General features: G+C 72.0%; 53 protein-coding genes (1 of these 53 running past the window's edge). 37 read left to right on the forward strand and 16 right to left on the reverse strand.

Annotation, left to right across the window (positions count from 1 at the left end):
* The 4 genes from AC27IY_RS13595 to AC27IY_RS13610 all read right to left on the reverse strand — a co-directional run.
* Window positions 1-517: glycosyltransferase (locus tag AC27IY_RS13595; protein WP_487178159.1), on the reverse strand; the 517-nt coding region annotated here is incomplete at its 3' end.
* Window positions 514-1,584, reverse strand: a complete 1,071-nt coding sequence (locus AC27IY_RS13600) for a glycosyltransferase family 9 protein (RefSeq protein WP_487178160.1) — start codon at window positions 1,582-1,584, stop codon at window positions 514-516. The genes AC27IY_RS13595 and AC27IY_RS13600, both read right to left, overlap by 4 nt.
* A complete protein-coding gene (locus AC27IY_RS13605) occupies window positions 1,581-2,630 on the reverse strand; it encodes a glycosyltransferase family 2 protein (protein WP_487178161.1) in 1,050 nt (349 codons plus the stop codon). The genes AC27IY_RS13600 and AC27IY_RS13605 overlap by 4 nt, the downstream gene beginning before the upstream one ends.
* Complete coding sequence (locus AC27IY_RS13610; RefSeq protein WP_423448799.1) at window positions 2,627-4,258, reverse strand: carbamoyltransferase family protein; 1,632 nt, start codon at window positions 4,256-4,258, stop codon at window positions 2,627-2,629. The genes AC27IY_RS13605 and AC27IY_RS13610 overlap by 4 nt, the downstream gene beginning before the upstream one ends.
* 204 nt (window positions 4,259-4,462) lie before the next feature.
* Here AC27IY_RS13610 and AC27IY_RS13615 point away from each other — a divergent pair, with 204 nt between their 5' ends.
* The 3 genes from AC27IY_RS13615 to AC27IY_RS13625 are packed head-to-tail and all read left to right on the forward strand — an operon-like array spanning window position 4,463 to window position 6,285.
* Window positions 4,463-5,053 carry a D-glycero-alpha-D-manno-heptose-1,7-bisphosphate 7-phosphatase gene (locus AC27IY_RS13615; protein ID WP_344215546.1) on the forward strand — a complete coding sequence of 197 codons (591 nt, stop codon included), beginning with the start codon at window positions 4,463-4,465 and terminating at the stop codon, window positions 5,051-5,053.
* Complete coding sequence (locus AC27IY_RS13620; RefSeq protein ID WP_423448797.1) at window positions 5,050-5,970, forward strand: glycosyltransferase; 921 nt, start codon at window positions 5,050-5,052, stop codon at window positions 5,968-5,970. The genes AC27IY_RS13615 and AC27IY_RS13620 overlap by 4 nt, the downstream gene beginning before the upstream one ends.
* Before the next feature lie 36 nt (window positions 5,971-6,006).
* Complete coding sequence (locus AC27IY_RS13625; protein ID WP_371247568.1) at window positions 6,007-6,285, forward strand: WhiB family transcriptional regulator; 279 nt, start codon at window positions 6,007-6,009, stop codon at window positions 6,283-6,285.
* On the opposite strand, the gene def is transcribed toward AC27IY_RS13625, so the two are convergent.
* Window positions 6,221-6,706, reverse strand: a complete 486-nt coding sequence (def, locus tag AC27IY_RS13630) for a peptide deformylase (RefSeq protein ID WP_364452792.1) — start codon at window positions 6,704-6,706, stop codon at window positions 6,221-6,223. The genes AC27IY_RS13625 and def overlap by 65 nt on opposite strands.
* A 229-nt stretch (window positions 6,707-6,935) precedes the next feature.
* Between def and AC27IY_RS13635 the strand changes: the two genes are divergently transcribed.
* Window positions 6,936-8,102 carry a uroporphyrinogen-III synthase gene (locus AC27IY_RS13635; RefSeq protein WP_344215540.1) on the forward strand — a complete coding sequence of 389 codons (1,167 nt, stop codon included), beginning with the start codon at window positions 6,936-6,938 and terminating at the stop codon, window positions 8,100-8,102.
* Entirely contained in the window at window positions 8,099-8,890 is a 792-nt protein-coding gene (locus AC27IY_RS13640; RefSeq protein WP_344215538.1) for a sirohydrochlorin chelatase, read from the forward strand. The genes AC27IY_RS13635 and AC27IY_RS13640 overlap by 4 nt, the downstream gene beginning before the upstream one ends.
* Here the strand turns inward: AC27IY_RS13640 and AC27IY_RS13645 are convergent.
* The 3 genes from AC27IY_RS13645 to AC27IY_RS13655 form a co-directional block, all read right to left on the reverse strand.
* Complete coding sequence (locus tag AC27IY_RS13645; RefSeq protein WP_371247013.1) at window positions 8,776-9,345, reverse strand: hypothetical protein; 570 nt, start codon at window positions 9,343-9,345, stop codon at window positions 8,776-8,778. The two genes, AC27IY_RS13640 and AC27IY_RS13645, sit on opposite strands and share 115 nt — an antisense overlap.
* A 668-nt stretch (window positions 9,346-10,013) precedes the next feature.
* Complete coding sequence (locus tag AC27IY_RS13650; RefSeq protein WP_091087559.1) at window positions 10,014-10,868, reverse strand: PAC2 family protein; 855 nt, start codon at window positions 10,866-10,868, stop codon at window positions 10,014-10,016.
* A gap of 194 nt (window positions 10,869-11,062) precedes the next feature.
* Window positions 11,063-11,521, reverse strand: a complete 459-nt coding sequence (locus AC27IY_RS13655; RefSeq protein WP_487178162.1) for a universal stress protein — start codon at window positions 11,519-11,521, stop codon at window positions 11,063-11,065.
* Between the two features lie 140 nt (window positions 11,522-11,661).
* Here AC27IY_RS13655 and metH point away from each other — a divergent pair, with 140 nt between their 5' ends.
* From metH to AC27IY_RS13695, 8 genes are all read left to right on the forward strand, one after another.
* The gene (gene metH / locus AC27IY_RS13660) at window positions 11,662-15,126 is read left to right on the forward strand and encodes a methionine synthase (protein ID WP_487178163.1); all 3,465 of its coding nucleotides are present in this window, start codon (window positions 11,662-11,664) and stop codon (window positions 15,124-15,126) included.
* A 36-nt stretch (window positions 15,127-15,162) separates the two neighbouring features.
* Complete coding sequence (locus tag AC27IY_RS13665; protein WP_487178164.1) at window positions 15,163-15,813, forward strand: HAD family hydrolase; 651 nt, start codon at window positions 15,163-15,165, stop codon at window positions 15,811-15,813.
* Between the two features lie 297 nt (window positions 15,814-16,110).
* Window positions 16,111-16,617: a cellulose synthase gene (locus AC27IY_RS13670; RefSeq protein WP_344215527.1), complete on the forward strand. Its 507-nt coding sequence runs from the start codon at window positions 16,111-16,113 to the stop codon at window positions 16,615-16,617.
* A gap of 225 nt (window positions 16,618-16,842) precedes the next feature.
* Window positions 16,843-17,835 carry an ABC transporter permease gene (locus tag AC27IY_RS13675; RefSeq protein ID WP_423448790.1) on the forward strand — a complete coding sequence of 331 codons (993 nt, stop codon included), beginning with the start codon at window positions 16,843-16,845 and terminating at the stop codon, window positions 17,833-17,835.
* Window positions 17,836-17,882: 47 nt separating this feature from the next.
* Entirely contained in the window at window positions 17,883-19,646 is a 1,764-nt protein-coding gene (locus tag AC27IY_RS13680; protein WP_487178165.1) for an ABC transporter substrate-binding protein, read from the forward strand.
* An 84-nt stretch (window positions 19,647-19,730) separates the two neighbouring features.
* Complete coding sequence (locus AC27IY_RS13685) at window positions 19,731-20,744, forward strand: ABC transporter permease (RefSeq protein ID WP_423448787.1); 1,014 nt, start codon at window positions 19,731-19,733, stop codon at window positions 20,742-20,744.
* Window positions 20,741-21,766, forward strand: a complete 1,026-nt coding sequence (locus AC27IY_RS13690; protein WP_423448785.1) for an ABC transporter ATP-binding protein — start codon at window positions 20,741-20,743, stop codon at window positions 21,764-21,766. The genes AC27IY_RS13685 and AC27IY_RS13690 overlap by 4 nt, the downstream gene beginning before the upstream one ends.
* 44 nt (window positions 21,767-21,810) lie before the next feature.
* The gene (locus AC27IY_RS13695; RefSeq protein WP_423449023.1) at window positions 21,811-22,797 is read left to right on the forward strand and encodes an ABC transporter ATP-binding protein; all 987 of its coding nucleotides are present in this window, start codon (window positions 21,811-21,813) and stop codon (window positions 22,795-22,797) included.
* 40 nt (window positions 22,798-22,837) lie between these two features.
* On the opposite strand, the gene AC27IY_RS13700 is transcribed toward AC27IY_RS13695, so the two are convergent.
* From AC27IY_RS13700 to AC27IY_RS13710, 3 genes are read right to left on the reverse strand one after another with little or no spacing between them, the layout of a single operon-like run.
* On the reverse strand, window positions 22,838-23,521 hold the full coding sequence (locus AC27IY_RS13700) for a response regulator (RefSeq protein ID WP_091087580.1): 684 nt from the start codon (window positions 23,519-23,521) through the stop codon (window positions 22,838-22,840).
* Entirely contained in the window at window positions 23,518-24,684 is a 1,167-nt protein-coding gene (locus AC27IY_RS13705) for a sensor histidine kinase (protein ID WP_487178166.1), read from the reverse strand. The genes AC27IY_RS13700 and AC27IY_RS13705 overlap by 4 nt, the downstream gene beginning before the upstream one ends.
* Window positions 24,685-24,744: 60 nt before the next feature.
* The gene (locus tag AC27IY_RS13710; protein ID WP_344215512.1) at window positions 24,745-25,605 is read right to left on the reverse strand and encodes a RecB family exonuclease; all 861 of its coding nucleotides are present in this window, start codon (window positions 25,603-25,605) and stop codon (window positions 24,745-24,747) included.
* Window positions 25,606-25,754: 149 nt separating this feature from the next.
* Here AC27IY_RS13710 and AC27IY_RS13715 point away from each other — a divergent pair, with 149 nt between their 5' ends.
* Together AC27IY_RS13715 and AC27IY_RS13720 are read left to right on the forward strand one after the other, a co-directional pair.
* On the forward strand, window positions 25,755-26,891 hold the full coding sequence (locus AC27IY_RS13715; protein WP_423448782.1) for a site-2 protease family protein: 1,137 nt from the start codon (window positions 25,755-25,757) through the stop codon (window positions 26,889-26,891).
* Window positions 26,892-27,231: 340 nt separating this feature from the next.
* Entirely contained in the window at window positions 27,232-28,776 is a 1,545-nt protein-coding gene (locus AC27IY_RS13720) for an FHA domain-containing protein (protein ID WP_487178167.1), read from the forward strand.
* Window positions 28,777-28,937: 161 nt separating this feature from the next.
* Here AC27IY_RS13720 and AC27IY_RS13725 read toward each other — a convergent pair whose 3' ends face one another.
* The gene (locus AC27IY_RS13725; protein ID WP_423448778.1) at window positions 28,938-29,435 is read right to left on the reverse strand and encodes a hypothetical protein; all 498 of its coding nucleotides are present in this window, start codon (window positions 29,433-29,435) and stop codon (window positions 28,938-28,940) included.
* 151 nt (window positions 29,436-29,586) lie between these two features.
* Window positions 29,587-30,678 carry a GNAT family N-acetyltransferase gene (locus AC27IY_RS13730; RefSeq protein WP_423470488.1) on the reverse strand — a complete coding sequence of 364 codons (1,092 nt, stop codon included), beginning with the start codon at window positions 30,676-30,678 and terminating at the stop codon, window positions 29,587-29,589.
* A gap of 55 nt (window positions 30,679-30,733) precedes the next feature.
* Between AC27IY_RS13730 and AC27IY_RS13735 the strand changes: the two genes are divergently transcribed.
* From AC27IY_RS13735 to dop, 5 genes are all read left to right on the forward strand, one after another.
* Complete coding sequence (locus tag AC27IY_RS13735; protein ID WP_487178168.1) at window positions 30,734-31,585, forward strand: tRNA (adenine-N1)-methyltransferase; 852 nt, start codon at window positions 30,734-30,736, stop codon at window positions 31,583-31,585.
* A 204-nt stretch (window positions 31,586-31,789) separates the two neighbouring features.
* Entirely contained in the window at window positions 31,790-33,553 is a 1,764-nt protein-coding gene (gene arc, locus AC27IY_RS13740) for a proteasome ATPase (protein ID WP_423448776.1), read from the forward strand.
* A gap of 191 nt (window positions 33,554-33,744) precedes the next feature.
* Complete coding sequence (hypF, locus tag AC27IY_RS13745; RefSeq protein WP_487178169.1) at window positions 33,745-36,042, forward strand: carbamoyltransferase HypF; 2,298 nt, start codon at window positions 33,745-33,747, stop codon at window positions 36,040-36,042.
* Window positions 36,043-36,110: 68 nt separating this feature from the next.
* Complete coding sequence (locus AC27IY_RS13750) at window positions 36,111-37,253, forward strand: acyltransferase family protein (protein ID WP_487178170.1); 1,143 nt, start codon at window positions 36,111-36,113, stop codon at window positions 37,251-37,253.
* Between the two features lie 86 nt (window positions 37,254-37,339).
* Window positions 37,340-38,854 (forward strand): depupylase/deamidase Dop, encoded by a 1,515-nt coding sequence (gene dop, locus AC27IY_RS13755; protein WP_344215491.1) that lies wholly within the window; start codon window positions 37,340-37,342, stop codon window positions 38,852-38,854.
* Window positions 38,855-38,881: 27 nt separating this feature from the next.
* Here the strand turns inward: dop and AC27IY_RS13760 are convergent, their stop codons facing one another.
* A complete protein-coding gene (locus tag AC27IY_RS13760; RefSeq protein ID WP_487178176.1) occupies window positions 38,882-39,265 on the reverse strand; it encodes a hypothetical protein in 384 nt (127 codons plus the stop codon).
* Window positions 39,266-39,434: 169 nt separating this feature from the next.
* Between AC27IY_RS13760 and AC27IY_RS13765 the strand changes: the two genes are divergently transcribed.
* The 9 genes from AC27IY_RS13765 to AC27IY_RS13805 all read left to right on the forward strand — a co-directional run bounded on the left by AC27IY_RS13765 (window position 39,435) and on the right by AC27IY_RS13805 (window position 47,663).
* A complete protein-coding gene (locus AC27IY_RS13765) occupies window positions 39,435-39,644 on the forward strand; it encodes a ubiquitin-like protein Pup (RefSeq protein ID WP_329575500.1) in 210 nt (69 codons plus the stop codon).
* Window positions 39,645-40,229: 585 nt separating this feature from the next.
* Window positions 40,230-41,078 carry a proteasome subunit beta gene (gene prcB, locus AC27IY_RS13770; RefSeq protein WP_371247025.1) on the forward strand — a complete coding sequence of 283 codons (849 nt, stop codon included), beginning with the start codon at window positions 40,230-40,232 and terminating at the stop codon, window positions 41,076-41,078.
* A gap of 22 nt (window positions 41,079-41,100) precedes the next feature.
* On the forward strand, window positions 41,101-41,931 hold the full coding sequence (gene prcA, locus AC27IY_RS13775; protein ID WP_487178177.1) for a proteasome subunit alpha: 831 nt from the start codon (window positions 41,101-41,103) through the stop codon (window positions 41,929-41,931).
* Window positions 41,932-42,249: 318 nt separating this feature from the next.
* Window positions 42,250-42,777, forward strand: a complete 528-nt coding sequence (locus AC27IY_RS13780; RefSeq protein WP_423470490.1) for a hypothetical protein — start codon at window positions 42,250-42,252, stop codon at window positions 42,775-42,777.
* Window positions 42,778-42,909: 132 nt separating this feature from the next.
* Window positions 42,910-44,268: a Pup--protein ligase gene (gene pafA, locus AC27IY_RS13785; protein ID WP_423448771.1), complete on the forward strand. Its 1,359-nt coding sequence runs from the start codon at window positions 42,910-42,912 to the stop codon at window positions 44,266-44,268.
* A 99-nt stretch (window positions 44,269-44,367) separates the two neighbouring features.
* Window positions 44,368-45,288: an FKBP-type peptidyl-prolyl cis-trans isomerase gene (locus AC27IY_RS13790; RefSeq protein WP_344215487.1), complete on the forward strand. Its 921-nt coding sequence runs from the start codon at window positions 44,368-44,370 to the stop codon at window positions 45,286-45,288.
* A 178-nt stretch (window positions 45,289-45,466) separates the two neighbouring features.
* On the forward strand, window positions 45,467-46,477 hold the full coding sequence (locus AC27IY_RS13795) for an FKBP-type peptidyl-prolyl cis-trans isomerase (RefSeq protein WP_487178171.1): 1,011 nt from the start codon (window positions 45,467-45,469) through the stop codon (window positions 46,475-46,477).
* A 28-nt stretch (window positions 46,478-46,505) separates the two neighbouring features.
* Window positions 46,506-47,150: a helix-turn-helix transcriptional regulator gene (locus AC27IY_RS13800; RefSeq protein WP_344215483.1), complete on the forward strand. Its 645-nt coding sequence runs from the start codon at window positions 46,506-46,508 to the stop codon at window positions 47,148-47,150.
* A gap of 21 nt (window positions 47,151-47,171) precedes the next feature.
* On the forward strand, window positions 47,172-47,663 hold the full coding sequence (locus AC27IY_RS13805; protein ID WP_487178172.1) for a DUF3291 domain-containing protein: 492 nt from the start codon (window positions 47,172-47,174) through the stop codon (window positions 47,661-47,663).
* Here AC27IY_RS13805 and AC27IY_RS13810 read toward each other — a convergent pair.
* On the reverse strand, window positions 47,609-48,676 hold the full coding sequence (locus tag AC27IY_RS13810; RefSeq protein WP_423448765.1) for a DUF3866 family protein: 1,068 nt from the start codon (window positions 48,674-48,676) through the stop codon (window positions 47,609-47,611). The two genes, AC27IY_RS13805 and AC27IY_RS13810, sit on opposite strands and share 55 nt — an antisense overlap.
* 38 nt (window positions 48,677-48,714) lie before the next feature.
* On the opposite strand from AC27IY_RS13810, the gene AC27IY_RS13815 reads away from it, so the two are divergent.
* The 7 genes from AC27IY_RS13815 to AC27IY_RS13845 all read left to right on the forward strand — a co-directional run bounded on the left by AC27IY_RS13815 (window position 48,715) and on the right by AC27IY_RS13845 (window position 55,982).
* Window positions 48,715-49,665, forward strand: coding sequence for a helix-turn-helix transcriptional regulator (locus AC27IY_RS13815; RefSeq protein WP_344215479.1), 951 nt, complete (start codon window positions 48,715-48,717; stop codon window positions 49,663-49,665).
* A 43-nt stretch (window positions 49,666-49,708) separates the two neighbouring features.
* Entirely contained in the window at window positions 49,709-50,701 is a 993-nt protein-coding gene (locus AC27IY_RS13820) for a helix-turn-helix transcriptional regulator (RefSeq protein WP_487178173.1), read from the forward strand.
* A complete protein-coding gene (locus tag AC27IY_RS13825) occupies window positions 50,698-50,853 on the forward strand; it encodes a hypothetical protein (protein WP_344215475.1) in 156 nt (51 codons plus the stop codon). Before AC27IY_RS13820 ends, AC27IY_RS13825 begins: the two co-directional genes overlap by 4 nt.
* Before the next feature lie 65 nt (window positions 50,854-50,918).
* Complete coding sequence (gene tatA / locus AC27IY_RS13830; RefSeq protein ID WP_344215473.1) at window positions 50,919-51,236, forward strand: Sec-independent protein translocase subunit TatA; 318 nt, start codon at window positions 50,919-50,921, stop codon at window positions 51,234-51,236.
* Between the two features lie 43 nt (window positions 51,237-51,279).
* Window positions 51,280-52,218, forward strand: coding sequence for a twin-arginine translocase subunit TatC (tatC, locus tag AC27IY_RS13835; protein WP_487178174.1), 939 nt, complete (start codon window positions 51,280-51,282; stop codon window positions 52,216-52,218).
* A gap of 46 nt (window positions 52,219-52,264) precedes the next feature.
* Window positions 52,265-53,161 carry a diacylglycerol kinase gene (locus AC27IY_RS13840; protein ID WP_423448763.1) on the forward strand — a complete coding sequence of 299 codons (897 nt, stop codon included), beginning with the start codon at window positions 52,265-52,267 and terminating at the stop codon, window positions 53,159-53,161.
* Window positions 53,162-53,255: 94 nt separating this feature from the next.
* Window positions 53,256-55,982: a DEAD/DEAH box helicase gene (locus tag AC27IY_RS13845; protein ID WP_329575539.1), complete on the forward strand. Its 2,727-nt coding sequence runs from the start codon at window positions 53,256-53,258 to the stop codon at window positions 55,980-55,982.
* Between the two features lie 39 nt (window positions 55,983-56,021).
* Here the strand turns inward: AC27IY_RS13845 and AC27IY_RS13850 are convergent, their stop codons facing one another.
* Window positions 56,022-56,210: a hypothetical protein gene (locus AC27IY_RS13850; protein WP_423470495.1), complete on the reverse strand. Its 189-nt coding sequence runs from the start codon at window positions 56,208-56,210 to the stop codon at window positions 56,022-56,024.
* Between the two features lie 391 nt (window positions 56,211-56,601).
* On the opposite strand from AC27IY_RS13850, the gene AC27IY_RS13855 reads away from it, so the two are divergent.
* The coding region annotated (locus AC27IY_RS13855; RefSeq protein ID WP_487178175.1) for an ABC transporter ATP-binding protein crosses the window boundary (this coding region is incomplete at its 3' end): on the forward strand, window positions 56,602-57,317 show 716 of its 1,683 nt. 967 nt of the annotated region lie beyond the right edge of the window.

Raw genomic sequence — 57,317 nt, forward strand, 5'->3', positions numbered from 1 at the left:
CGCCCACCTCGTCGCCGCAGGTGGCGAGGACGGCGTCGGCGTGCTTGCCGATCTCCCGCTCGGTGTCGATCCGGTGGGCGGGGCTGGTGTCGGCCTCGCCCTGCCAGCGCCGCTTGACCGTGCCGAGGGCGTGGAACGTCTGCACCACGGGAAAGCCGTCGGCGGCCTGGAGGGCGGCCTGCCCGCTCATCCAGAAGTGCGCGTGCGCGACGTCGGACGGGTCGATCGCCCAGCGGTCGGCGAGGAAGTCGGTGAACTCGGGCATGTACGGCGGCAGCTCGTCCTTCGGGACGTGCGCCGCCGGCCCGGCGGGGACGTACTCGACGACGACGCCGGGCCCGAGGCGCACCGAGCGGGGCTGGGTCCGCGACGAGCGCCGCGTGTGGACGACGACCTGGTGGCCGCGATCGGCCAGCGCGAGGGCGAGGGCGGCCACGTACACGTTCTGGCCGCCCGAGTCCACGCCGCCGACGGCGGCCAGCGGGTCCGCGTGCTCGGAGATGAGATCGACCTTCACTGCGTCAGCTCCCTCACTGCCTTGACCACCTGCTCACTCGTGACCTGGGACAGGCATGGGTGTCCGGGGACCGGGCAGGTGCGCGCCCTGCTGTCCCTGCAGGGCGCCTGCTGATCGCCGAGCAGCACGGTCGCGACCCCGTACGGGGCCCACCGGGCGGCCGGGACGACGGGGGCGAACAGGCTCACGACCGGCGTGCCGACCGCCGCCGCGAGATGCGCGGGGCCGGTGTTGCCGGCCACGAGCACGCTCGCCCGTTCGATCACGGCGGCCAGTTCGGCCAGAGTGGTCGCGCCGCCGAGGTCGGCGGCGTCGTCGCCGGCGACGTAGGCGGTGAGGTCTCGTTCCGTGCCGGTGACGGCGACCCGATGCCCGTCCTCCGTCAGCTCCCGCACGGCCTGCCGGTGCCGTTCGGCGGGCCAGTTGCGCGCGGGCGCCGACGTCCCTGGATGCACCACGACATAAGAGCCTTTGTCGGCCTCGGCGCCGACACCGAAGAAGTGCCCGGTAATCCCGGTGATATCCGGCAGGGGGTGTTGAACAGCGAGTTTGCCGTCGTCGCCCGCCGGCGGCGGGAACCCCGCCGCCCGGGCCACGGCCAGCATGCGCTCGGCCTCGGGCACGTCCACGCTCTCGTCCCACCGGTGGCGGACGTCGAGCAGCGAGCCCGGGTAGTCGTTGCTGATGGCGGCGATCCGCGCCACCCCGGCCAGCCGCAGCAGCAGCGCGAGCGGCAGCGCCGACTGGTGGAAGGAGGTGAGGATCACCGCCTCGTCGATGCCGCGCAGGCGGGCGACCAGGTCGTCCACCTGCTCCCGCCCGACCGGCGGGGGAGTGTGGTCGATCCACGGCGCCCGCCAGGTGAGCACGCGGTCCACGCCGGGCAGCAGCTCGGCGGCGGCCCGGCCGTTGGGGCCGGCGAGGAAGACCACCTCGGCGGCGTGCGCGGCCACCGCCCGCACGGCCGGACCGGCCAGCAGCACGTCACCGGCGTCGTCCAGCCGGGCGACGAGCACGCGCCCCCTGCCGCCGGGCCCGCCGGCGGCTCGCAGCGTCCTGTCGCTCATCGGCGCACCTTCCATTCCCCCCGCATCCGGTGCACGCACGCGACCGGCGGGATCACCACGCTGGTGACGGCCATCCGCCACAGCTCATCGGGGGTACGGGGACCGGGCGCGATCCTGCGCCAGGCGAACTCGGCGGTCAGCGCCGCCCAGGCGGCCCCGGCCGCCACGGCCAGGGCCGGGACCAGCCGCGCCGGGGTGCCGGGGACGACCGGCCCCCGGACCCGCGTGGCCAGCGCGCCCAGCGCCAGCGCGGACAGCCCGGCCGCGCTGGTCGCGGCGTGCGCCCGCAGCCGGCCTTGCCCGCCGCCGATCAGCGCGCGCCAGCCGGGCCCGTGCAGGCGCCGCATGAGCGCGTCGTCGGCGTTGCCGCGCTGGAAGCGCACGCTGGCCCAGAAGCCGTCCTGGCGGACCGGGTGCCGCGTGACGCGCGCGCCGCGCACCAGCCGGTGCCCGGCCCGCGTCACGCGCAGCGCCAGGTCGGCGTCCTCGCGGTAGGCGCGGGGGAAGCGTTCGTCGAAGCCGCCGGCCTCCTCCAGCGCGGCGCGCCGGTAGGCCATGTCGGCGGTCACCCACCACGCGCCGGTGAGCCCGGCGGTGTGCCGCTCGCCGTCGGTGGGCGGCCGGTGCTCCGGCAGCGGGACGACGATGCGGCCCTGGCTGCCCGCGACGTCGCCGGGCAGGCCGGCCAGGTCGGCGCGGAGCGCGTCCGCCCAGCCCGGCTCGGGGATCACGTCGTCGTCGAGGAAGACGATCCAGGGGGTGTCCGCCGCACGCCATCCGGCGTTGCGGGCGGCCGCGGGGCCTCTTCCGCCACTGCGCACCAGGCGCACGTGGGCAGGCGGATGTTTCAGAACGGTGGGCATGCCGAACTCCCTTGAGTGGCTGCCACCGCCGTGACCGACTGTACACGACCCGACGCGACGAGTGACAGCCGGACGGTCGTCCACCACGACGACCGGCACGCCGGGGCCGATCGCGGCGATCGTCTCGCGCAGCGACGGCCGCCCGACGGTGGGGATGACGACGGTGATCAGGGTGGTGATCACGAGCGGAACACCTCCCGCCGCCGCACCACGTACGGGCCGAGGACCAGCACCTCCACCGGCGCGGACCCGAAGCACTCCAGGGCGTCGCGCGGGTCGTCCACCATGGGCCGGCCGGCCGTGTTCAGGCTGGTGTTGACGAGCACCGGCAGCCCGGTGCGCCGCTCGAACTCGGTGAGCAGCCGCGCCACCAGCGGCTCGGCGTCCGGCGAGACCGTCTGGACGCGGGCGGTGCCGTCCACGTGCACGACCGCGGGGACGCGGGCCGCCCACTCGGGGCGCACGTCGTGCACGAACAGCATGTACGGCGACGGCACCGGCCCCCGCCCGAAGACCTCACGCGCCCGCGACTCCAGCACCATCGGCGCCACCGGCCTGAACTGCTCGCGCCCCTTGACGTCGTTGAGCCGCTCGGTGTTGGCCGCGTGCCCCGGATGCGCCAGCAGCGACCGGTGGCCGAGCGCCCGCGGGCCGTACTCGGACCGGCCCTGGAACCAGGCCACGATCCGGTTCGCGGCCAGCTCGGCCGCGACCTCGGCGGCGAGGTCGGCGGGCCGCGTGCACGGCACCCGCGCCACGTCCAGCCAGGCGCCCAGCTCCTCGTCGGTGAAGCCGCGCCCCAGCGCCGCGGTGCCCATGGGCGCGGCCGGCTCGCCGTACGCCTGCGCGAGGTGCAGCGCGCCGCCCAGCGCGGTGCCGGAGTCCCCGGCCGCGGGCTGCACCCACACCTCCGCGAACGGCCCCTCCTCCAGCAGCCGCGTGTTGGCCACGCAGTTGAGCGCGACGCCCCCGGCCAGGGCGAGGCGCCGCTCGCCGGTGCGCTCGTGGAGCCAGCGCGCCAGCTCCATGAGGACCTCCTCCAGCCGCGCCTGCACGCTGGCGGCCAGGTCGGCGTGGTCGGAGGTCCACGGGGCGCCCCTGGGCAGCGCCTTGGCGTAGCCGTTCCAGTCGACCGGCTCGACGCGGAACCCGCCGTCGCCGGTCGCGCGGATCACCTCGCGCAGCGCGTCCAGGTGCCGGGGCCGGCCGTAGGAGGCCATGGCCATGACCTTGTACTCGTCGCTGGAGCGCAGGAAGCCCAGGTGCTCGGTGACGTCCTCGTACAGGAGGCCGAGCGAGTGCGGCAGCTCCTGCGCGGCCAGCACCTCCAGCTCGCCGTCCCGGTAGCGGCCCGCCAGGTGCGAGACGTTCTCGCCGCGGCCGTCGCACACCAGCACCGCGCAGTCGCGCCAGGGCGAGGCGAGGCCCGCCGAGGCGGCGTGCGCCACGTGGTGCGGCACGTACGTCACCCGCGCCGGATCCAGCCCCGGCAGCGCCGTGGCGAGGAACAGCGGGGCGCGCACCGCGTACGTCGTGCGCAGGTCCTCCCAGTCGCCCTCCGGCCGCCGCACCACGAGCGACGGGTCGTAGGAGTAGGCGACCGCGTCCACGTCCTCGGGGGCGAGGCCCGCCTCGCGCAGGCACCACGCGGCGGCCTGCTCGGGAAGCTCCCACGCGGAGAACGCGAGCGGCCGCTTGCCGTGCTTGCGGCGGCTGAAGCGCTCCTCCTCCGCCGCGGCGACGATCCGCCCGCCGGCGACGAGCGCCGCCGCCGGGTCATGGAAGACCGCGTTGATCCCGAGAAACCTCATCGTGCCTCCCCCGATGGGATGGAGAACCGCTACCGAGAGAAGCGGTAGTCAAACCTCGCGCAACCGTCCGAAGTGCGAAAACGCTCTCGGAACACCCCATTTCGCCTGGCGATGGTCACGCTCCGTGGTTGTTTGCCGGAATTGCCCCCGGGTAGCTGGGCGGCACGCCACCAAGGCGAGAGTGGGGCGAGAGGTGGTTGAGAGGTGTTCGAACGACGACGTCCCGGCGCCGTGCTCTTCGACCGGGACGGGACCTTGATCAGGGACGTGCCCTACAACGGCGACCCGGGCAGGGTCGAGCCCATGCCGGGGGCCGTCGAGGCCCTCTGCCGGCTGCGCCGCGCCGACGTGCCGGTGGCCGTGGTCACCAACCAGTCCGGCGTGGCCAAGGGCCTGCTCACACCCGACGAGATGGACCAGGTGAACGCGCGGGTGGAGGAGCTGCTCGGGCCGTTCGACGCGTGGGCGATCTGCGTCCACGACGACGGCGACGGCTGCACCTGCCGCAAACCCGCGCCCGGCCTCGTGATCAGGGCGGCCGCCGTGCTCGACGTCAGCCCGCGCGAGTGCGTGGTCGTGGGGGACATCGGACGGGACATGGAGGCGGCGCGCGCCGCCGGCGCCCGCGGCATCCTCGTCCCCACCGCCATCACCCTGCCCGAGGAGATCGACCAGGCGCCCGAGGTCGCCGACGACCTGGCCGACGTGGTGGACCGCGTGCTCAGCGACGCCGAGGGGCCCGTGGCGGCCGTCGCGGCGCCGTGGGCCCGCGCCATGGGCTGGAGCCGCTGGTGAGGATCCTGCTCTGGCACGTGCACGGATCCTGGACCGACGCCTTCGTCCGCGGCGCGCACGAGTACCTGCTGCCGCTCGTCCCCGGCAGGGGACCCGACGGGCGGGGGCGGGCCGACACCTACCACTGGCCGGCCGCCGCCCGCGAGGTGCCCTGGGACCGGCTGCGCCACGAGCACGTGGACGTCGTCGTCTGCCAGCGCCCGCACGAGCCCGGCCTGGCCAGGGAGTGGCTCGGCCGCGACGTGCCCGCCGTGTACGTCGAGCACAACACCCCGGCCGGCGACGTGCCCCGCACCCGCCACCCGCTGGCCGGCCAGGACGCCGTCACGCTCGTCCACGTCACCCACTTCAACGAGCTCTACTGGGACAACGGCCGCGCGCCCACCCGCGTCATCGAGCACGGCGTCCCCGACCCCGGCCCGCTCTACACCGGCGAGCTGCCGAGGGCCGGCGTCGTGGTCAACGAGCCGGTACGCCGCACCCGCGTCGCCGGCACCGACCTGCTGCCGCGCTTCCACGAGCGCGTCCCGCTGGACGTGTTCGGCATGAAGGTCGAGGGGCTGCCGTACGGCACCTACGAGGACCTGCCGCGGCACGTCATGCACGCCGAGCTCGCCCGCCGCCGGGTCTACCTGCACCCGTACCGGTGGACCTCGCTCGGCCTCGCCCTCATCGAGGCCATGCACCTCGGCATGCCGATCGTGGCGCTGGCCGCCACCGAGGCGATCGAGGCCGTGCCGCCGGAGGCCGGGGTGCTCTCCACCAGGGTGCACGTGCTCGCCGACGCCCTGCACGCCTTCGCCCGCGATCCGGAGAGCGCCGCCCAGGCCGGGAAGGCCGCCCGCGCCGCCGCTCTGGCGCGCTACGGCCTCGGCCGCTTCCTCGCCGACTGGGATCGGCTGCTCAGCGAGGTATGACCGCCATCCGTCCGGGTAGGCGCCATGAGCATGATGATGCTCGACTGGACACGCAGGGCCGCCTGCCTCGACCAGGACCCGGAACTGTTCTTCCCGATCTCGATGGAAGGGCCGAGCCAGTCACAGGTCGAGGAGGCGAAGGCCGTCTGCCGCGGCTGCCCGGTGCGGGAGCCGTGCCTCGCGTACGCGCTCAGCACCCGTCAGGCGTACGGCGTGTGGGGCGGGACCGACCCGGAACAGCGACGTGAGCTCAGCCCGACGGCAGCGCGGCGGCCAGAAACCGTTCCCGCTCAGCCGCTTCGAGGTGATCGCTGAACAGCACGCCGTCGAGATGGTCGGCCTCGTGCTGCAGCACCCGGGCCAGCACGCCGAGCGCCCGGAGCGTCACCGGCTTGCCGAACATGTCGCGGCCACGCGCGGTGACCATGTAGGAACGTTCCAGTGGCCACCACACGCCGGGGGCCGACAGGCACGCCTCGTCGGCGACGACCCGGCGCTCCGACAGCTCCAGCCGCGGGTTGACCAGATGGCCGGCACGGCCGTCGTAGTCGTAGACCAGCACCCGTAGCGGCTCGCCGACCTGCGGGGCGGCCAGTCCCGCGCGGCCCGCGCCGGCCCGCATCGTCGCGGTCAGCGCCTTCACCAGCCGGCGCAGCTCGCGGTCGAAGTCGCGCACCGGCTCGGCCGGCACGCGCAGCGCCGGATCGTCGAACGTGCGAATGGGCAGGACCGTCACCCGTGGCTCCCCGATAGGCGGCGTTGTCACGCTGAGAGCTTCCCATGATCGTCAGGTGCCAATCGCCCGGGTCCTGCCTTGTAGCACAGCGGTAACAGAAGAGACCCCGCGGCGAAACCCCCCGAAAGCAGTATCGAAGGGTGATCTCACTTGCGTCACACGCGCCTGTGATGCCTGGCCGGGAGCTCGGGGCCCGGCCAGGCCTCCACGAGTACCTGGAGGTGACGGCATGACCGCACTCCCCGTCGGCGACGGCGCTTCCCCAGAGACGGCGCCGGACGCCCTGGCCGGATTCACCGTCGGCGTGACCGCGACCAGGCGGCGCGAGGAGTTCGGCGCGCTGCTGGAGCGGCGCGGCGCGCGCGTGGTCAGCGCCCCCGCCATCCGGCTGGTGCCGCTGGCCGAGGACGCCGACCTGCTCGCCGCCACCCGGCAGGCGCTCGAAGCGCCGCTCGACGACGTCGTCGTCACCACCGGCGTCGGCTTTCGCGGCTGGATGGCCGCCGCCGAGGGCTGGGGCCTGTCGGCCGACCTCGGCGCGCACCTCACCCGGTCCCGCCTGCTCACCCGCGGCCCCAAGGCCAGGGGAGCGGTACGCGCCGCCGGGCTCAACGACCACTGGACGCCCGCCACCGAGTCCTGCCAGGAGGTCAAGGAGCACCTCCTCGCCCAGGACCTGCGCGGCCGGCGCATCGCGGTCCAGCAGCACGGCGAGCCGCTCAGTGAGTTCGTGGCCGAGCTGCGCGCCGCAGGCGCCGAGGTGATCGAGATCCCGGTCTACCGGTGGCTGCCGTACCGGGACATCTCGCCGCTGCGCCGCCTCATCACCCAGACCGTCTCCGGCGCGGTGGACGCCGTCGCCTTCACCAGCGCACCCGCCGTCCACGCCATGCTCAACGCGGCCCGCGCCGAGGGCCTGGAGGACGCGCTGCTCGCCGCCTTCGGCGGGCCGGTCGTGGCCGCCTGCGTCGGCCCCGTCACCGCCGACCCGCTCACCTCGCGCGGCGTGGCCACCCTGCAGCCGGACCGCTCGCGGCTCGGCGCGCTGGCCCGCGCCCTCGCCCGCCACCTCCCCGAGCACGGCGTCACCCGGCTCGCCGCCGGGGGGCACCAGCTCGAGATCCGCGGCCACGCCGTCGTCGTGGACGGCGAGCTGCGCCCGCTGCCGCCCGCCCCGATGGCGGTGCTGAAGCGCCTGGCCGACAAGCCGGGGCACGTCGTCTCCCGCGCCGAGCTGCGTACGGTGCTGCCCGGCAGCCTCGCCCGCGACTCCGCCGAGCACGCCGTCGAGATGGCCGTCACACGGCTGCGCCGGGCGCTCGGTCCCGGCGGCATCGTCGAGACCGTGGTCAAGCGCGGCTACCGGCTGGCCTGCCCGTACGAGGTGGGAATGTGACGCCCGCACTCGTCCTGGCCGCGCACGGCACCCGCAGCGCCGCGGGGGAGGCGACCCTGGAGGCGCTGGCGGAGGCGGTCAGGAGGGCGCGTCCCGGGCGGCGGGTCGAGCTCACCTACCTGGAGATCAGCTCGCCCCTGCTGGCCGACGTGCTCCCGGCCGTGCGCGGGCCGGTGGTGGTGGTCCCGCTGCTGCTGGCCACGGGCTACCACGTCCACATCGACCTGCCCGAGATCGTCGCCGCGCACCGGCCCGACGCGGTGGTCGCCGACCGGCTCGGGCCGCACCGGCTGCTGACCGGCGTGCTCGCCCGGCGGCTCGGCCGGGCCGGGCTGCGCGCCACGGACGCGGTCGTGCTCGGCGCGGCCGGCTCCTCCGACCCCGCCGGGCTCGCCGACGTACGGGCCGCCGCCCGCATGCTCGCCGTACGGCTGGCCCGGCCGGTCACCGCGGCCTTCGCGTCGGCGGGCTCGCCGTCCCTGGGGGAGGCCATGGAACGGCTCGCCGCGACGCCGGCCGCGCGCGTGGCGGTCGCCTCGTACGTGCTGGCCCCCGGCTTCTTCCACGACCGGCTGGCCGCGGCCGCCCCCGGCCCGGTGAGCGACCCCCTCGGGGCCGACCCGGACGTGGCGGCGCTCGTCTGGCACCGCCACGACGAGGCCGTACGCGCCGCTCAGACGGCGGCCGGCGCGGCGGGCGCCGGCTCCAGCCGCAGCTCGCGCACCACCTCCCGGGCGCTGGCCTCACGCGACGGGCAGGTGTCCTCGCCCACGAACATCTCGACGTAGGCCCGGTGGAAGCAGCCCGCGATCAGCAGGCGGGCGCTGGCCTCCGGGTCGGCGTCGGCCCGCACCCTGCCGATGCGCTGCTCGGCCGCGAGGTACGCGGCCAGCGGCGCGGCCTCGGTCCACGGGCCGAGGCCCGTGTCGCGGACGGCCTGCCGGAAGCGCACGGTGACGTTCGGCGAGGTGAACGCGGGTAGCGCCGCGCTTTGTACGTCTATGTAATATTGAATGCCTGCTCGTGCTATTGGTTGAAGATTGTCGGCTACGGTCCCTTTTCCGATCCGATGTGCAAGATCGTGGAGCATGCTCAGCCAGGACGGGAGCCGGTCCTGGAGCAGGGCGAGGAAATGGTCCACGGAGCCGCCGCCGCGGTCCTCCCGGAGCGAGACGGCCATCTCCAGGACGCGCCGTCTGGCGTCCTGGCTCCGCTGGTACGGGTCTACATGGGATGTCGCCATGGCGTGCCTAACGTGCGCGGTCAGGGGAGTAGGCATCGCGGCACGAAGCCGGTCGATCGCGAATTGTTGGTATGCGTGGGATGTTTGGCTCGGATCCCAACTTAGTGCAAAGTTCTCCGGCCCCTGATTATTACCTGAAACCTCGAAAAAGTGTCAGATTTAACCCCTAAGGGTTAGCTGTCAGTGTCCTACCCGGACAGCCCACATGTCCGTCGAGGGCGTAGGAGTCCCTGACAACCCCAGGAACCCGCCCGCCTCAGCCCGGCATCGCGCGGCCAGGTGGACGGCGGGTCGGGGGAACGGCCGGCGGAACGCCGCAGCACGAGCGCGACCCACGCGCGGCGTGCCCAGCCAGACGCGGCTCAAGCGCTCCAGCGGCGACGGCTCGGCTCCCTCAGCGGCTCAAGCGCCCAGCGGCGCCGGCTCGGCTGCCTCAGCGGCCACGGGCGCGGCGAGGCTTCGACCGCCCTGGCGGTCCCAGACGCGTCGATGGCTCAAGCGCCTCAGCGGTCCCAGGGACCACCGGCCACCCCGGCGGCCCAAGCACGGCGATGGCCGGCCACCCCGGCGGGCCCAGACACCGGAGCTTGCCCAGGCGCAGCGACGGCTCAGGGGCGCCCCGCGTCGTGGCGTGCTCAGGCGCTACGGCCCGCCTGGCCCGCGACGGCTCAGGTGTCGGTGTCGCGGTCGCGGCGGCGCAGGTAGCGCTCGAACTCGGCGGCGATCGCGTCGCCGCTGGCCTCCGGCAGCTCGGCGGCGTCCTTGCGCTCCTCGAGCTCCTTGACGTAGTCGGCCACCTCGGAGTCCTGCGAGGCCAGCTCGTCGACCCCGCGCTCCCAGGCCCGCGCCTCCTCGTCGAGGTCGCCGAGCGGCATCGGGATCTCCAGGACGTCCTCCAGCCGGCGCAGCAGCGCCAGCGTGGCCTTGGGGTTGGGCGGCTGGGCGACGTAGTGGGGGACCGACGCCCACAGCGAGATGGCGTCGAGCCCGGCCTGGCCGAAGGCGTGCTGCAGCACCCCGACGATGCCCGTCGGCCCTTCGTAGCGGCTCAGCTCCAGGTTGGTCGAGCGGGCCAGCCCCTCGTCGGTGGCGCCGCCCAGGATCGGGACCGGCCGGGTGTGCGGCGAGTCGTTGAGCAGCGCGCCCAGCATGACGGCCAGCTCCACGCCGAGCTCGCGGCAGACCTCGATGATGTCGGCGCAGAACGAGCGCCACCGCATGTTGGGCTCGATGCCGCGCAGCAGCACCACGTCGCGCTCGACGCCCGGCGGGCGGGCGCGCAGCAGCCGCGTGGTCGGCCAGACGATGGACTGGGTGAGCCCTTCGCTCATCTCGACCACCGGCCGCGTCACCTGGAAGTCGTAGTAGTCGTCGGGGTCGAGGGCGATGAGCGGCTCGGCCTTCCACGCCGACTCGAGATGCGCGATGACGCCGCTGGAGGCCTCACCCGCGTCGTTCCACCCCTCGAACGCGGCAATGAGCACCGGGTCGACGAGCTCGGGGAGCCCTTCGAGCTCTATCACGGGTCGCCTCCTCTCTCCATTGTCCCGCTTAGCCTATGCGCTGAGGAGGCTCCGGCGTCACTGATCTCCTCGCGAACCCCTTGCCCCGCACGGCCTCCCGTCACTCGCGTCCGTACGGAACCCGCGGCCGGTACAGGGCCGATCTCCCCGCCCGTACCGCACAGGTGTTCGCGCTCAGCGCACAACCGGCGCGGTCAGCGTCCGCCGTCCGTCGTACGCGCGATCAGCACGTCGCACGCCGCCCGGTGCAGCACCCCCGAGGGCACGGAGCCGAGCAGCCGCCCGGCGAGGCTGTTGAGCCCGCGGTTGCCCACCACCATGAGGTCGGCGCGGTGCCGCGCGGCCAGGGCGATCAGCACGTCCACGGCGTCGCCCTCCTCGGCGGCCAGCACCACGTCGGAGGCCCCGGCCGCCGCCGCGTGCTCGCGCGCCGCGCGCAGCGCGTCGTCCGCGGGGGTGGAGCCGCTCACCTTGTACGCCAGCTCGCCCAGCCGGTCGGCGGCGGCCGCCCGTTCGCTCTCCCGCATCGGCAGGTACGCGCAGGCGAGGACGAGGGTCGCGCCGGACGCCGCGGCCAGGGACGCCGCCGCGGTCACGGCGCGAAAGGAGGAGGCGGAGCCGTCGGTGCCGACGAGCACGGTGCGGTAGGCCATGGGAGCCCCTATTGGACGCAATGTTCAATTGACATCCGGCAGACTAGCGCCGGGCCGCCCGAGCCGTCGCGGAACCCATAGAACGATCTTCTGCCCCCGCTCCGACCAGCGGCCGGAGCGCACCCGATAAGCTCTACCCCATGAGCATCTCCCCGTCCTTCCGCGAAGTGCTGGACCAGCGCGTGATCGTCGCCGACGGCGCCATGGGCACGATGCTCCAGGCCCAGGACCCGACGCTCGACGACTTCCACGGTCACGAGGGCTGCAACGAGGTGCTCAACGTCTCGCGCCCCGACATCGTGCGCGGCGTCCACGACGCCTACTTCGCCGTCGGCGTCGACTGCGTCGAGACCAACACCTTCGGCGCCAACCTCGCCGCACTCGGCGAATACGACATCGCCGACCGCGTCTTCGAATACTCCGAGGCCGGCGCCCGCATCGCCCGCGAGGCGGCCGACCACTGGTCCACGCCCGAGCAGCCGCGCTTCGTCCTCGGCTCGATGGGCCCCGGCACCAAGCTGCCCACGCTCGGCCACCTGCCCTACGCGAGCCTCCGCGACGCCTACCGCGACAACGCCGCCGGCCTCATCGCGGGCGGCGCCGACGCGCTCATCATCGAGACCTGCCAGGACCTCCTGCAGGTCAAGGCCGCCGTCATCGGCGCCAAGCGGGCCGCCGAGGACTCCGGCCGCGACATCCCGATCATCGCCCAGGTCACCATCGAGACCAACGGCGCGATGCTGCTGGGCAGCGAGATCGGCGCGGCGCTGACCGCCATCGAGCCGCTCGGCGTCGACATCGTCGGGCTCAACTGCGCCACCGGCCCCGCCGAGATGAGCGAGCACCTGCGCTACCTCGCCCGCCACTCCCGGCTCCGGCTGAGCTGCATGCCCAACGCGGGCCTGCCGGTGCTCACCTCCGACGGCGCCTACTACCCGCTCAGCCCCGGCGAGCTGGCCGACGCCCACGGCGCCTTCACCCGCGACTACGGGCTGTCCCTGGTCGGCGGCTGCTGCGGCACCACCCCCGAGCACCTGCGCCAGGTCGTCGAGCGGGTGCGCGGCAAGCAGCCCGCCGCCCGCCGCCCCCGCCCCGAGGCCGGCGTCTCCTCGCTCTACCAGACCGTCCCGTTCCGCCAGGACACCTCCTTCCTGGCCATCGGCGAGCGCTGCAACACCAACGGCTCCAAGGCCTTCCGCGAGGCGATGCTGGGCGGACGCTGGGACGACTGCGTCGAGATGGCCCGCGAGCAGGCCCGCGGCGGCGCCCACATGCTCGACCTCTGCGTCGACTACGTCGGCCGCGACGGCGTGGCCGACATGAAGGAGCTGGCCTTCCGCTTCGCCACCGCCTCCACCCTGCCGATCATGCTCGACTCCACCGAGCCCGAGGTGCTGCGCGCGGGCCTGGAGATGCTGGGCGGCCGGGCGGCGGTCAACTCCGTCAACTACGAGGACGGCGCCGGCCCCGACTCCCGCTTCCAGAAAATCATGCGCCTGGTGCGCGAGCACGGCGCCGCCGTGGTCGCCCTCACCATCGACGAGGAGGGCCAGGCCCGCACCGCCGACTGGAAGGTGCGCGTCGCCAGCCGCCTGATCGAGGACCTGACCACCAACTGGGGCATGCAGGTCGAGGACATCATCGTCGACACCCTCACCTTCCCCATCGCCACCGGCCAGGAGGAGACCCGCCGCGACGGCCTGGAGACCATCGAGGCCATCCGCGAGCTCAAGCGCCGCTACCCGGGCGTGCAGACCACGCTCGGCGTCTCCAACATCAGCTTCGGCCTCAACCCGGCCGCCCGCATGGTGCTCAACTCGGTCTTCCTCAACGAGTGCGTCAACGCCGGCCTCGACTCCGCGATCGTGCACGCCTCCAAGATCCTGCCGATGGCGCGCATCCCCGACGAGCAGCGCCAGGTCGCGCTCGACATGGTCTACGACCGCCGCCGCGAGGGCTACGACCCGCTGCAGCGCTTCATGGACCTGTTCGAGGGCGTCGACGCCGCCGCGCTGCGCGCCGGCAAGGCCGAGGAGCTGGCCTCGCTGCCGCTGTGGGAGCGGCTCAAGCGGCGCGTCATCGACGGCGAGCGCAAGGGCCTGGAGGCCGACCTCGAGACCGCGCTGGAGCAGCGCCCCGCCCTGGAGATCATCAACGAGGTGCTGCTCGACGGCATGAAGACCGTCGGCGTGCTGTTCGGCTCCGGGCAGATGCAGCTGCCGTTCGTGCTGCAGTCGGCCGAGGTCATGAAGGCTGCGGTCGCCTACCTGGAGCCCCACATGGAGCGCGTGGAGGGCGAGACCAAGGGCCGCATCGTGCTGGCCACCGTCAAGGGCGACGTCCACGACATCGGCAAGAACCTCGTCGACATCATCCTGTCCAACAACGGCTACCAGGTCGTCAACCTCGGCATCAAGCAGCCCGTTTCGGCCATCCTGGAGGCCGCCGACGAGCAGAAGGCCGACGTCATCGGCATGTCGGGGCTGCTGGTCAAGTCGACGGTGGTGATGAAGGAGAACCTGGAGGAGATGAACTCCAGGGGCCTGTCGGACCGCTATCCGGTGCTGCTCGGCGGCGCCGCGCTCACCCGCGCCTACGTCGAGCAGGACCTCGCGGAGCTGTTCGAGGGCGAGGTGCGCTACGCCCGCGACGCGTTCGAGGGGCTGCGGCTCATGGACGCGTTCATGGCCGTCAAGCGCGGCGAGAAGGGCGCGACGCTGCCGCCGCTGCGCGAGCGGCGGGTCAAGACCGGCGCGGTGCTCCAGCGCACCCCGGTCGAGGAGCTGCCCGCCCGCTCCGACGTGGCCACCGACAACCCGGTGCCCGCGGCCCCGTTCCACGGCGACCGGGTGGTCAAGGGCGTCTCGCTGGCCGACTACGCGGCCTTCCTCGACGAGCGGGCGCTGTTCCTCGGCCAGTGGGGGCTCAAGCCCACCAGGGGCGGCGAGGGCCCTGGCTACGAAGAGCTGGTCGAGACCGAGGGCCGGCCCCGGCTGCGCATGTGGCTCGACCGCATCCAGACCGAGGGTCTGCTGGAGGCGGCCGTCGTCTACGGGCACTTCCCGTGCGTCAGCGACGGCGACTCGCTGATCATCCTCGACGACGCGGGCGGCGAGCGCACCCGCTTCACCTTCCCGCGCCAGCGCCGTGACCGTCACCTGTGCCTGTCCGACTTCTTCCGGCCGAAGGACTCCGGCGAGGTCGACGTGGTCGGCTTCCAGATCGTCACCATGGGCGCGAAGATCGCGGAGGCCACGGCCGAGCTGTTCGCCAAGGACGCCTACCGCGACTACCTCGAACTGCACGGCCTGTCGGTGCAGCTCACCGAGGCGCTGGCCGAATACTGGCACGCCCGGGTGCGCGCCGAGTGGGGCATCGGCGGCGACGAGTCGCTCGACGACATGCTCAAGGTCAACATCCAGGGCTGCCGCTACTCCTTCGGCTACCCCGCGTGCCCCAACCTCGAGGACCAGGTGCAGCTCTTCCAGCTCCTCCAGCCCGAGCGCATCGGCGTGACCCTGTCGGAGGAGTTCCAGCTCCACCCCGAGCAGGCCACGTCCGCGCTGGTGGCGCACCACCCCGAGGCCAAATACTTCAACGTCTGACAGCGGGCGCACGGGCACGACGAGGGCATGAGACACATGAGCATGGAAGCCGTCTTCTTCGACATGGACGGGCTGCTGGTCGACAGCGAGCGGGTCTGGCTGGAGATCGAGACCGGGGTGATGGCCCGGCTGGGCGCCGCCTGGACGCCCGAGCACCAGGCCCACCTGGTCGGCGGGTCCATGGAACGCACGATCGACTACATGCTGGCCGTCTCGGGCGCCGAGGTGCCGCCCGGCACCGTGCGGTCGTGGATGGTCGACGGCATGGTGGCCCGGCTGTCGGCCGGGGTCGAGCTCATGCCGGGGGCCGTCGAGCTGCTCGACGCCGTACGCGCGGAGGGGGTGCCCGCCGGGCTGGTCACCTCCTCGCTGGGCGAGATCGCCGGCGCCGTGCTGAAGGTCGTCGGGCGTGAGCGTTTCGACGTCATCGTCACGGCCGACGACGTGACGCACACCAAGCCCGACCCGGAGCCCTACCTCACGGCGGCCCGGCTGCTGGGGGTGGAGCCGGTGCGCTGCGTCGTGCTGGAGGACTCCCCGAGCGGGGTGGCCGCGGCGACGGCGGCCGGCTGCGCGGTGGTGGCCGTCCCGAGCATCCTGCCGATCGAGCCGGCCCCTGGCCGCCTGGTCGTCTCCTCGCTGACCGCCGTCACCGTCGCCGACCTGCGGGCCCTCCTGCCGGCCTGATACGGAACGCCCGCTCCCGGGCGTCCGCTTCGGAACGCCCGCTCCCGGACGCCCGCTCCCGGACGCCCGCACCCGGACGCCTACTCCGGGACGCCCGCTTCCGGGCGTCCCTTTCGGCCCTGTGCGTGCCTACGACGGCCGCTACGCCCGTTCGGTGGGGTTGGCGTCGTTCGTCCCTGAAAGGACAGTGGGGGGCGAGCGGCGTTCCCCTAGGGGACGGCTGGTTCTCGCGGAGGAGAGCGAACGGCCGTTCGCATGCCAGGATGGAGGCAGAAGCCGAGACGAAGGGGTGGCCGGATGGACTTCGACCAGATCGCATGGTTTCCGCTGTGCGCCGGGGCGACGGTGGCGGGCCTGGTCCTGAGCTTCCTGGCGTTCCGCCGCAGAGGAGCGGCGTCGGGCCTGCGGGTGGCGGCGTGGGCGCTGCTGCCGGTGGCGGCCTATCTGACGAACGCGCTGCCGGCGCTGTGGACCATCGGCACCACGGCCGTGGGGTTCGTCACCGGCCTGGTGCTCAACCCGGCGGTGTGGGCGGGCGTCGCCGTGGCCGGGCTGTCGGCGGTGCTGTTCGTGGTGTCGGGGTTCATGCGCGGCCGCAGGCTCTCCGTCGGGCGGAAGGACAAGGGCGAGAAGAAGGGCACGGGCGAGACGCCCGCGCAGCGGCCGGCCCAGCCTGGCGCGGCCCAGCCCGCCGCCTCGGCCGCCGCGCCCAAGCCGGCCGTCGCCGCGAAACAGCGCAAGGCGCCCGCCGACGACGACTTCTCCGACATCGAGGAGCTCCTCAAGCGGCGCGGCATCAGCTGACCTCGGTTGTGTCACGAATCCGAGACGCAACCGGAACCGGGCCACGACATTCAGATCAAGATCAATACGAATGAGTTTCGCATCAATCACAGATTAGCCACATAGCGGCCTGAGGGACTGGTCATACCAGCTCAGGCCATAGATTCTGCCTCCTGAGGTCGCGACTTTGCGGTCTAAGTCCAGTTTCAATAGACAGCGTCGTCTGGATCCAGGGGGCAATTTCGCATGACCGCGCCGCTTGACGTTCCCGGTTCCGCCGCAGAAGCGCAACCGGAGTCGGTGCTCGCGGGAGCGGGCAAGGACATCCAGGGCCGGTCCCTCACGAGGATCGCCTGGATGCGGCTGAGGCGGGACAAGGTCGCCCTGGGCGGTGGCGTCGTCGTCGTGCTGCTGATCCTCGTGGCGATCTTCTCCGGGCCCATCATCTCGGTCTTCGGGCACGACCCCCTGGAGTTCCACCAGGAGGCCATCGACCAGAGCACGCTGCTGCCCAGTGGCTCCATGGGCGGCATGGGGAGCGAATACCTGCTCGGCGTCGAGCCGGTCAACGGCCGTGACATCTTCAGCCGCATCGTGGCCGGCGCCTGGATCTCGCTGCTCATCGGCTTCCTCGCCACCCTGGTGTCGGTCGTCATCGGCACCGTACTCGGCGTGGTCGCCGGCTACTTCGGCGGCTGGGTCGACCAGGTCATCGGCCGCATCATGGATGTCTTCCTCGCCTTCCCGCTGCTGGTCTTCGCGATCGCGCTGGCGGGCGTCGTCCCCGACAAGGGGTTCGGCCTGGAGGGCAACGGCCTGCGCATCGCCATGCTGATCTTCATCATCGGCTTCTTCAGCTGGCCCAGCATCGGCCGCATCGTCCGGGGCCAGACCCTGTCGCTGCGCGAGCGGGAGTTCGTCGACGCCGCCCGCAGCCTCGGGGCGCGCCACGGCTACATCCTCTTCCGCGAGGTGCTGCCCAACCTGCTCGCGCCGATCCTGGTCTACGCGACCCTGCTCATCCCGACCAACATCCTGTTCGAGGCCTCGCTCTCCTTCCTGGGCGTGGGCATCAACCCGCCCACCCCGACCTGGGGCGGCATGCTGTCGGAGGCGGTGCGCTTCTACACGCTGCCGCACTTCGTGCTCTTCCCGGGCCTGGCGATCTTCATCACGGTCCTGGCGTTCAACCTGTTCGGCGACGGGTTGAGGGACGCCTTCGACCCCCGCGCGCACTGACCTTCGCCTACGCTCCATCCCCCATCTCACTACCAAGGGGTTAGTCAATGAGAAGGAAATCCGCACTGGCGGCGGCCGCGACAGCGGCGCTGGCCATGGTGCTCTCCGCCTGTGGCGGAGGTGGCGGCACGCCGCAGCAGCCCGCGCAGTCGGCGTCCGGCGGAGGCGCGCAACCCGCGTTCAACGCCGCGCTCACCGGTGTGTACAACCCTTCGACGAAGAAGGGCGGCACGATCAAGGCCGCGCACTCCTCCGACTGGGACAGCCTCGACCCGGCCGACACCTACTACGGGTACTCGTTCAACTTCGGCCGCCTCTACTGGCGTACGCTGACGACGTACAAGACCGGTCCCGGCCCCGACGGCAACCAGGTCGTCCCCGACCTCGCCGAGGGCCTGGGCACGCCGAGCGACGAGGGCAAGACCTGGACGTACAAGCTGCGCGCGGGCCTCAAGTTCGAGGACGGCACGCCGATCACGGCCAAGGACGTGGCCTACGCGGTGGCCCGTTCGTACGACAAGGAGACCTTCCCGCACGGCCCCTCGTACCTCAACGAGCTGCTGGCCTGGCCGAAGGACTTCAAGGGCGTCTACAAGACCCCCGACGTCGACTACAAGTCGGCCGTCGAGGCGACCGACGACACCACGGTGGTCTTCCACCTGGTCAAGCCGTTCGCGTCCATGGACTACATCGTCCAGATGCCGATGACGGCGCCGGTGCCGAAGGACAAGGACACGGGCGCGAAGTACCGCGAGCACGTGATCTCCTCGGGCCCGTACAAGTTCGAGACCAACGAGACCGGCAAGCGCTTCACGCTGGTCCGCAACGACCAGTGGGACCCCGCCACCGACCCCAACCGGCCCGCGCTGCCGGACAAGTGGGAGGTCCAGCTCAACGTCAACGCCGATGACCTGGACAACCAGCTCATGTCGGGCAGCATCCAGCTCGACATCCCGGGCACCGGCATGCAGCCCGCGGCGCTCGGCAAGGTCCTGCCGGACCCGGCGCTGAAGGCCCGTACGGACAACCCGACGATCGCCCGTCTGTGGTACGTCTCGGTCATCCCGGACACCAAGCCGCTCGACAACATCGAGTGCCGCAAGGCCGTCATGTTCGCCGCGGACCGCGTCGCCAACCAGACCGCCTACGGCGGCCCGGTGGCCGGCGGCGAGATCGCCACGAACGTCATGCCGCCCGGCATCGTCGGCCAGGAGAAGTTCGACCTGTACCAGACGCCGGAGAACAAGGGCGACGTCGAGAAGGCCAAGCAGGCCCTGGCCGCCTGCGGCCAGCCGAACGGCTTCGAGACCACGATGACGTTCCGCGCCGACCGTCCGCGTGAGAAGGCCCTCGCCGAGGCCATGCAGCAGGCGCTGTCCAAGGCCGGCATCAAGCTGACGCTGAAGGGCTTCCCGGCCTCCAGCTACTTCTCCGACTACGCCGGCAACGTCGACTACGTCAAGAAGAACGGCATCGGCCTGGCCACGCACGGCTGGGGCTCCGACTGGCCCGACGGTTACGGTTTCATGCAGGCCATCGTCGACAGCCGGACCATCCGCCCGGCGGGCAACTACAACCTGAGCGTCAAGAACGCCGAGGTCGACAAGCTCGTCGACCAGGCCGCGGCCGAGCTGGACGCCACCGCCCGCGCCAAGCTGTGGGTGGACGTCGACAAGAAGGTCATGGAGGACGCCTCCATCCTTCCCGTCGTCTGGGCCAAGTCGCTGCTCATGCGCGGCCAGGGCGTGACCAACCTCGCCTACAACGAGGGCCAGCAGATGTACGACTACGTGCTGCTCGGCGCGGAGTGACCAGGCGAGGCTCGGGGATCTAGCGAAGGCAGGTGAAGGCATGAGTGGCCGGCCCGGCGCGGGCCGGCCACTCGGCCGGCAGCGGTGCTCACATACATCATCAGGCGTCTGATCGGCGCGCTCGCGATGCTCATGGTGGTCAGCATGGTCACCTTCGGCATCTTCTTCGTCGTGCCGCAGTGGGCCGGGGCGACTCCCGAGGCCCTCGCCTCGCGCTACGTCGGGCGCGCGGCGACCCCGGAGACCGTTCACCTGGTCGCCGAGCGGCTCGGCTTCTACGACCCGGTGGTCGTGCAGTACGGCAGGTTCGTCAAGGGCATCTTCACCGGCGCCACCTACGACTACGGCGCCGGCGTCGAGCAGTGCCCCGCTCCCTGCTTCGGCTACTCCTTCATCAGCGGACAGCCCGTCTGGCCGGACCTGGTCGACCGCATGCCGGTCACCTTCTCCCTCGCCATCGGCGCGGCCGTCCTGTGGGTGCTGGGCGGCGTCGCCATCGGCGTGCTGTCGGCGCTGCGCCGCGGCAGCTTCTTCGACCGGCTGTCCATGGGCACCGCCCTCGCCGGCGTGTCGCTGCCCATCTTCTTCACCGGCATGGTCTCCCTGGTCATCTTCAGCTACGGCCTCGGCTGGACCCCGCCGGGCGGTGCGTACACACCGCTGGCGGAGAACCCGGCGCTGTGGGCCTACGACCTGCTGCTGCCGTGGATCACGCTGGCCTTCCTGTTCGCCGCCACCTACGCCCGGCTCACCCGGGCGGGCATGCTGGAGACCATGGGGGAGGACTACATCCGCACCGCCCGCGCCAAGGGGCTGAGAGAGCGGGAGGTGATCGTCAAGCACGGCCTGCGCGCCGCGCTGACGCCGATCCTCACGCTCTTCGGCATCGACTTCGGGCTGCTGATCGGCGGCGCCGTCCTCACCGAGACCACCTATACTCTGCCCGGGCTCGGCCAGTACGCCATTCTGGCGATCAGGAACCAGGACCTGCCGCAGGTCATGGGGGTCGTGCTGGTCGCCGCGCTGTTCGTGGTGGTCGCGAGCCTGGTCGTCGACCTGCTCTACGCCGTGGTCGACCCGAGGGTGAGGTTGTCGTGAGCTTCCTTGAGGTCAAGGACCTGAAGATCCACTTTCCGACCGACGACGGTCTGGTCAAGTCCGTCGACGGGCTGACGTTCGACCTCGAACGCGGCAAGACGCTCGGCATCGTCGGCGAGTCCGGCTCCGGCAAGAGCGTCACCAGCCTCGGCATCCTGGGGCTGCACAAGGGCGGCCGCGCCCACCTGTCCGGCGAGATCTGGCTGGACGGCGAGGAGCTGATCGGCGCCTCCGCCGAGCACGTACGCGGCCTGCGCGGCAAGAAGATGGCGATGATCTTCCAGGATCCGCTGTCGTCGATGCACCCCTACTACACGGTCGGCCAGCAGATCATCGAGGCCTACCGCATCCACAACGACGTCAGCAAGCAGGTCGCCCGCAAGCACGCGATCGACATGCTGGGCCGCGTCGGCATCCCCGAGCCGGCCAGGCGCGTGGACAGCTACCCGCACGAGTTCTCCGGCGGCATGCGCCAGCGCGCGATGATCGCCATGGCGCTGTCGTGCGACCCCGAGCTGCTCATCGCCGACGAGCCGACCACGGCGCTCGACGTGACCGTCCAGGCCCAGATCCTCGACCTCATGGTCGACCTGCAGCGCGAGTTCAACTCCGCGCTCATCATCATCACCCACGACCTGGGCGTGGTGGCCGAGCTGTCCGACGACATCCTCGTCATGTACGCCGGCAAGTGCATCGAGTACGGCCCGGCCGACAGCATCTTCTACCGCCCCGAGCACCCCTACACCTGGGGCCTGCTCGGCTCCATGCCCCGCCTGGACCGGGAGCCCACCGAGCGGCTGCTGCCGATCAAGGGCTCGCCGCCCTCGCTCATCAACGTGCCCCCCGGCTGCGCCTTCCATCCGCGCTGCCCGTACGCCGAGCGCACGCAGGGCAAGGCCGACACCGAGGTGCCCGCGCTGGCCGAGACCGAGGGCGGCCACCTGGTGCGCTGCCACATGAGCCGCGACGAGCGGCGCGGCCTGTGGGAGAACGAGATCAAGCCAGTGCTGGAGACCCAGTGAGCGAGCCGAACTACGCCAGTGAGCCGCTTCTTTCCGTGCAGGACATGGAGAAGCACTTCCCCGTGACCAAGGGCCTGCTGAAGAGACAGGTCGGCGCGGTCAAGGCGGTCGACGGCATCAGCTTCGACGTCTTCAAGGGCGAGACCCTCGGCCTGGTGGGCGAGTCGGGCTGCGGCAAGTCCACGACCGGCCGCCTGGTCACCCGGCTGCTGGAGCCCACCGCGGGCAAGGTCGTCTTCGAGGGCCAGGACATCACGCACATGAGCCAGGGGCGGCTGCGGCCGCTCCGGCGCGACATGCAGATGATCTTCCAGGACCCCTACTCGTCGCTGAACCCCCGGCACACGGTCGGCGCCATCGTCGGCGCGCCGTTCCGCATCCAGGGCGTGCAGACCGAGAACGGCGTCAAGAAGGCCGTCCAGGACATCCTGTCGCTGGTCGGGCTCAACCCCGAGCACTACAACCGCTACCCGCACGAGTTCTCCGGCGGCCAGCGCCAGCGCATCGGCATCGCCCGCACGCTCGCGCTCAAGCCCAAGCTCATCATCGCCGACGAGCCGGTCTCCGCGCTCGACGTGTCCATCCAGGCCCAGGTCGTCAACCTGCTGGAGGACCTGCAGAACGAGCTGGACCTCACCTACGTCGTGATCGCCCACGACCTGTCGGTGGTGCGCCACATCAGCGACCGGGTCGCCGTGATGTACCTCGGCAAGATCGTCGAGATCGCCGACCGCAAGCGGCTCTACAGCTCGCCCATGCACCCCTACACCAACGCCCTGCTGTCGGCCGTGCCCGTGCCCGACCCCAAGGCGCGCAAGGGCCGCGAGCGCATCCGGCTGGTCGGCGACGTGCCGAGCCCGCTCAACCCGCCGCCCGCCTGCCGCTTCCACACCCGCTGCTGGAAGGCGCAGGAGATCTGCAAGACGGTCGAGCCGCCGCTGGGCGAGGTGGCGAGCGGGCACCGCGTCGCCTGCCACTTCCCGGAGAACGCCGTGGAGACCCCGGCGGCCGCGGCCGCCGAGCAGAGCTGACACGCGCCGGGCGTCCCCGACGACGGGGCGCCCGGCCAGGTCAGGACAGGGCGCCCGGCGTGATGAGGCCTGTCTCGTAGGCCAGCACCACCGCCTGCACGCGGTCGCGCAGCCCCAGCTTGGTCAGCACGTTGCCGACGTGCGTCTTGACCGTCGTCTCGCTCACCACCAGCTTGGCGGCGATCTCGGCGTTGGACATGCCCTTGGCGATCAGGCGCAGCACCTCCAGCTCGCGCTCGGTCAGCCGGTCGAGCCGGGCGGGGGCCGCCTGCTCGTACGCCGACGGCAGCCGCGCGGCGAACCGGTCGAGCAGCCGCCGGGTCACGCTCGGCGCGACGATCGCCTCACCCGCCGCCACCACCCGGATCGCCTGCACCAGCTCGTCCGGCGGCACGTCCTTCAGCAGGAACCCCGACGCGCCCGCGCGCAGCGCCTCCACGATGTACTCGTCGAGGTCGAACGTGGTCAGCACCAGCACCTTCGGCACGTGCGCCGACGGCGCCGCCTCCCGTACGATCCGGCGGGTCGCCTCGATGCCGTCCACCCCGGGCATCCTGATGTCCATGAGCACCACGTCGGGCAGCAAGGCCCGGGTCTGCTCCATCGCGGCCTTGCCGTCGCCGGCCTGCCCCACCACCGTGATGTCGGGCTCGGCCTCGAGGATCAGGCGGAAACCGGTGCGCAGCAGCGGCTGGTCGTCCACCAGCAGCACTCTGATCGTCATTGTCCGTCCTTCAGCGGGAACCTCGCCCGCACCTCGAAACCGCCCCCCGGTAGCGGACCGATGCTCAGGATTCCACCATAGAGTGCCACTCTTTCGCGAATGCCCACCAAACCATGCCCTTGCCCCGAGGTCAGACCATCCGCCGCGCCGCCCGTCCCGTCGTCCTCGACCCGTACGTCCAGCTCGCGCGGCTTGTGCCGGACGGTGACCACCGCGCCGGCCCCGGCCCCCGCGTGCCGCAGGCTGTTGGTCAGCCCCTCCTGCACCAGCCGGTACGCCGCCAGGTCCACCCCGGCAGGCAGCTCCCGCGGCTCGCCCTCCACCAGCAGCCGGACCGGCAGCCCCGCCTCCCGCATCTGCTCCACGAGCGCCGGCAGGTCGCGTACGCCCGGCTGCGGCCCCAGCTCGGCCCGCGCGTCGGCGCGCAGCACCCCCACGATCGTGCGCATCTCCGCCATCGCGCTGCGCCCGGTGTGCTCGATGGCCGACAGCGCCTCGCCCGCCAGCGCGGGATCGGCGGCGAGCACCCGCCGCGCCGCCGCGGCCTGCACCACCATGACGCTGACGTGGTGGGCCACCACGTCGTGCAGCTCCCGCGCGATCCGCGAGCGCTCCTCGGCCCGCGCCGCCCGGGTGTCGGCCGCGTGCGCCCGCTCCAGCCGCGCCGCCCGGTCCTTCAGCTCCTCCAGGTAGGCCCGCCGCAGCCGCAGGCTGCGCCCCGCGCCCCACACGGCCGTCACCAGGATGACGACCACCACGTGGTCGGTCCAGGCCGCCGCCCGCACGGGGCCGGCCAGCGCCCCCAGCGCGTACGCCGACAGCGACACCAGCAGCCCGCCCAGCGCCATCGCCAGCCCCCGGTGGGAGGCCACCGAGTAGAGCAGCACCAGCCCGGCCAGGCCCGGCACGCCCGCGCCGTAGCCGGTCGCCGTCAGCAGCAGGCCGGGCACCAGGGCCGCGCACAGCGCGGCCAGCGGCCAGCGCCGGCGGAAGGCCACGGGCACGCCCGCCACGGCCACCAGCGCGACGCCGAATCCGTCGGGCGGCCGCGGCCCCGCGGACGCCGGGATCAGCGGCTCGTCGAGCGTGTGGAGCACCACCGAGAGGATCGCCACCACGGCGGCGAGAACCGGGTCGTGGAGGCGGGTTCGGTCGATGCGCACGGCTTCACTGTAGGACCGCCCGCGAGTCCGATTCCTCCTCCCCGGGGAGGATTAGTCCTGCTAAAGCTCGTCGGTCGCGGCCCGGCGGTTCCTGCGGACGGTGTCGCCGGGCTGCCGGTCGGGCACCGGGGGAGGGGTGCCGCCGAACTCGGGGCACAGCGCCTGATGGTCGCACCAGTCGCACAGCCGGCTGCGCCGCGCCCGCCACTCGCCGCTCTGCATCGCGCGCTCGATCGCCGTCCACAGGGCCATCACCTTGCGCTCGGTGGCCTGCAGGTCGGCCTCGTCGGGGGCGTAGCGCAGCACCTCGCCCTGGCCGCCGAGGTAGACGAGCTGCAGCAGCCGCGGCACCCGGCCGCGCAGCCGCCACAGCACCAGCGCGTAGAACTTCATCTGGAACAGCGCCTTGGCCTCGAAGTCGGGCCCCGGCGCGCTGCCGGTCTTGTAGTCGACCACCCGGACCTCGCCGGTCGGCGCCACGTCGAGCCGGTCGACGTAGCCGCGCAGCATCAGCCCGCCGTCGAGCACCGCCTCGACGTAGAGCTCACGCTCGGCCGGCTCCAGCCGGGTCGGGTCCTCCAGCGTGAAGTAGCGCTCCAGCATGCCGCGGGCCTGCGCCAGCCACTCGGCCTGCTCCTCCTCGCCGGAGAACATCTCGGCGTATTGGGGGTCGTCGTCGAGCAGCCGGCGCCACTGCGGCTCCAGCAGCTCCAGCGCCGCCGCCACCGACCGGCGCGGGGCCGGCAGGTCGTAGAGCCGCTCCAGGACCGCGTGGACCACCGTGCCGCGCACCGCCGCCGGGGAGGGCCGCTCGGGGAGCTGGTCGATCACCCGGAAGCGGTAGAGCAGCGGGCAGGTCATGAAATCGCCCGCGCGGGAGGGGGACAGCGCACCGATGATCACCGGCTCGGTCAGCGTCATGCACGCACTCTAGGTCACGGCCCCGACAGATTGACCCCCGGCGCGACGATGAGCGCCTGCCGCGGCGCGTAGCATCAAGGCAGCGAGACCACCACACCGCCGGGGCCCGACCGCACGCGGACCCGCCGGGAAGACGTACGAGGAGAGCGGTGAGCGAGCAGAGCCCCCGGCAGGAGTTCTCCGGCGTCCCGATGGGGAGGCTGTTCGGCATCCCCGTCTACGTGTCCTGGACCTGGTTCCTCGTGGCCGGCTTCATCACCGTGATGTTCGGCCCCTACTTCGGGCGGATGCTGCCCGGCATCGGCGAGGGCGCCGCCTACGGCGTGGCGTTCGTCTTCGCGGTGCTGCTCTACGTCTCGGTGCTGCTGCACGAGCTGGCGCACAGCGTCCTCGCCAAGGCCTACGGGCTGCCGGTGCGCCGCATCACCCTCTACCTCCTCGGTGGCGTCTCGGAGATCGAGAAGGAGCCGCCCACGCCGGGCAAGGAGTTCCTGGTGGCCGCGGCGGGGCCGGGGCTGTCGCTCGGGCTGGCCGGGCTCGGCTGGCTGGCCGACGTCTACTTCATCAACGACGGCGGCATCCTCGAGGTGCTGGTGCTGCAGCTCTGGTTCGCCAACCTCATCGTCGGCGTCTTCAACCTGCTGCCGGGACTGCCGCTCGACGGCGGCCGGATGCTGCGGGCCGGCGTGTGGAAGATCGCCGGCAGCCCCGGCACCGGCACGATCGTGGCCGCCTGGGGCGGCCGGGTGCTGGCCGTGCTGCTCGTCGCCGTGCCCCTCGGGTCGGTGGTCGTCGGCGGCGGCGATGCCGACATCACCGACGTGATCTGGCCGCTGGTGCTGGCCTCCTTCATCTGGATGGGCGCCTCGCAGTCGCTGCGCGTGGCCAAGATCCGCGCCCGCATCCCGCGGGTCAACGCGCGGGCCCTGGCCCGCAGGGCGGTGCCGGTGAGCGGCGACACGCCGCTGTCGGAGGCGTTGCGGCAGGCGGGCGAGCGGCACGCGGGCGCCATCGTCGTGGTCGACCACGACGGCCGGCCGCTGGCGATCGTCAGCGAGGCCGCCGTGCAGGCCACCCCCGAGCACCGCCGCCCATGGGTGAGCTCCGCCTCCCTGGCCAAGTCGCTCGACCCGGCCATGGTGCTGGCCGCCGACCTCGCGGGCGAGCCGCTCATCGACGCCATGCGCGAGGCGCCGGGCAGCGAATATCTCCTCGTGGAGCCGGGCGGTGAGGTCTACGGCGTGCTGTCCACCGCCGATGTGAACCGGGTGTTCACCGGCGTCTGATTTGTCCCACTCGTTTAAGCCGCGGCCCCCGGATAGGGTCGTGTCCAGCGGTTTCCGGGTTCGCGAGCGGACCCGGGCGATTTCTGCGATGCGATGACTGGCCGCTAGTGTGCTGTTTGGCCAAACTTGCACAGTTAAGGGGTTAGTTGCGGTCCACCGGTTCATCGAATCGAGACGACGGGGGCGCGGCGCGGCTCCGTCGTCTGGGTATGCGTATGGCTGGTGGCCGGCACCGCAGTGCGGGCGCCGTGACAACGCCGGCTTCCGGGGAGGAGAGTTGAGTGACCGAGCGCAGCGAGGGCACCGATGAGCGCGGCACGGTCGTCATGAGGGAGGACGCATGACCGACCAAGGCTTCGGAGTGGTGCGTCCGCTTCCTGGTGACGGTCTCGTCGCCTACCTGGGCGGGCTGCTGCTGGTGTGCGATCCGGGCGAGGCCACCGCCGACGGCCTGCTCGACGCGCTGCGCGAGACCGCGGCCTCCGGCGGCGACGGCCGGGCACTGGCGCGCCGCGCGGCGCAGGTGCTGGCGGCCAACATGGCGGGCGACCCGGCCGCGTGCGCGGTCGCCGGCCCGGTGACCGGCGGCGTCGCCGTCCTGGTCAGCGGCTCGGCCTCGGCGAGCGTCGTCACCTCCGCCGGCGAGACGCGGCTGTCCGGCAGCGACTCCCTGACCTGGGCCGACCGGCTCGTCACCGGCACCGTCGAGCGGGTCGAGCTGAGCCTGCCCGGCGCCGGCTCCCCGCATCCCGCCGTACGCCTCGACGGCGGCGTGGTCCACGGCGGCGGCCTGGTCAGCGACCTCGCCGACCGTCCTGCCGACCGTCCCATCGGGCGGTCGTCCGACATGCCCGCGCAGTCCCGGCCGCTGACCAGCGAGATGCCGGCCACGGCCTTCCACATCGAGGCCGACCTCATCCAGCCGCCCGCCCAGCCGCAGCCGCAGCCGCAGCCGCAGCCGCAGTCTCAGCCGGTGGAGCGGCCGCCCTATCCGCTGGCCGACCAGCCGCCGGTCGCGCCGAGCCCGCCCTCGGGCCCGCAGCCCGTCCCGGCGTCCATGGAGCAGGGGCCCTACCACACGCCTCAGGATCAACCGTACCCCTCGCAGGACCAGCCTTACCCGTCGCAGGAGCAGCACTCCCCGTACGGGCCGCCGCACGACCAGCCGCCGGCCTACCCCTCGCGCGAGTCGTCGCCGTCCCTGCCCGAGCCGGGCCACTACCCGACCTACGACGAGCAGCCGCCCTCCGGCAACGGCCTGCCCGACCAGCAGGGGCAGCAGCCCTTCGGCGGGCCCGACCACTTCGGCGACCAGCCCGCGCCGCCCCCGCCGCTCGGCCAGCCCGACCACTTCGACCACCCGGGCCCGCCGCAGCCGCAGCAGGAGCAGCAGCAGCCCGAGCACGGCGACCGGCCGCTGGTCTACGGGGTCGACTGCAAGAACGACCACTTCAACGACCCCCGCGTCCCCTACTGCGCCGTCTGCGGCATCGCCCTGGTCCAGCGCACCCTCGTCCCCTACAAGGGCCCGCGCCCTTCGCTCGGCGTGCTCATCCTCGACGACGGCATGGCGCTGCCGCTGGAGAGCGACTACCTGCTCGGCCGCGACCCCGAGCGGGCCCCCGAGGTGGCCGGCGGCACGGCCCGCCCGGCCAAGGTGACCAGCCCCGACGGCTCGGTCTCGCGCCGCCACCTGCGGGTGGCGCTCGACGGCTGGGACGTCAACCTGGTCGACCTCGGCTCGGTCAACGGCACCCAGATCCAGCCGCCCGGCGACCCCAACTTCTACGACATCCCGCCCAACGAGCCCGTCACCATCGCGCCCGGCACCACCGTGCGCGTGGGCGTCTCCCGCACCCTGCGCTACGAGGCGCACCGCGGCTGAGCGGCCCGCCGGCCGCGCCCCCTCACCGAGCGGGCGCGGCCGCCGTCCGGCGTCGTCCAAAGCCTGCCGTCCGGCGTCCTCCAGGGCCTGCCGTACGGCGTCGTCCAAGGCTTGCCATCGGGCGTCGTCCAGACCTGCCGTCCGGCGTTCTCCGTGGCCCGTCAGACCGGGCGGAACGCCCGTACGCCCCGCAGCAGCCGCACCGCCGCCTCCAGGCCGCTGGCCGCCTCCAGCGCCCGCCCGGCCGCGATCGCGTACCTGCTCAGCAGGTGCTCGTCGGCGTCGCAGAAGGCCCGCCCCGCGACCCACACGAACAGGTGGTCGCACGACACCGCGGGCACCGGCGTCGCGAGGAAGCCAGGCTCGCCCACGCTGGGGTCGCACGCCAGCCGTACCGGCTCCACGGCCGACGCCAGCTCCTTCAGCACCCCCGACTCCGCGAGCCAGCCGCGCACCCGCAGCGGGTCGCCGGGCGGGGTGTGCGCGTACATCGACCGGGCCTCCTCGCGCAGCGGGTCCGCGCGGACGAAACCCGCGTACGAGGTGTTCGCGACCGCGGCGGCGGCCCGCGCCAGCCGGTCCACCAGGTCCGCGGCCTCCAGTCCTGAACAGGCGGAGATGAGCTCGCGCATGGAGACGTCGACACGGTTGTATGGCATCGCGGCGGTCCCTCGGCCGGTCGGAGGCGAGATCGCGCGGGCCGACCACGCGACCCTCGAAAGCGGCTGCCCCGACTATCGCCCCCGACGTGGCCCTTGACTAGCCCTCAACAGGAAATCGGGATTTCTCCCCGTCCGGGGCCGTCAGCCGTCAGGAGGAGCGGACGCGGGCCCAGGCGACGTCGTCCACGCGCCGCCCGCCGCCCTTCGGGAACATCTCCCTGTGCACGCCCTCCCGGCTGAACCCGGCCCGCTCCAGCACCCGGTGCGAGGCGACGTTGCCCGCCTCGGTGCCGGCCACGACCCGGTGCAGCGCCGTACGGGCGAACGCCCAGTCCACCAGCAGCCGCACCGCCCGCGTCATGAACCCCTTGCCGCGGAAGCCCGGCATCAGCGAGTAGCCGACCATCGCCTGCCCGAGCGCCGGCGTCACCTGGGTGAGCTGCACGTGCCCAGCGAACGCCCCGGACCCGGCGTCGCGCACGGCCAGCTCGATCCGCTGCCCCGACACCCACCAGTAGCCGGTGTAGCGGCAGCGCCGCTCGTCGTCCTGGAGGGTGCTGGGCGGCCCCACCTTGTACGCGGCCACGACCGGATCGGCCAGCATCCGGTGGAAGTCGGCCGCGTCCGCCGGGGTCATCGGCGTCAGCCGTACCACGCCGTCGGACAGCTCTCCGCCGTCGAAGAACGGCAGGTACGGCTCCACCGGCGGCGCCGCCTCGCCCGGCAGCCGCCCGAAGGTGATCAGGTCGGCGGGGCGGCCGTCGCGCAGCAGCTTGGCCTCGCGCCGGTGCCCCTCCTCGCGGAAGCCCGCCTTGTACGCCACCCGCAGGCTGGCCACGTTCTCCACCTCGGCCTCCAGCTCGACCCGGCGTACGCCCTGGTCGAACAGCCAGTCGGCGACCGCCCGCGCGGCCGTCGAGGCCACGCCCTTGCCGCGGGCCCACGGCGCGACCAGGTAGCCGAGCTCGGCGACCCGCCAGCGGTCGGGCGGCCGGACGCCGATCGAGCCGGCGTAGCGGCCGTCCTGGGTGATGGCGAACTCGGCGCCGCCGGCCTCCCACTTGGCGCGGGCCTGCTCGACGTACGCGCGCGCGTCCGACAGCCGGTAGGGGGAGGGCAGCAGCGGCAGGAAGCGGGCCGTCACCGGGTCGTCGCACGCCCGCATGATCGCCTCGGCGTCGGAGTCGGAGGGGGCCCGCAGGACGAGGGGACCGGCGGAGATCACGTGGCGCGCGAGCATCCCCCATACTTATCGTGCGTCCGGAGCCGCCCGAAAGCCCTATAACCTTGCCGCCATGGGTTTCCGCAGGCATGGGCCGTTCCGCCCGGGGGATCAGGTGCAGCTCACCGACCCCAAGAACAAGCGCCACACGATCACGCTCAAAGAGGACGGCGTCTTCCACACCCACAAGGGCGCCATCCCGCACAGCGACCTGATCGGGCAGCCCGAGGGCTCCGTGGTGCGCTCGTCCGGCGGCACCCAATACCTCGCCTTCCGCCACCTCCTCCAGGACTACACGCTCGCCATGCCGCGCGGCGCGGCCGTCATCTACCCCAAGGACGCCTCGATGATCGTCGGCATGGCCGACGTCTTCCCCGGCGCCCGCGTGATCGAGGCGGGGGTCGGCTCCGGCGCGCTCACCTGCTTCCTGCTGCGCGCCGTCGGTCCCGAGGGCCACGTGACGAGCTACGAGCGCCGCCAGGACTTCGCCGACGTGGCGCGCAAGAACGTCGAGAACTTCTACGGCGGCCCCATGGACGAGACCTGGCGGCTGGTGGTCGGCGACCTCAACGACTCCATCGACGAGGCCGACGTCGACCGGGTGATCCTCGACATGCTCGCGCCGTGGGAGTGCGTCGACGCCGCCGCCAAGGCCCTCACGCCCGGCGGCGTGATCTGCTGTTACGTGGCCACGACCACCCAGCTGTCGAAGACCGTCGAGGTCATTCGCGATCACGGGTGTTTCACCGAGCCGCATGCGTGGGAGACCCTGGTTCGCGACTGGCATGTCGAAGGACTCGCGGTGAGACCGGATCATCGGATGATCGGCCACACGGGGTTCCTCGTCTCCGCCCGCCGCATGGCGGACGGAGTGACACCCCCGCCGAGACGCCGCCGACCGAAGGGGACGACCGAAGAACTATGACAATTTGGCCACGAGGGTGCGTTGGTGAGTGACACGGGAACAGATCGTCGTGTTCCTGTGCTGGGAGTATTAAACGCACTATTGAGGATTAATCGCCGAACACTGAATGTCACTCTACGAACACTGCCCGGCCAGGTTACGGAGGGGCCCGAGATAGGTAAGGTCCTTAGTAGTCGCCCTCGACTGGGAAGGAGGTGACGGGGCGTGGCAGCTCGCGATGATGCTGAGGCTCGAGCCGCGCAGCGCGAACGGGAGGTCGCTGATCTTTCAACACAGGTCTCCTTCCTGCAGGAGGAGATCACCGCGCTGAGGCGGAAGCTGGCCGAGTCACCCCGTCAGGCCAGAGTCCTCGAAGAGCGTCTCCATGAGGCACAGGCGAACCTCGCGGCCGTGACCGGCCAGAACGAACGCCTTGTGGCCACACTCAAGGAGGCCAGGGACCAGATCGTCGCTCTCAAGGAGGAGGTCGACCGGCTGGCGCAGCCGCCGTCCGGCTTCGGCACCTTCCTGGAGGCCAGAGAAGACGGCACGATCGAGGTGTTCACCGGCGGCCGCAAGCTGCGGGTGAACGTCAGCCCCGCCGTCGACGTCGATTCGCTGCGGCGTGGCCAGGAGGTCATGCTCAACGAAGCGCTCAACGTGGTCGAGGCGCTCGGCTACGAAGAGGTCGGCGAGATCGTGATGCTCAAAGAACTGCTCGACGAGGGCAAGCGGGCCCTGGTCATCTCGCACGCCGACGAAGAGCGCGTCGTGCGGCTGGCCGACTCGCTGCAGGGCCAGCCCATCAGGGCCGGCGACTCGCTCCTGCTGGAGCCCCGCTCGGGCTACGTCTACGAGCGCATACCCAAGTCCGAAGTCGAAGAGCTCGTGCTCGAAGAGGTCCCCGACATCTCCTACGAGGAGATCGGCGGCCTCGGACGGCAGATCGAGCAGATCAGGGACGCCATCGAGCTGCCCTACCTGCACGCCGACCTGTTCCGCGAGCACATGCTGCGGCCGCCGAAGGGCGTGCTGCTGTACGGCCCGCCCGGCTGCGGCAAGACGCTCATCGCCAAGGCCGTCGCCAACTCCCTGGCCAAGCAGGTCGCGGAGAAGACCGGCCAGTCCGGCAAGAGCTTCTTCCTCAACATCAAGGGCCCGGAGCTGCTCAACAAGTACGTCGGCGAGACCGAGCGGCACATCCGCCTGGTCTTCCAGCGGGCTCGTGAGAAGGCCTCCGAGGGCACGCCGGTGATCGTGTTCTTCGACGAGATGGACTCGATCTTCCGCACCCGCGGCTCCGGCGTCTCGTCCGACGTCGAGAACACCATCGTCCCTCAGCTGCTGTCGGAGATCGACGGCGTCGAGGGCCTGGAGAACGTCATCGTCATCGGCGCCTCCAACCGCGAGGACATGATCGACCCCGCGATCCTGCGGCCCGGCCGCCTGGACGTGAAGATCAAGATCGAGCGGCCGGACGCCGAGGCGGCGAAGGACATCTTCTCGAAGTACCTGCGTCCCGACCTCCCTCTGCACCCGGACGACCTGGCCGAGCACGGCGACTCGCGGCAGGGCACCATCCAGGGCATGATCCAGAGCGTCGTCGAGCGCATGTACACCGAGAGCGAGGAAAACCGCTTCCTCGAGGTGACCTACGCCAACGGCGACAAGGAAGTCCTCTACTTCAAGGACTTCAACTCCGGCGCGATGATCCAGAACATCGTCGACCGGGGCAAGAAGATGGCCATCAAGCAGTTCCTCGAGACCGGCCAGAAGGGCCTGCGGGTGCAGCACCTGCTCACGGCCTGCGTGGACGAGTTCTCCGAGAACGAGGACCTGCCCAACACCACCAACCCCGACGACTGGGCTCGCATCTCCGGCAAGAAGGGCGAGCGGATCGTCTACATCCGCACGCTGGTCTCCGGCAAGCAGGGCAGCGAGGCCGGCCGCTCGATCGACACCGTCGCCAACACCGGCCAGTACCTGTGACCCCTTCCCGAGAGGGCCACGGCGCCTGACGCCGGCACGACGACAAGCGGGAGGGCCTCCGGGCCCTCCCGCTTCGTTTTCCCGGTGCCCGCCGCCCGCCGCTCGGTGCCCGACGCCCTCCGCCCGACGCCGGGCGCGACACGACGCGATAGGCATGCGCCGGCCCGCCTCCGGGGCGCACACTTGGCGATGTGACCACTTCCGATCAGGTGGGGCTCAAGCGCGTCGAGGTGCACGTCGAGGGCGTCCTGCGGGGCGTCGGCTTCCGGCCCTTCGTGCACGCGCTCGCCCGGCGGCTCGGCCTGGCCGGCCAGGTGCGCGACGACGTCGACGGCGTGCACATCGAGATCGAGGGCGCCCGCCCCCGCGTCGCGGAGTTCCTCACCGCGCTCGAACGCGACGCCCCCGCCCTGTCGGAGATCGAACGGGTCACCGTCGTCGGCGCCGAGCCCACCGGCCGTCGCGGGTTCGCCATCGAGGCCGCCGACCCCGCGGGCCCGCGCCGCGCCGCGGTCCCCGCTGACCTCGCCACCTGCGACGACTGCCTGCGCGAGCTCGCCGACCCCGCCGATCGCCGCCACCGGCACCCGTTCGTCTCCTGCGCCGGCTGCGGGCCGCGCTTCACCGTCGTCCGCGCCCTCCCGTACGACCGGCCGTTGACCACCATGGCGGGCTTCGCGATGTGCCCGGACTGCGCGTCCGAGTACCACGACCCCGGCGACCGCCGCTTCCACGCCCCGCCGATCTGCTGCCCCGGCTGCGGGCCCCGGCTGCGGCTGCTCGACCCGGGCGGCGGCGAACTGCCGGGCGATCCCGTCGCCACCGCCGCCGCCCTCCTGCGGGCGGGCCGGATCGTGGCGGTCAAGGGCCTCGGCGGCCACCAGCTCGTCGTCGCCGCCTCCAGCGAGCCGGCCGTCGCCACCCTGCGCCTGCGCGAGCAGCGCGCGGACGAGCCGTACGCCGTCCTGGCCGCCGACCTCGCGCAGGCCGGCCTGCTCTGCGCGATCGACGGGGACGCCGCCAGGCTCCTCACCAGCCGGGCCCGCCCGATCGTGCTCCTGCCCCGCCACGACGCCCCCCACGCCCCGCGTATCGCGCCCTCCGTCGCGCACGGGAGCCGGAGGCTCGGCGTCATGCTGCCCGGTACGCCGCTGCACCACCTGCTGCTGGCCGAGGTCGCCGAGCCCCTCGTACTCACCGGGGGCACCGGTGACGAGCCCATCGCGTACGACGACGCCGACGCCCTGGCCCGGCTCAGCGCGGTCGCCGACGCCTTCCTCACCCACGACCGGCCCATCCACGTCCGCGCCGACGACAGCGTGGTCCGGCCCACGGCCGGCGGGGTCGCCGGCGGGGTCGTCGTGCTGCGGCGGGCGCGCGGTTACGCGCCCGAGCCGTTGCCGCTGCGCCATTTCGTGCCCCGTACCGTGCTGGCCTGCGGCGCCGACCGGGAGAGCACCTTCTGCCTGGCCCGCGACCGGCGCGCGTTCGTCTCGCCGCCCTTCGGCGACCTGGACAACGACGAGGCCCGGCGCTCGTACGCGGCCGGCATCGAGCACTTCCTCGCCCTGTTCGACCTGTGCCCCGAGATCGTCGCCCACGACCTGCACCCCGGGCACCGCTCCACCCGGCACGCCCTCGCGATCCCCGGCGTCGAGCATGTCGCCGTCCAGCACCACCACGCCCACATCGCCTCCTGCCTGGCCGACAACGGCGAGCGGGGCCCCGTGATCGGCGTCGCCTTCGACGGCTCCGGCCACGGCACCGACGGCACCGTCTGGGGCGGCGAGTTCCTGCGCGCCGACCTGGCCGGCTTCGAACGGCTCGGCCGCCTGGAGCCCGTCCCCATGCCGGGCGGCGACGCCGCGGTCCGCGAGCCCTGGCTCATGGCCGCCGCCTACCTCGGCCCCGGCGACGGCCCGCCCAAGCTGGACGTCGTACGCCGCAACGCCGAACGCTGGGCCGCGGCGCTCGCCCTCGCCGCCGGCTCCCCGCTCACCTCCAGCGCCGCCCGGCTCCTCGACGCCGTCGCCGCGCTCCTCGGGGTCCGGGACCGGATCACCTATGCCGGTCAGGCCGCGTACGAGCTGGAACAGCACGCCGACCCCGCGGAGACCGGCTGCTACCGCGCCCGTCTCACGCCGGGGGAGCCGCTCACCGTGCACGGCGCCGACCTCGTCCGGGCCGCCGCCCGCGACCTGGAGTCCGGGCGGCCCACCCCGGTCATCGCCGGCCGTTTCCACAACGGCGTGGCCGACGCCGTGGCGCGCGCCTGCGCCGCGCTCAGGGACGCCACCGGCCTCACGGCGGTCGCCCTGTCCGGCGGCGTCTTCCAGAACGTGCTCCTCACCGAGCGCACCGTGCGGCGGCTGCGCGCGGCCGGCTTCCGCGTCCTCACCCACCGGCGGGTGCCGCCCGGCGACGGCGGGCTCAGCCTGGGCCAGGCCGTCGTCGCCGCGGCCCGCGATCGGGCCCGCCTATCACGCTGACGCTCCGTGACGGAAGTGAACAGCGGGACCAGGGGAACCAAAGTGATCGCTGTGGCGTCAAAAGGGGCGTGCGCACCCCCAACCGGCCGAAGCATGCCCGGGAGCACGGCCGGTTGGCCGAGCTCGACCTCCTCCGGTTCCTCGCCGCCCTCGCGGTCGTCGCCTTCCACTACCTCGTGGCGTACGCCAGCGTGTGGGGCGACCGGCCCGCCGAGCTGTTCCCGGCCGTGGCCCCCGTGGCCGGGCTCGGCATCCTGGGCGTCGAGCTGTTCTTCATCATCAGCGGGTTCGTCATCCTCATGACGGTGTGGGGGAAGGGGCTCGGCGCGTTCGCCCGTTCCCGTCTGGTGCGGCTGTACCCGGCGTACTGGCTGAGCCTCGCGGCCGTCGCCGCCCTCTACGGCCTCACCGGCGCCAAGGCCCTGGACCCCAAGCTGTCCACCGGCGAATACCTGCTGAACGCGACCATGTTCCAGCGGCTGTTCAAGGTCACCGACGCCAGCGGCGTCTACTGGTCGCTCTGGGCGGAGCTGCGCTTCTACCTCCTCATGGCCATCCTCGTGATCGTCGGCGTCACCTACGGGCGCGTCCTCGCCTTCTGCGGGATCTGGCTGGCCGCCGCGCTCGCGCTCAAGGTGCTCCAGCACGGCGACGTCGCCGTCCACCCGGTGATCACCGAGACCGTCATGCCCGACTACGCCCCCTACTTCGTCGCCGGCATGGGCCTCTACCTCGTCCACAAGCACGGCCACGCCTGGCTGCCGTGGATCTACGTGGCCGCCGGCTACGCCCTGTCGCTCGACAGCGCCCTGGCCCGCGTGCACCGCCGCATCGACGCCGCCGGGTTCAAGAACATGCCGGTCACCGACACCAGCGTGATCATCGCGATCACGATCGTCTTCGCCCTCATGGCGCTGGCCGCCACCCGGGTCCTGCGGCTCAAGCCGTCGCGGACGCTGACCGCGCTCGGCGGCATCACCTACCCGCTCTACCTGTTCCACAGCGTCGTGGCCGTCGCCGTCATCCCCGTGCTCAGCGGCGATCTGCCGCCGTGGCTCGTCGCCTGTTGCGCCACGCTGATAGCCGTGCTCCTGTCCTATCTGGTGTACGTCTTTGCCGAACGTCCCATCCAGCGCATACTCAAGCCCCGCGGGCGGGCGGGCGCCTCGGTGGCTTCCGCCGTACAGATGGAAAAAGCGTCGGTGCCATAACCTTGTGGCCCTGGGGCACTGTGAAGGGCATAGGCTCGGGCATATAAACGGCGGATAGACAGACCCGGACGAACAGAGGATGTTGCATGACGGTGCGTCGGGTGATGGGCATCGAGACCGAGTACGGCATCTCCGTACCCGGCCAGCCAGGCGCCAACGCGATGGTGACCTCCTCGCAGGTCGTCAACGCGTACCTCGCCGCCTCGGCGGCCCGCGCGCGCCGCGCGCGCTGGGACTTCGAGGAGGAGAACCCCCTGCGTGACGCGCGCGGGTTCGACCTGGCGAGAGAGGTCGCCGACCCCACCCAGCTCACCGACGAGGATCTCGGGCTGGCCAACGTCATCCTGACCAACGGGGCCCGGCTCTACGTCGACCACGCCCATCCCGAATACTCCGCGCCCGAGTGCACCAACCCCCGCGCCGCCGTCATCTGGGACAAGGCGGGCGAGCGGGTCATGTACGACGCCGCGACCCGGGCCTCGGCCATGCCCGCCAACGCGCCCATCCAGCTCTACAAGAACAACACCGACGCCAAGGGCGCCAGCTACGGCTGCCACGAGAACTACCTCATGCGCCGCGCCACGCCCTTCGCCGACATCGTGCGCCACCTGACCCCGTTCTTCGTCAGCAGGCAGGTCGTCGTCGGCGCGGGCAAGGTCGGCATCGGCCAGGACTCGCGCGGCGAGGGCTTCCAGATCAGCCAGCGCGCCGACTTCTTCGAGGTCGAGGTCGGCCTGGAGACCACGCTCAAGCGGCCCATCATCAACACCCGCGACGAGCCGCACGCCGACCCCGAGAAGTACCGGCGCCTGCACGTGATCATCGGCGACGCCAACATGTCGGAGATCTCCACCTATCTCAAGCTCGGCACCACGGCGCTCGTGCTGGCCATGATCGAGGAGGGCTTCCTCAGCCGCGATCTCGCCGTCGAGAACCCCGTCCAGGCCCTGCGCGCGGTCTCCCACGACCCGACCTGCCGCTACGAGATCGCCCTGCGCGACGGCCGCAAGCTCACGGCCGTCCAGTTGCAGATGGAATACCTGGAGCAGGCGCGCAAGTTCGTCGAGGAGCGCGGCACCGCCCAGGACGAGATGAACAAGGACGTGCTCGACCGCTGGGAGTCCGTGCTCACCCGCCTGGCCGAGGACCCCATGCAGCTCGCCCGCGAGCTCGACTGGGTCGCCAAGCTCGAACTCCTGGAGGGCTACCGCAGCCGCGACGGCCTGGCCTGGTCCCACCCCCGGCTCCAGCTCGTCGACCTCCAGTACAGCGACATCCGGCCCGACCGCGGCCTCTACAACCGCCTGGTCGCCCGGGGCCGCATGCAGCGCCTGGTCTCCGAGGAGGAGGTGCAGCGCGCCGTCGAGCACCCGCCCAGCGACACCCGCGCCTACTTCCGCGGCCGCTGCCTGCGCCAGTACAGCGAGTCCGTCGCCGCCGCCTCGTGGGACTCCGTCATCTTCGACATCCCGGGCCGCGAGTCCCTGCAGCGCGTCCCCACCCTGGAGCCCCTGCGCGGCACCAAGGCGCACGTCGGCGAGCTGTTCGACCGCTGCCACACGGCCGCCGACCTGGTCGCCGCCCTCACCGGCGGCGAATGACCGTCCGCTGACGCCGGGGCCGGCCGCTCACAGCAGGCCGATGCCCAGCGTCAGCGTGCCCGCCGCCAGGCCCACGCCGCCCGCCACGGCGAGCCAGATGAGCTTGTTCGGCCTGGTGTCGCCCGGGCGGGCCACCGACAGGAAGAACCCCAGCGGCATCAGGATGGGCGCCGCCACGATGAGCACCCGGGTCAGCGTCCTGACGCCCTCGGGGAGTGCGGTCTGGTCCACGTACAGCATCGCCACCAGGGCGAACAGGACCAGCACGCCCGCGTGCGCGTGCCCCGCCCGCCACAGGCCCCGCCGGACCGGGTTGTCCCGGTAGCCGGGAACGTTCCTCATCAGGAACGTCAGCAGCGACACACCGCCGAACACGATCGTCGGGACTGTGATGAGGAGCACACCTGCCATGGTCAGGGACGTAGTGGACATATCTGAACCTCCGTGTACGTAGGGGATTCATTATTGGATAGCAACACTATCCAGTCAACCGATACAAGATCGCGCAAGGTTGGGCGCGAAATGTCGGACGGTTCGGGGAAGATATGCCTAGAGGCAGTCCCCCAAGCGGAGGTAGGACATGGCAACCAAGGACACCGGCGGCCAGAAGCAGGCCGGACGGCGCGAGACCGAGGTTGAGGAGACCGAGGCCTCGGCGGCGCCCGACGTTCAGGAGCGTCAGGAGAAGCTCACCGACGACGTCGACGCGATCCTCGACGAGATCGACGAGGTCCTCGAGGAGAACGCCGAGGAATTCGTCCGCAGCTACGTCCAGAAGGGCGGGGAGTAACACACCCGGCACGGCACCACCACGATCTAGAGTCACGGCAACACCGAGGACGACGTCGAGCGCGCGCTCGCCCGTCAGGGCGGGCCCTGCGCCGTCGCCCTCGGCGCCCGTCCCTTGAGCGGCCGGACGGGCGGCACCCCATGAGATGAGGCCGCGAACGGGCGAGCGCTCCGGCCCGGCCGGCGCCTCGCTGTCTTCCGTCGCGCGGGCGCCGATCTTTCCTTCCGCGCCTTGAGAGGCCGCGAGCGGCCGTATGAACGCCGGCGTCTCCCAGGCCGGCCACGAGTCCCCACGAACGCACCGAGCACACGCGCGGACGCGCAGCGCCGCACGCTGCCCCCGGACGTGCTGCCATGACCCCGGCCGCGCCCGCCGGCGTTGCGGCAACCCCCGCCTGCCGGCCATCCGATCATGCTGCCTTCGCCGCCGGCTGCAAGGAAACGATCCGGACAATGATCGGCTCGCGCAGGGGTAGGTTGGCCGCGGCGGGGGAGGGTTCGCCGTGAGCTGATCGTGGGAAGTGCAGACAGCGACGCAACAACAGTAGGGTCGCCCTAGGGACAGTGACGTTTGGGAGGGAGTCGCGTGGCATCGCACAGGGATCTGCCCGTCGGCTTGGTGAATCAGCTTTTCCAGAACAATGGGAGCTCCTCGTTCACGGAGTTCGTCAGCTCCTACGCGCCGGAATTGCTGCCACGGCGGGATGAGGTTCTGGCCACCCCGATCGGCGACCAGGTTCCGCACGCGACCACGATCGTCGCCGCCACCTTCGCGGGCGGGGTGATCATGGCGGGTGACCGGCGGGCGACGTCGGGCAACGTGATTTCGCAGCGTGACGTGCAGAAGGTGTTCAGGACCGACGACTATTCCTGCATGGGCATCGCGGGCACGGCGAGCACCGGCATCGAGTTCGCCCGGTTGTTCCGGGTGGAGCTCGAGCACTACGAGAAGCTCGAAGGCCGCACGATGTCGGTGGCGGGCAAGGCCAACCGGCTGGCGACCATGATCAGGGGCAATCTCGGCATGGCGATGCAGGGGCTGGTGGTGGTGCCGCTGTTCGCCGCCTACGACCCCGACAAGGACGAGGGCCGCATCTTCAGCTACGACGTGGCGGGCGGGCCCTACGAGCGCGAGCGGTTCGACGCGATCGGCTCCGGCTCGATCTTCGCCCGCGGGTCGCTGAAGAAGCTCTACCGCGACGGCGCGTCGGCCGACGACATGGCGATGACGCTCATCCAGGCGCTCTACGACGCGGCCGACGACGACTCGGCGACCGGCGGCCCCGACGTGACCAGGAAGATCTGGCCGGTCGTGGGCGTCATCGACGCCGACGGCTTCCGCCGCCTCACCGACGAGCAGGTCGCCGGCTACGTCGACCAGATGCTCGAAGCCCGGATGATCTCGCCCGACGGCCCCATCGCCCCGCTGCGCTAGAAAGGACCACCTGCCCGTGTCCATGCCTTTTGGATATGCGTCCCCTGAGCAGATCATGCGGGACAAGGCCGACTACGCGCGCAAGGGCATCGCGCGGGGCCGGTCGGTCGTCGTGCTCCAGTACGTCGACGGCATCCTGTTCGTCGCGCCCAACCCGTCACGGGCGCTGCACAAGATCAGCGAGATCTACGACCGCATCGGGTTCGCGGCCGTGGGCCGCTACAACGAGTTCGAGGAGCTGCGGCTCGGCGGCATCCGCTACGCCGACATCAACGGCTACACCTACGACCGCTCCGACGTGACCGGGCGTGGCCTCGCCAACCTCTACGCCTCCAACCTGGGGCGCATCTTCACCGAGTCGATCAAGTCGCTGGAGGTGGAGGTCGTGGTCGCCGAGGTCGGCGAGACCAAGGACGGCGACGCCATCTACCGGCTCACCTTTGACGGGTCGGTCTTCGACGAGCACGGCTTCGCCGCCATGGGCGGGCAGGCCGAGGCGGTCGCGGGGCGGCTGAAGGAGCGTTACCGCGAGTCGATGTCGCTGGCCGACGCGCTCGAAGTGGCGCTGACAGCGCTGACCGAGCCGGGCGGGGAGCGGCCGCCGGTGGGCCAGCTCGAAGTGGCGGTGCTCGACCGCAACCGTGAGCACCGCAAGTTCCTGCGGCTGACGGGGGCCCGGCTGGAGCGACTGCTCGCCCAGACGACCCAGCCGCCCGCCTCGCCGCCTTCGTCGTCCGAGTCGGAGGAGCCGCCCTCCACCGGCTCCGCCGGTTCGTCGTCCGGCTCCTCCGGCGACACCCCGCCGCCCACGGGCCCCGAAGGCCCGGTCGACGACGGCTCCTCACCCCTGTAACCCCACACCCGTTCCCCGGCGGGGCCGCCACTCGCGCGGCCCCGCCACTCGTGCTTCCGGGACGTGTCCGGTCCCGCCGTTCGCGCGCCCGGCGCGGTGTGCGGCAGGCCGTGTACGCAGGGCCTGCCGTGTACGCAGGGCCTGCCGTGTACGCAGGGCCTGCCGTGTACGTGGCCCCTGCCGTGTGCGTGGCCCCTGCCGTGTGCGCCGTCCCGAACGTTCGCGTCGCCACTGTTCGCGGTGCCTGGCCGGGGCGGTGTGAGCTGGATCACCCGGGTGGGGGCGAACCGGAGGCGGGTGGTGTTGGTCTCAAGGGGCGTGAACACTTCGTTGCGCACCCTCCTCGCCGGCGGGGCGGCCGCCGCCGCGCTGGTGGCGTCCGGCGGCGCCGCACAGGCCGCGACCGCCGCCTACCCCCACTACAAGGCGCCGAAGATCTTCGGCACCACCTTCCAGCCCGACCCGAAGCACGACTTCACCAAGCGCATCAGCTCCCGCCACGACGGGATCCTGCGCGGCTGGATCACCCACGTGAGCGGCGGCGTGGCCGAGTACCAGCCGATCAAGTGGAAGCGGGACAAGCACACCGAGGGCTATTTCGTGGGCCCGGGCGAGGGCGACGCGACCGCCTACGCCTCGCCGATCGCGAAGAACGTGGAGTTCCTGTCGGCGTACGGCTGCAAGCAGTCGGGCGGGTCGCTCACGGTGAGCAGGAAGACCGGCCTGGGCGCCAAGCGGTGCTCGGCGTCGGTGCTGGTCAAACGGCACGGCAAGCAGCGTCAGCCGGCCCTCATCACGGTCTACCGGGGCAAGATCGTCAAGGTCCAGGAGATCTACGTCCCGTGAGCGCGCCGCCGTGCTCATTCAGGGGCGGGCACGGCGCTGCCAACAGGGACAAAACATCCCATACAGGTCCGCCATTGAAAACACCCGGCAAGATCTCTCCCGCTCGCCGATCCATGGGCATAGTGTGAGGTGATGGATCGTCGCATCTTCGGGCTGGAGAACGAGTACGGCGTGACCTGCACGTTCAGGGGGCAGCGCAGGCTGTCCCCCGACGAGGTCGCGCGCTACCTGTTCCGGCGAGTCGTGTCCTGGGGCCGATCGAGCAACGTCTTCCTCCGCAACGGCGCCCGCCTCTACCTCGACGTGGGCAGCCATCCTGAATACGCAACACCCGAGTGTGACAACGTCATCGAGCTCGTCACCCACGACAAGGCGGGCGAGCGCATCCTCGAAGGTCTCCTCGTGGACGCCGAGAAGCGGCTGCGCGAAGAGGGCATCGCGGGCGACATCTACCTGTTCAAGAACAACACCGACTCGGCGGGCAACTCCTACGGCTGCCACGAGAACTACCTCGTCGGCCGGCACGGTGAGTTCGGCCGCCTGGCCGACGTGCTGATCCCGTTCCTGGTGACCCGGCAGATCGTCTGCGGCGCCGGCAAGGTGCTGCAGACGCCGCGCGGGGCCGTCTACTGCGTCTCCCAGCGGGCCGAGCACATCTGGGAGGGCGTCTCCAGCGCCACCACCCGGTCGCGGCCCATCATCAACACCCGCGACGAGCCGCACGCCGACGCCGAGCGCTTCCGCAGGCTGCACGTCATCGTCGGCGACTCCAACATGAGCGAGACCACGATGCTGCTCAAGGTCGGCGCCACCGACCTGGTGCTGCGCATGATCGAGTCCGGCACGGTGATGCGCGACCTGTCGCTGGAGAACCCGATCAGGGCCATCCGCGAGGTCTCCCACGACATGACCGGGCGGCGCCGGGTGCGCCTGGCCAACGGGCGCGAGGCGTCGAGCCTGGAGATCCAGCAGGAATACCTGTCGAAGGCGAAGGACTTCGTGGACCGGCGCGGCGGCGACGAGATCGCGCACCGCGTGCTGGAGCTGTGGGAGCGTACGCTGCGCGCGGTCGAGACCGGGGATCTCGACCTGGTCTCGCGCGAGATCGACTGGGTGACGAAATACCAGCTCATCGAGCGCTACCGCAAGAAGTACGACCTGCCGCTCTCCTCGCCCCGGGTGGCCCAGCTCGACCTCGCCTACCACGACGTGCACCGCAAGCGCGGCCTGTACTACCTGCTGCAGAAGCGCGGCTCGGTGGAGCGGGTGGCGTCCGACCTGAAGATCTTCGAGGCCAAGTCGGTGCCGCCGCAGACCACGCGGGCGCGGCTGCGGGGCGAGTTCATCCGCAAGGCGCAGGAGAAGCGGCGCGACTTCACCGTCGACTGGGTGCACCTGAAGCTCAACGACCAGGCGCAGCGCACCGTGCTGTGCAAGGACCCGTTCCGCAGCGTGGACGAGCGGGTGGACAAGCTGATCGCCGGCATGTGAGCCACCGGCTGGACGGGACGCGGGCGGTGCGTTTACCTCGGGCGTACCCGAGGTTCGGGTAGGGTGACGCGAATCTGACGTCTTTTCCGAGGGAAACGCATGCGCCGCGTTCTGGCCGTTCTGGCAGCGATGCCGCTGATCTTCTTCGCCGCGGGATGCGGCTCCGACGACGCCGCATCCGGCGGGTCCACCGGGTTCAAGGTCGCCGGTAACCCCGGCGCCAAGCCCACGGTGACCTTCCCGTCCGGCTCGCCGGCCACCAAGTCGTCCTACGAGGTGATCCAGCCGGGCAGCGGCGCGGAGATCAAGACCGGTGACAAGGTCATCGTCAACCTGACCGTCTGGGACTGGGACGGCAAGACCAACGCCGCCCAGGGCTCGTCGTACGACACCAAGGCCCCCGAGACGATCTCGGTCAACGAGCAGCTCCCGCAGGTGCTGCAGGAGGGCTTCACCAAGGTCAAGCACGGCGGCCGGCTGCTGGCCGTGCTGGCCAACGACTCGGTCCCCGCGCAGCAGCAGCAGACCTCTCCTGCCGAGCCGACCAAGGTGTTCGTCTTCGACGTGGTCGGCACGCAGCCGCCCGCGCTGAAGGCCGCCACCGGCAAGGAGACCAAGGAGTCCATCAAGGGCGTCAAGGTCGAGAACCCGGGCGGCGAGAAGGCGCCGACGCTCACCACCAAGACCGGTGAGAAGCCGCCGGGCGAGCTCGTCGTCAAGACGGTGATCGAGGGCACCGGCGCCAAGGTGCAGCCCAACCAGACGCTCGCCGTCCACTACACGGGCAAGATCTGGGGCACCGACAAGCAGTTCGACTCGAGCTGGGAGCGGGGCGAGGCGGCCGAGTTCCCGCTGAGCGGGGTCATCCAGGGCTGGCAGCAGGGGCTGGCCGGGGTGCCGGTCGGCAGCCGGGTCGTCATGAGCATCCCGCCGAACCTGGGCTACGGCGACCAGGAGCAGCCGAACATCCCGGCCAACAGCACGCTGGTGTTCGTCGTGGACGTCCTGGCCGCCTACTGAGCCACGACCCGGCCCCGGTGCCCGCCATTTGGGGGTTTCGCGGGGTTTGTGGTGGGTCGGCGCGGTAGCATCGCGAGCCCCGGGGACTGCCTGCCCCGGGGCTCGCCGCGTAGGGGAGGGCCCGATGCTCCGCCGTGCCACCGCCCCCAGGGCCGTTTCCAGGACCGGGCCCAGGCTCGTGTCCAAGCTTGCTTCCGGGCCCGTCCCCGAGCGCGCGTTCAGGCCCGCGCTGAAGCTCCTGTCGGCGCTCGTGCCGAAGACCGCGCGCAAGCCCATGCCGGTGCTCGTACGGGAGCTTGGGCCGGTGTTTGGGCCGGTGCTCGTGGTCGCGGTGCTCGCTGGGTGTACCGGGGCGCCTGCTCAAGGGCTGGAGCTGAAGGTGGCCGGGGCGTTCGGGGCGCGGCCCACGGTCGACTTTCCCGACGGTAAGCCCGCGCCCGGCCTCCAGGTGGACGAGCTGACCACTGGCAAGGGTGCCCGGCTGGAGCCGGACGATGTGGCGGTCGTGCAGTACACCGCCCACGTCTGGGACGGCGGGCGCAACCGCCTGGTCGACTCCAGCTTCACCCGTGGCGCGCCCGCCGCGTTCCCCGTGGGCGGCCTGCTGCCCGGCCTGGACCGGGCCCTGGAGGGCCGTACGGTCGGCAGCCGGGTCATCGCCGCCGTCCCGCCCGGCGGCGGCTTCGGGCCCAATCCGCCGCGCGGCGTGGGCCCCTCCGACGAGCTGTTCTACGTCGTGGACATCCTCGGCGCCCACCACAAGGGCGCCTCGGTCGAGGGCCGCGCGGGCACGCTGGCGGGCGTGCGCGTGAGCGCCGGCGCGCGGCCGGCGCTCCAGGTGCCCGCCGCTGCTCCGCCGGCCCGGTTCGCGTCCACGGTGCTCGAACGGGGCTCAGGTCCCAAGGCCAGGCCCGGCCGGCTCGTCGTCACCCAGTACGCGGGCGCGGTCTGGGGCAGCCGCCGCGTCTTCGACACCACGTGGACGAGCGGCCTGCCGAAGGCGTTCAAGCTGGGCGACGGCGGCCTCATCAGGGCCTGGGAGCGGGCGCTGACCGGTGTCCCCGCCGGCAGCCGGGTGCTGATGGTCGTCCCGCCCGCGTACGGCTACGGCGCCCCCGGCTTCCCCGCGTACGGGATCAAGGGCTCCGACACCCTCGTCTTCGTCGTGGACGTGCTGGCCGTCTACTGAGCGGGGCCGCGCGCATAGACTCCCGCCTGTGAGCATCGACGACCTCGACGCGCTGGCCCTGCTGAACGACCCGGTACGCCGCAGCCTCTACGAGGCGGTCGCGGCCGGCGGCGGCGACGTGGGCCGGGGTGAGGCCGCCGAGGCGGCCGGGGTGTCGCGGACGCTGGCCGGCCACCACCTCGACAAGCTGGTCGAGGCCGGGCTGCTGGAGAGCGGGTTCCGCGCCCCTGCGAAGAAGGGGCCGGGCAGCGGGCGGCCGGCCAAGGTCTACCGCAGGGCCAGGGGCGAGCGCTCGGTGAGCCTGCCGCCCCGCGACTACGTCACCCTCGCCTCGGTCCTCGCCGACGTGGTCGAGCTGCTGGGCGCCGATGAGCAGGCGGAGAAGGCGGCGCGCGGCGCGGGTGAGCGCATCGGCGCGCGGCACGCGGGCGAGCCGGTCGAGCGAGTGCTGGGGGAGCGGGGCTACGAGCCGTACGAGGAGGACGGGCTGGTCCGGCTGCGCAACTGCCCGTTCCACGTGCTGGCCTCGGAGCAGCCGCTGCTCGTGTGCTCGATGAACCTGGCGCTGTGCCAGGGGCTGCTGCGCGGGCTCGGCGAGGACCCGGCGCGGGCGCGGCTGGACGCGCGGCCGGGGGAGTGCTGCGTCGCCCTTTCTAAAACAAATGGAGATTGACATAGAAGGGGAGGAGGTGATGTGCTGAGCGTCATGCATCTCGCCCAGCTCAACCTCGCCCACATGCGCGCGCCCATCGACTCCCCCGAGCTCGCCGAGTTCGTCGCCCTGCTCGAACCGATCAACGCCCTCGCCGACGCGGCCCCCGGGTTCGTCTGGCGGCTGAAGGAGAGCGAGAGCGACCCCACCGCGACCGTCCAGCACGAGTACGGCGACTACCTGCTCGTGAACTTCTCCGTGTGGGAGTCGCTGGAGTCGCTGTGGAACTACGTCTACCGCTCACCGCACCTGGACGTGCTGCGCCGCCGCAGGGAGTGGTTCCAGCGCATGGCGGAGCCGGCCATGGTGATGTGGTGGATCCCCGAGGGCACCATCCCGACGCTGGCCGAGGGCATGCGGCGGCTCGAACGCCTCAGGACCGAGGGCCCGAGCCCCGAGGCGTTCACCTACAAGGACGCCTACGACAGCAGCGAGGCCGCGAACCTGCCCGCCGCCGCCGAGGCGAGGAAGTAGGCCAGGTCCTCCTCCAGACCCCGGCCCATCGTCGAGAGCCGGACCGGTGCCGCCCGCAGCGCCTCGTGCAGGCCGTCCACCGGCACCGGCACCAGGCGGTGCCGCACCGCCAGCAGCTCGGCCTGGTCGCGCACCCGCGCCCCGAACTCGCCCGGCAGATCGGGCACCGGCACGTCGGCCGGGCAGAGCGCCACCCGCCCGAACGCGGTCAGCGAGTGATGCGACACCCCGTGGTGCCGCTCGCGCAGGTCGCCCTCGCTGACCCGCAGCGCCGCCACCGGCCGCCCCCGCAGCACCCCGGCCGCGTTGACCGCCTCGCCCGCCTGCACGCCCGAGAAGCCCCAGCGGGTGCCCGAGCCCAGGTTGCCCGGGCCCTGCGCGACGATCGCCACGTCGGCCTCCAGCACGTGCCTGGCCGCCAGCAGCGCCGTGTGCACGGTCACCGCCTCCAGGTCGCCGCCGAACGCCTGGCCCGCCGTCACCACGCCCGCCAGCCAGCCGGTCTCGCGCAGCCGCGCCGCCGTCATCGAGAACCACGCGGGCAGCGCACCGCCGTCCTGCATCACGTACGCCACCCGCGTGCCCGGCGCGGCCTCGTACAGGCCGGCGAGGATCGGCGCGAGCGCCGAGTGCAGGTCGGCCACCACGACGGGCATGTCGTCCAGGGAGTCGGCCTCGCGCAGGACCTCGTGGTACGGCGAGTCCTGCTCGTCCGCGCCCGCCACCGTGGCCTGCAACGGGGTGTACCGGGCCTTCACCAGGTGCCCCGGCCCCTGAGGATCTTGCGGCAAACGGTTCGGGACGGCCACCACCATGGCGTAACCTCCCGTACCGAGACCCATCGCGAGTGCGGTCGTGTTGAGCAGCACCTCGTCGCCGGGTTCCGGGCGCCCCACCAGCGGGGGGTACGCCAGCGCCCGGCACTCCCCCTCGGGGACGGCGACGTCCAGCTCCACCGCTCCCGGCCACTCGCGTCGGATCCGTACGACCTCGCCCTTGCGCCATCTGATCACGGGGGCAGGGTAGCGTCGATGAAGGAGGAGTGAGGCAGATGTCGCGCCGGAAGACGGAACGGCTGCTCAATCTCGTCATCTGTCTGCTCGCCACCCGGCGTCCGCTGTCGGCCGAGCAGATCCGCCAGGCGGTCCCCGGCTACGACCGCGACGGCGACGAGGCTTTCCAGCGCATGTTCGAGCGGGACAAGAACGAACTGCGCGAGATCGGCATCCCCATCGACGTCGTCCGCGACCCGTGGGAGGACGAGCCGGGCTACCGCATCCAGCGGGAGTCGTACGAGCTGCCGGAGATCACCCTGGAGCCCGACGAGGCCGCCGTGCTCGGCCTGGCCGCCCAGGTGTGGCAGCGCGCCAGCCTGGCCGAGGCCGCCTCGGGGGCGCTGCTCAAGCTGCGCGCCGGCGGCGTCGCCACCGACCAGCCGGTCGGCACCGGCGCGCTGGAGCTGCGCGTCGACACCCGCGACCCGGCCTTCCCCGCCCTGTGGGAGGCCGTGCGCGACCGGCGCGCGGTCCGCTTCGACTACCGCGGCGCCGGCAGCGAGAGCGTACGCGCCCGCACCGTCGAGCCGTGGGGCGTGGTGAGCCGGCGCGGCCGCTGGTACCTCGCCGGGTACGACCGCGACCGGCAGGCGCCGCGCGCCTTCCGGCTCAGCCGCATCGCCGGCCAGGTCGCGCACGTCGGCAAGCCGGGAGCGGTACGCGTGCCCGAGGGCGTCGACCTGCGGGCCATGGTCGGCTTCCCCGACGAGACGACGGACGAGCGGGTGGCCGTCGTACGGGTGCGCCAGGGGGCGTGCGAGGGGGTGCGCCAGCTCGCGAGGGCCGTACACCCCGGCGTGGACGGCTGGGACGAGGCGGAGCTGACCTTCTCCGACCCCGAGCGGCTGGCCGGCTGGATGGCCAGCCTCGGCGGCGACGTCGAGGTGGTCGAGCCGCCGGACGCGCGCGAGGCGGTCATCCGCAGACTGAAGGGGGCCATGGCATGAGCCGGGCGGCCACGAGACGGGTCAGGAAACAGGGGGAAGACGCATGAGCGGGAGCGCGGACCGGCTGCCGCGGCTGCTGGCGCTGGTGCCGTACCTGATGTCCCATCCGGGGGCGCAGGTCGGCGAGGTGGCGGCAGTGTTCGGCCTGAGCGAGAAGCAGCTCATCGACGACCTGCAGCTCGTGTGGATGTGCGGCCTGCCCGGCCACACCCCCGGCGACCTCATCGACGTCTCCTGGGACGGCGGCGAGATCATCATCGACAACGCCGACACGATCGCCCGGCCGCTGCGGCTCGGCATCGACGAGGCCAGCGCCCTGCTGGTCGCGCTGCGCATGCTGGCCGCCCAGCCGGAGCTGGCCCTGCCCGCGGGCAGGGATCAGGCCGGTGGGGCGACCGGTGACGCCCTCGCGCGGGTGACGGCCAAGCTGGAGCGGGCCGCCGGCGAGGGCGCCGCCACCGTCAGCAGCCAGGTCGCCGTGGACGTGGACGCCGCCCCCGACGCGCTGCCCCGCGTCCGCGAGGCGCTGACCGGCGGGCGGCGGCTGTCGCTGCGCTACTACGTGCCGGGCCGCGACGAGGTCACGCCGCGCGAGGTGGACCCCACCCGCGTGCTCGTCGTGGACGGCCGCGCCTACCTGGAGGGCTGGTGCTACCGGGCGGAGGCGATGCGGCTGTTCCGCCTCGACCGGATGCTCGGCGTGGACGTGCTCGACGTGCCCGCCGACCCGCCCGCCGAGGCCGAGCCGATCGACGTCACCCGTGGCGTCTTCCGTCCCTCGCCCACGGACGAGCTGGTCGAGCTGGAGCTGAGCGCGGCCGGGCGGTGGGTGGCCGAGTACTACCCGTGCGAGGAGGTCGCCGAGCTCGGCGAGGGCCGGCTGCGGGTGGCGCTGCGGGCCCGCGACGAGGACTGGATCGTCAAGCTCGCGCTGCGGCTCGGCGACACCGGCCGGGTCGCCGCGCCGCCCCGGATGGCCGAGACCGTGCGCGCCGAGGCCGAGCGGGCTCTCTCCCTGTACGCTCACGGGTCATGACGTGGATCATGCCCGCGGCCGTCGTCGTGGCGGCCGGGCTGGCCGTTCTGGGGGTCCTGGGGGCCCGCGTGGTCGTGGCCGCCCGTGCCCTGAACAGGGAGGTTGCTCGAATTAACCAGCAATTCAGGCTGAAAGCGGACTCCAGGGGATGAGGCAGGGCCGTCGGCAGCGTACGATCGGGTTTGGACAGCACACGGCTCACCTGTAAGGACGTCACATGAACCTGGGAGCTCCGGAGATCATCCTGATCCTGGTGGCATTGGTCCTGCTCTTCGGGGCCAAGAAGCTGCCGGACCTGGCCCGTGGCGTCGGGCGGTCCCTGCGCATCTTCAAGGCCGAGACCAGCAAGATGAACGACGACGACGACGAGCGTCCGACCGTCGTCCAGGCCCAGGCCCAGCCTCCGGCCCAGCCCGCGCCCCCGCAGCAGATCCCGGCCCCCGCGCCCGCGGTGTCGCTCGAGGAGCAGGCCCGCCAGCTCGAGGAGCAGGCCGCCCGGCTGCGTGCCTCGGCGCAGGCCGACAAGCGCGCCTGAGCCTTCCCCTTCATCCGTCCCTCGTCCCCGAGGACTCACCTAGATGGCGCTGCTGAAGAAGTCGGGCCCGAAGCCGTCGCGGGACCCGGAAGGCCGGATGCCGCTGATGGAGCACCTCCGGGAGCTCCGCAACCGGCTGCTCATCGCGATCGCCGCCGTGGCCGTCGGCCTGATCGTGGGCTGGATCGTCTCCGGTCCGGTGTGGGAGATCCTCAAGGAGCCCTACTGCCACACGGACCAGGCGCGGCAGCTCACCGGTGAGTGCAGCCTGACCTACAACGGCATCTTCTCGTCGTTCTTCATCACGCTGAAGATCGCGCTCATGGTCGGTCTCGTGGTGTCCTCGCCCGCGTGGCTCTACCAGATCTGGGCGTTCGTCACCCCGGCGCTCTACCGCACCGAGAAGCGCTACACGCTGACGTTCCTGGGGCTGGCGATCCCGCTGTTCTGCCTCGGCGCCTGGCTGTGCTACTTCATCATGGACACCTCGCTGGCCTTCCTGCTGGGCTTCTCGCTGGACGGCACGGTCGCGACGATCGCCATCGACGAGTACCTCGACTACGTGCTGATCATGTTGCTGATCTTCGGGGTGTCGTTCGAGCTGCCGCTGCTGCTGGTGTTCCTCAACATCATCGGCGTGGTCTCGCACGCCGCGATCGCCAAGCACCGGCGGCTGGTCATCTTCCTGATGTTCGTCTTCGGCGCGGTGATCACGCCGGGCGGCGACCCCATCACCATGATGGCGCTGGCGACCCCGATGATCGTGCTGTTCCTGGCCGCCGAGCTGTTCATGTACCTCCGCGAGCGCAGGCGGCCGGCGGACGAGTTCGCCGGGCTGTCCGACGACGAGGCCTCGCCGCTGTCCGACGACGACAGGCCGCTCGACGACAGGCCGCTCGATGACGTGCCGCTCGGTGACGCCCCGCCCGCTGACAGGCCGGTCGGCGACAAGCCGGGCGACGGGGATCCCGCCGGGCGATAGCGGGCGGAGGATTCCGGTTCCGCGCGATAGGCGATAGGTTCCGGGCGTGTCCCCCCAACTCGCCGTGCTCGTCAACCCGGCCGCACGCGGCGGCCGGGCCCTGCGCCAGCTCGAACCCGTGGCGCGCCGGCTGCGCGCCGGCGGGGCGGAGCTGTCGGTCATCGTCGGCTCCGACGCCGCCGACGCGCTCGAACGCGCCTGCACCGCCGTCGCCGAACGCCCCGACGCGCTCGTCGCCTTCGGCGGCGACGGCCTGGTGCACCTGGCCGTGCAGGCCGTGGCCGGCACCGACGTGCCGCTCGGCATCATCCCGGCCGGCACCGGCAACGACATCGCGGCCGCGCTCGGCGTGCCGTGCAAGGACCCGATGGCGGCCGCCCGGGTCGTGCTGCGGATGAAGTCGCGGCTGGTGGACGCCGCCCGCGTGCGCGCCGGGCGGGCCGAGGAGCTGTTCGCCGGGGTGCTGTGCTGCGGCTTCGACTCGCGGGTCAACGAGCGGGCCAACCGGCTCACCTGGCCGGCCGGGTCGGCCCGCTACGTGGTGGCCATGGTGGAGGAGCTGCGCTCGTTCCGGCCCGTGCCGTTCCGGCTCGTCCTCGACGACGACGAGGTGATCGAGCGGGAGGCGATGCTGGTGGCGGTGGCCAACACCCGTTCGTACGGCGGCGGCATGCGGGTCTGCCCCGACGCGCTGCCCGACGACGGGCTGCTCGACGTGGTGATGGTCGGGGCCCTGCCGAAGGGCGAGTTCCTGCGCGTCTTCCCGAGCGTCTACCGGGGCACGCACGCCGGGCATCCGGCGGTGACGGCGCGCAGGGCGCGGACGGTGCGCCTGGAGGCCGCGGACCCGGCCGGGCTGGTGGCGTACGCCGACGGCGAGCGCGTCGGGCCGGTTCCCGTGGAGTGCGAGGTCCGGCCGGGCGCGCTGCGTGTCCTCGTTTGAAATCTACTTTGTAAAGGCGTCGGGCCCGGATCGCCCGCACCCGGCCCCGTACGGAAGGACGGACCGGAATGGCGGTTTCGGTAGGCTGACGGGTATGACAACGCCAGCGGAACGCTATGCGGCCTTCCGTCAGAAGCACGCCGACGACGGGGCCGCGCTCACATCGTTCCGAGGTCTCTACGACTTCGAGCTGGACGACTTCCAGCTCGACGCCTGCCGCGCCCTGGAGGCCGGTGACGGCGTCCTGGTGGCGGCGCCGACGGGGTCGGGCAAGACGGTCGTCGGCGAGTTCGCCGTCCATCTGGCCCTGCAGCAGGGCATGAAGTGCTTCTACACCACCCCCATCAAGGCGCTGTCCAACCAGAAGTACAACGACCTGGTCAAGCGCTACGGCACCGCCAAGGTGGGCCTGCTGACCGGCGACAACAGCGTCAACGGCGAGGCCCCGATCGTGGTCATGACCACCGAGGTGCTGCGCAACATGCTGTACGCGGGGTCGGCCACGCTGGCCGGGCTCGGCTTCGCGGTGATGGACGAGGTCCACTACCTGGCCGACCGGTTCCGTGGCGCGGTGTGGGAGGAGGTCATCATCCACCTGCCGGAGTCGGTCCGGCTGGTGGCGCTGTCGGCGACGGTGAGCAACGCCGAGGAGTTCGGCGAGTGGCTGGGCGACGTGCGCGGCGACACCACGGTCATCGTCGACGAGCACCGGCCGGTGCCGCTGTGGCAGCACATGATGATCGGCAACCGCGTCTACGACATGTTCGTCAACGACGACCTGACGCCGCGCATCAACCCCACGTTGATGCGGGTGACCAGGGACGCCGAGCGGCTGATGGCGGGCCGGGGCAGGGGGCGGGGCTACGGCCGGCCGCAGCGGGCCCGGCCGCCGGACCGGGTGCAGGTGATCGAGAAGCTCGACTCCGAGGGGCTGCTGCCGGCGATCACGTTCATCTTCTCGCGGGCGGGCTGCCAGGCGGCGGTGCAGCAGTGCCTCTACGCGGGCATCCGGCTCACCACCGACCGCGAGCGGCACGAGATCCGCCAGCTCGTCGACGAGCGCACCGCCCACCTGCCCGACGAGGATCTCGCGGTGCTGGGCTACCTGGAGTGGCGCGAGTGCCTGGAGCGCGGGCTCGCCGCGCACCACGCGGGCATGCTGCCGGCCTTCAAGGAGGTCGTGGAGGAGCTGTTCACGCGCGGGCTGGTCAAGGCGGTCTTCGCGACGGAGACGCTGGCGCTGGGCATCAACATGCCGGCCCGCAGCGTGGTGATCGAGAAGCTGGACAAGTGGAACGGCGAGACGCACGCCGACCTGACGCCGGGGGAGTACACCCAGCTCACCGGCCGGGCGGGGCGGCGCGGCATCGACGTCGAGGGTCACGCCGTGGTGCTGTGGCAGCCGGGCATGGACCCGCTGTCGGTGGCGGGGCTGGCCGGCACGCGTACCTATCCGCTGCGCTCCAGCTTCCAGCCGTCGTACAACATGGCGGTCAACCTGGTGGGGCAGTTCGGCCGTGAGCGGGCGCGCACGCTGCTGGAGGAGTCGTTCGCGCAGTTCCAGGCCGACCGGGCGGTGGTGGGGCTGGCCAAGCAGCTCCGCAAGCACGAGGAGGCGCTGGAGGGCTACCAGGAGGCCATGACGTGCCACCTGGGCGACTTCCCCGAGTACGCCGCGCTGCGGCGGCGGCTGTCGGACCGGGAGGCCGAGCTGTCCAAGCAGCGCGGCGCGGCGCGGCGGGCGGCGGCGGTGCGCTCGCTGGAGGCGCTGCAGCCGGGCGACGTGATCCGGGTGCCGGGCGGGCGGCGGGCGGGGCTGGCGATCGTCCTGGACCCGGGCCGCAACCCGCGCGGGCACGGCCCGAGCCCGCTGGTGCTGACGATCGGCAAGCAGGTCAAGAAGCTCGACCCGGCCGACTTCCCGGTGCCGGTCGAGCCGCTGGAGAAGCTGCGCATCCCGAAGAACTTCAACGGCCGCTCGCCGAAGGAACGCGCCAACCTGGTCTCCACGCTGCTGGCCAAGATCGGCGACCGTGACCTCGGCAAGCCGCCGCGCGTGCGTGACCACGCGATGGAGGACGACGAGATCAACGAGCTGCGCCGGCGCATCCGGCAGCATCCGTGCCACGGCTGCGACGAGCGCGAGGACCACGCCCGCTGGGCCGAGCGCTACTACAAGCTGCTGCGCGAGACCGAGGGGCTGCGCCGCCGGGTGGAGGGCCGCTCGCACGTCATCTCGCGGACGTTCGACCGCATCTGCTCGGTGCTGGAGCAGCTCGGCTACCTCGACGGCGAGACCGTCACCGACGAGGGCCGTCGTCTCGGCCGCCTCTACACCGAGCTCGACCTGCTGACGGCCGAGAGCCTGCGCCAGGGCCTGTGGGAGGAGCTGGACCCGGCCGAGCTGGCGGCGTGCGTGTCGGCGCTGGTGTTCGAGTCGCGGGCGGCCGACGACGCGCGCCGGCCGAAGATCCCCGCGGGACGGGCGCAGGACGCGCTGACGGCCATGCTGCGGCTGTGGGGGGAGCTGGAGGGCATCGAGTCCGACCACAAGCTGTCGACGCTGCGTGAGCCGGATCTGGGCTTCGCGTGGGCGGCGTTCCGGTGGACGAAGGGGCACACGCTGGACGCGGTGCTGATGGACGGCGTCAACGGCAACGAGCTGGCGGCCGGCGACTTCGTCCGGTGGATCAAGCAGCTGATGGACCTGCTGGGGCAGCTCCAGAACGCGGCGGCGCCGGGCAGCAGGATCCGGCAGACGGCGGGCAAGGCGGTCGACGCGATGCGGCGCGGAGTGGTGGCGTACTCGTCGCTGACCTGACCCGCCGAGTCCGGTGAGTGAGGGCCGGTCACTCGGCCCTCACTCGTCGCCGCGCGCGATGCCCGCGACGGTGAGCGCGAGCCCGAGCACGCCGGTGACGATCCCGGCGACCGTCAGCGCGCCGCCGTCGAACACCAGGTGGAGCAGGCCGAAGTCGCGGTCGAAGACGTGGACGGCGACGAGGGCGCCGAAGCCCTGGATCATGAGGAGCACACCGAGGATCGTCATGCGTCCCATCGTGGCGACCGGTGAGGGGCCGGCCATCGGCCGAAAGTAGCGGGCGGGGCCGACTTGTGGCCATGCCCGGGAAGAACCGTTGGCGGTGGCGTGACGATTCTTTGGTTCATTTACTCATTTGCGGCGGATTTAACAAGAACGATGAGACGCCGTTCTCGTCGCGTTTTACCGGTCAAGCTTTCACGGTTTCGGCTGAAATGTCGTGAATTATGCGACTTGGTCGGGTAACGTCCGAATTGTCAAGTGTTCGGCCGTTCAACGGGGGAGGAATCATGGCGAACACGCAGCTCACTCACGTCGGGTACCAGCAGGGATGGGGCTGCCGGCGTCGCTATTGGCGCCGCCGCTGGGCCTGCGCCCGCCGCAGGTGGTGGGGTTGGGGGTGCTGACAGCGCCACGTGAGAGCCGGCGGCTCAGCCGCCGGCTCTCCTTTTCCGCCTCCGGCCGCGAACTCGCCCCGGCGATCACCCTTCGCCGGACTTTCCGCGAGTTCTGGCCGGACACCCGCGGGCTGCGGCCGTTGTTCGCCGCCGGAGTGGTGTTCGCCGTCCTGGCCGCGCTGTGCGAGGTCGCCGCGATCCGCCTGTTCGGCCACATCACGGACGAGGTGCTCACCACCCGGGACCTGGGGGGCTTCTGGGTCCCCGCGTTCAGCTGGCTGGGGCTCGCCACGGTCGCGGGGGCGGCGTCGTTCGCCGGGGCGTACGTCACCGCCCTCGCCGCCGAACGCTTCCTGCTGAGACTCCGCGACCGCATCTTCGGCCACCTGCAGACGCTCGCGCCCGACTACGCCGAGAAGCGGCGGCTCGGCGACCTCATGGCCCGGCTCACCGACGACGTCGAGGCCATCGAGGAGCTCGTCGGCTCGGGGCTGGTCAAGGCGATCACCACCGCCGCCAGCGTGGTGTTCTTCGCCGGGGCCGCGTTCCTCGTCCGCTGGGACCTGGCGCTCGTCACGCTGGCCCTGATCCCGGCGTTCCTGCTGGTGTCGAAGCTGTTCGCGGCGAGGTTCCGCGTCGCGGCCGCGCGCGAGCGGCACAGCAACGGCGCGATGAACAGCGTCCTGGAGGAGGGGCTGGCCAACCAGCCGCTGGTGCA

This window comes from Nonomuraea sp. B208 (genome assembly GCF_057536035.1).

Bases quoted from the DNA above. Each gene is read 5' to 3' on its own strand.
- AC27IY_RS13600 (WP_487178160.1), bottom strand. From the start codon at position 1,584: ATGAGCGACAGGACGCTGCGAGCCGCCGGCGGGCCCGGCGGCAGGGGG.
- AC27IY_RS13610 (WP_423448799.1), bottom strand. From the start codon at position 4,258: ATGAGGTTTCTCGGGATCAACGCGGTCTTCCATGACCCGGCGGCGGCG.
- AC27IY_RS13625 (WP_371247568.1), top strand. From the start codon at position 6,007: ATGCTCGACTGGACACGCAGGGCCGCCTGCCTCGACCAGGACCCGGAA.
- AC27IY_RS13635 (WP_344215540.1), top strand. From the start codon at position 6,936: ATGACCGCACTCCCCGTCGGCGACGGCGCTTCCCCAGAGACGGCGCCG.
- AC27IY_RS13645 (WP_371247013.1), bottom strand. From the start codon at position 9,345: ATGGCGACATCCCATGTAGACCCGTACCAGCGGAGCCAGGACGCCAGA.
- AC27IY_RS13655 (WP_487178162.1), bottom strand. From the start codon at position 11,521: ATGGCCTACCGCACCGTGCTCGTCGGCACCGACGGCTCCGCCTCCTCC.
- metH (WP_487178163.1), top strand. From the start codon at position 11,662: ATGAGCATCTCCCCGTCCTTCCGCGAAGTGCTGGACCAGCGCGTGATC.
- AC27IY_RS13665 (WP_487178164.1), top strand. From the start codon at position 15,163: ATGAGCATGGAAGCCGTCTTCTTCGACATGGACGGGCTGCTGGTCGAC.
- AC27IY_RS13670 (WP_344215527.1), top strand. From the start codon at position 16,111: ATGGACTTCGACCAGATCGCATGGTTTCCGCTGTGCGCCGGGGCGACG.
- AC27IY_RS13675 (WP_423448790.1), top strand. From the start codon at position 16,843: ATGACCGCGCCGCTTGACGTTCCCGGTTCCGCCGCAGAAGCGCAACCG.
- AC27IY_RS13680 (WP_487178165.1), top strand. From the start codon at position 17,883: ATGAGAAGGAAATCCGCACTGGCGGCGGCCGCGACAGCGGCGCTGGCC.
- AC27IY_RS13695 (WP_423449023.1), top strand. From the start codon at position 21,811: ATGGAGAAGCACTTCCCCGTGACCAAGGGCCTGCTGAAGAGACAGGTC.
- AC27IY_RS13700 (WP_091087580.1), bottom strand. From the start codon at position 23,521: ATGACGATCAGAGTGCTGCTGGTGGACGACCAGCCGCTGCTGCGCACC.
- AC27IY_RS13710 (WP_344215512.1), bottom strand. From the start codon at position 25,605: ATGACGCTGACCGAGCCGGTGATCATCGGTGCGCTGTCCCCCTCCCGC.
- AC27IY_RS13720 (WP_487178167.1), top strand. From the start codon at position 27,232: ATGACCGACCAAGGCTTCGGAGTGGTGCGTCCGCTTCCTGGTGACGGT.
- AC27IY_RS13725 (WP_423448778.1), bottom strand. From the start codon at position 29,435: ATGCCATACAACCGTGTCGACGTCTCCATGCGCGAGCTCATCTCCGCC.
- AC27IY_RS13730 (WP_423470488.1), bottom strand. From the start codon at position 30,678: ATGCTCGCGCGCCACGTGATCTCCGCCGGTCCCCTCGTCCTGCGGGCC.
- AC27IY_RS13735 (WP_487178168.1), top strand. From the start codon at position 30,734: ATGGGTTTCCGCAGGCATGGGCCGTTCCGCCCGGGGGATCAGGTGCAG.
- dop (WP_344215491.1), top strand. From the start codon at position 37,340: ATGACGGTGCGTCGGGTGATGGGCATCGAGACCGAGTACGGCATCTCC.
- AC27IY_RS13760 (WP_487178176.1), bottom strand. From the start codon at position 39,265: ATGGCAGGTGTGCTCCTCATCACAGTCCCGACGATCGTGTTCGGCGGT.
- AC27IY_RS13765 (WP_329575500.1), top strand. From the start codon at position 39,435: ATGGCAACCAAGGACACCGGCGGCCAGAAGCAGGCCGGACGGCGCGAG.
- prcA (WP_487178177.1), top strand. From the start codon at position 41,101: ATGCCTTTTGGATATGCGTCCCCTGAGCAGATCATGCGGGACAAGGCC.
- pafA (WP_423448771.1), top strand. From the start codon at position 42,910: ATGGATCGTCGCATCTTCGGGCTGGAGAACGAGTACGGCGTGACCTGC.
- AC27IY_RS13790 (WP_344215487.1), top strand. From the start codon at position 44,368: ATGCGCCGCGTTCTGGCCGTTCTGGCAGCGATGCCGCTGATCTTCTTC.
- AC27IY_RS13815 (WP_344215479.1), top strand. From the start codon at position 48,715: ATGTCGCGCCGGAAGACGGAACGGCTGCTCAATCTCGTCATCTGTCTG.
- AC27IY_RS13820 (WP_487178173.1), top strand. From the start codon at position 49,709: ATGAGCGGGAGCGCGGACCGGCTGCCGCGGCTGCTGGCGCTGGTGCCG.
- AC27IY_RS13825 (WP_344215475.1), top strand. From the start codon at position 50,698: ATGACGTGGATCATGCCCGCGGCCGTCGTCGTGGCGGCCGGGCTGGCC.
- tatA (WP_344215473.1), top strand. From the start codon at position 50,919: ATGAACCTGGGAGCTCCGGAGATCATCCTGATCCTGGTGGCATTGGTC.
- tatC (WP_487178174.1), top strand. From the start codon at position 51,280: ATGGCGCTGCTGAAGAAGTCGGGCCCGAAGCCGTCGCGGGACCCGGAA.
- AC27IY_RS13845 (WP_329575539.1), top strand. From the start codon at position 53,256: ATGACAACGCCAGCGGAACGCTATGCGGCCTTCCGTCAGAAGCACGCC.
- AC27IY_RS13850 (WP_423470495.1), bottom strand. From the start codon at position 56,210: ATGACGATCCTCGGTGTGCTCCTCATGATCCAGGGCTTCGGCGCCCTC.